We start from the raw sequence: 54717 nt of genomic DNA, 5'->3' as shown, positions 1-54717 counted from the left end.
CTGATATTGACCTGACTTTAGGTTTCTCTCATCCGTTAGTACACAAACTGCCCGCAGGCGTTACTGCAGAGTGTCCTAGCCAAACTGATATCGTCCTACGTGGCGTTGATAAACAGTTAATTGGCCAAGTCGCTGCTGAGATTCGCGGATACCGTCCACCAGAGCCATACAAAGGCAAGGGTGTTCGCTATGACGACGAAGTAGTACGCCGTAAAGAGGCTAAGAAGAAGTAGGTAACGCGATATGGATAAGAAAACATCTCGCTTACGTCGCGCTACTCGCGCTCGTAAGAAGATCCAAGAGCTGGGCGTGAACCGTCTGGTTGTACATCGTACACCGCGTCACATTTATGCTCAGGTGATCAATCCTGAAGCTCAGGTGTTGGCAGCTGCTTCAACCGTAGAAAAAGCGGTTAAAGAGCTACTGAAGAGTACCGGTAACGTAGACGCAGCGAAAGCAGTAGGTAAATTTGTTGCTGAGCGCGCGATCGAAAAAGGCGTAACTTCAGTTGCGTTCGATCGTTCTGGTTTCAAGTATCACGGTCGTGTAGCTGCTTTAGCAGATGCAGCTCGTGAAGCTGGCCTGAAGTTCTAAGGGGTTATAAAATGGCTAAATTAGAAGCTCAGCAAAAAGACGATCTGCAAGAGAAATTGATTGCAGTTAATCGTGTTTCTAAAGTAGTTAAGGGCGGTCGTATCTTTAGCTTCACAGCACTGACAGTAGTGGGTGATGGTAACGGTAAGATTGGCTACGGCTATGGCAAGGCACGTGAAGTTCCAGCAGCGATTCAAAAAGCTATGGAAAAAGCTCGTCGTAACATTGTGACCGTTGAGTTGAATGCAGGTACTCTGCATCACCCAGTTAAAGGTCGTCATACTGGTTCTCTTGTGTACATGCAACCTGCATCACAAGGTACTGGTATTATTGCCGGTGGCGCAATGCGTGCCGTATTGGAAGTAGCAGGCGTTCATAACGTTCTGTCAAAAGCATACGGTTCTACTAACCCGATCAACATCGTTCGCGCGACTGTCGATGCTTTGGTGCACATGAAGTCACCTTCGCAAATCGCAGCTAAGCGTGGCCTGAATGTTGACGAAATTCGGGGGTAATGCACCATGGCAACTAAAACTGTAAAAGTTACTCAAACTAAAAGCGGTATCGGTCGTTTACCGAAGCACCGTGCAACCCTAACGGGTCTTGGTTTGCGTCGCATTGGCCACACTGTTGAATTAGAAGATACTCCTTCTGTTCGCGGTATGATCAACAAGGTCTACTACATGGTTAAGGTGGAGGATTAATAGATGCGTTTAAATACTCTATCTCCAGCTGCAGGCTCTAAGCATGCACCAAAGCGTGTAGGCCGTGGTATGGGCTCAGGTCTAGGTAAAACAGCGGGTCGTGGTCATAAAGGCCAAAAGTCTCGTTCTGGTGGCGGTGTACGCCCAGGATTTGAAGGTGGTCAAATGCCACTTAAAATCCGTTTACCTAAATTTGGTTTTACCTCGCGTCGCGCTATGGTAACAGCTGAAGTTCGTGTACTCGAACTGGCAAAAGTTAACGGTGATGTTATCGACTTAAACGCTCTGAAAGATGCGAACGTTATAACTCGCAACATCCAGTTTGCGAAAATTGTTCTTTCAGGTACCATTGAGCGCCCTGTGACTGTTAAAGGTCTGAAGGTAACCAAAGGTGCACGTGCAGCTATTGAAGCTGCCGGCGGTAAGATCGAGGAATAATACGTCGATGGCAAAACCAGGACTTGATTTAAAAAGCGCGAAAGGTGGACTTTCAGAATTGAAAGCTCGCCTCCTGTTCGTGATTGGTGCGATTATCGTCTTTAGAGCCGGTTCGTTTGTGCCAATTCCTGGTATTGACGCAGCTGTATTAGCAGAGCTGTTTGCTCAGCAAAGTGGAACCATCCTTGGCATGTTTAACATGTTCTCGGGTGGTGCCCTTGAGCGTGCCTCTATCTTTGCATTAGGTATTATGCCGTACATTTCGGCATCGATTATCATGCAACTGTTGACTGTCGTACATCCTGCACTCGCTGAATTGAAAAAGGAAGGCGAATCAGGACGTAAGAAAATCAGTCAATATACCAGATGGGGTACCTTAGTGCTGGGTACATTCCAGTCGGTCGGTATTGCAACCGGGTTACCAAACTTAGTGCCAGGCCTTGTGGTCAACATTGGATTTGGATTCTACTTTGTTGCGGTTGTGAGCTTAGTGACAGGAACTATGTTCCTTATGTGGCTAGGTGAGCAGATTACCGAACGTGGTATAGGTAACGGTATCTCGATTTTAATTTTCGCAGGTATTGTTGCTGGATTACCTTCCGCTATCGGCCAAACGGCTGAGCAGGCGCGTCAAGGTGACTTGAATGTGTTAGTATTGTTGTTGCTCGCGGTAATTGTGTTTGCAGTGACTTATTTTGTAGTGTTCGTGGAACGTGGTCAGCGTCGTATCGTCGTTAACTATGCAAAGCGTCAGCAAGGCCGTAAGGTGTTCGCTGCGCAAAGTACCCACTTACCGCTGAAAATAAACATGGCAGGTGTTATTCCGCCAATTTTTGCGTCAAGCATCATTTTGTTCCCTGGAACACTGGCTCAGTGGTTCGGTCAAAATGAGTCTATGTCATGGTTAAGTGATTTTTCACTGGCTGTGTCACCTGGACAACCGCTTTACTCATTATTATATGCAACAGCGATTATCTTTTTCTGTTTCTTCTATACAGCGTTGGTGTTTAACCCACGTGAAACAGCTGATAACTTGAAGAAGAGTGGTGCATTCATCCCTGGGATCCGTCCTGGAGAACAGACTTCGCGTTACATTGATAAAGTTATGACCCGTTTGACATTGGCAGGCGCGTTATACATAACCTTTATCTGCTTAATTCCGGAGTTCATGTTAATCGCGTGGAAAGTACAGTTCTATTTTGGCGGTACTTCACTACTCATTATGGTAGTCGTGATCATGGACTTCATGGCTCAGGTTCAGACGCATATGATGTCTCATCAGTATGAGTCTGTGATGAAGAAAGCTAACCTAGTAAACAAAGCGAATTTAGATCGCTTTGGTCGCTAAGTAGCTTTACGGAGTGATGAAATGAAAGTTCGAGCTTCCGTGAAGAAGATCTGCCGTAACTGCAAGATCGTCAAGCGTAGTGGCGTTGTACGCGTTATCTGTGTTGAACCAAAACACAAACAGCGTCAAGGCTAAAAAGTAATTTGTTCAGCCCATGAATTGGGCTGAACAAAATTTTGTTTGCAAATCTGTCGACTGTCGAGTATCCTTTCGGGCTTTTCGCAGTTGGCCTTTAACTTTAAGGAGTGCATAGTGGCCCGTATCGCTGGCATTAACATTCCTGATCAAAAGCATACAGTCATCGCATTGACTGCAATTTTCGGCATCGGCCGTACTCGCGCTAGAGCAATCTGCGCGGCTACAGCAATCGCTGAAACTGCTAAGATCAAGGAATTGAGCGAAGCTCAAATAGACACACTACGCGAAGAAGTCGCTAAATACCTAGTAGAAGGTGACTTACGTCGTGAGATTTCAATGAACATCAAGCGTCTTATGGATCTTGGTTGTTATCGTGGTCTCCGCCATCGCCGTAGCCTGCCTCTCCGTGGGCAACGTACTAAGACCAATGCGCGTACGCGTAAAGGTCCACGTAAACCAATTAGAAAGTAACGGGAAGGTAAAGCAATGGCTAAAGTTCCGTCACGTTCTCCGCGTAAGCGCGTACGTAAACAGGTTGCAGATGGCATGGCTCATATCCATGCTTCTTTCAACAACACTATTGTCACCATTACAGATCGTCAAGGTAATGCGTTGTCATGGGCTACTTCAGGTGGTTCAGGTTTCCGTGGTTCACGTAAATCTACTCCATTTGCTGCACAGGTGGCTGCTGAGCGTGCAGGTGCTGCTGCTCAAGACTACGGTTTAAAAAACCTTGAAGTGTTTGTGAAGGGTCCAGGTCCAGGTCGTGAGTCAGCCATTCGTGCGCTGAACGCTGTTGGTTATAAAATTACCAACATTACCGATGTGACGCCGATCCCTCATAATGGTTGTCGTCCTCCTAAAAAGCGTCGTGTATAACGTCGTTTCATTAGGATAGTTGGAGAAAGATCATGGCAAGATACTTGGGTCCCAAGCTCAAGCTCAGCCGCCGAGAAGGTACAGACCTTTTCTTAAAAAGCGGTGTGAGAGCAATCGATTCAAAGTGTAAACTGGAAACTGCACCTGGACAACATGGCGCTCGTAAGCCACGTTTGTCAGAGTATGGTACTCAGTTACGCGAAAAACAAAAAGTTCGTCGTATTTACGGTGTGTTAGAAAAACAATTCCGTAACTATTACAAAGATGCTGCACGTACTAAAGGCAACACAGGTGAAAACCTGCTTCAGCTTTTAGAAACCCGTCTTGATAACGTCGTTTATCGTATGGGCTTCGGTGCAACTCGTGCAGAATCACGTCAGCTAGTGAGCCATAAATCAATTATGGTTAACGGTCGTGTTGTTAACATTCCATCATTCAAAGTGTCTGCGAATGATGTTGTGAGCATCCGCGAGAAGTCACGTACTCAAGCTCGTATTAAAGCGGCTTTAGAAGTGGCAGCTCAACGCGAGAAGCCTACATGGGTTGAAGTCGACAGCGCGAAAATGGAAGGTGCTTTCAAGCGCGTTCCAGAACGTAGCGATTTGTCTGCGGAAATTAACGAACAGCTGATCGTCGAGCTTTACTCTAAGTAAGGCTAACAAACAAGAGAGGACACAATGCAGGGTTCTGTTACAGAATTTCTTAAACCGCGTCTCGTTGATATCGAGCAGGTTAACTCAACACGTGCCAAGGTTACATTGGAACCACTTGAGCGTGGTTTCGGCCACACTTTAGGTAACGCGTTGCGTCGCATCCTATTGTCGTCTATGCCCGGCTGCGCGGTTACCGAAGTCGAGATTGACGGTGTACTGCACGAATACAGCAGTAAGGAAGGCGTTCAAGAAGATATCCTTGAGATCTTGTTAAACCTGAAAGGGTTAGCAGTGACTATCGAGGGTAAAGACGAGGCTATGCTTACGTTGAGCAAGTCCGGCGCAGGCCCTGTCATCGCAGCAGATATCACGCATGATGGTGATGTCACTATCGTGAATCCTGATCATATTATCTGTCACCTGACAGGTAACAATGATATCAGCATGCGTATTCGCGTTGAGCGTGGTCGTGGCTATGTACCAGCATCTGCTCGTGCACAGACTGAAGACGATGATCGCCCAATCGGCCGCTTGCTGGTTGATGCTTCTTTCTCGCCAGTTGCGCGTATTGCCTACAATGTAGAAGCTGCACGTGTAGAACAGCGTACTGACTTAGATAAACTCGTTATCGATATGACCACAAACGGTACTATCGATCCTGAGGAAGCTATCCGTCGTTCTGCAACAATTTTAGCTGAACAGCTAGATGCGTTTGTTGAATTACGTGACGTGACTGAGCCAGAGCTGAAAGAAGAGAAGCCGGAATTCGATCCGATTCTGCTGCGTCCTGTCGACGATTTAGAGCTAACTGTACGTTCGGCTAACTGCTTGAAAGCCGAAGCGATTCATTACATCGGAGATCTGGTACAGCGCACTGAAGTTGAGTTGCTGAAGACCCCTAACTTAGGTAAGAAGTCTCTTACTGAAATTAAGGACGTTTTAGCTTCTCGCGGACTGTCGTTAGGTATGCGTTTGGAAAACTGGCCTCCAGCTAGTTTAGCAGACGACCTATAAGTCTCAGGTTTGTACAGATTTAGGTTATAAGGATTAGGTCATGCGCCATCGTAAGAGTGGTCGTCAACTAAACCGTAACAGCAGTCATCGCCAAGCCATGTTTCGCAACATGGCCGGTTCACTAGTTCGTCATGAGATCATCAAGACAACTGTGGCTAAAGCGAAAGAACTGCGTCGCGTAGTTGAGCCTCTGATAACACTTGCTAAAAGTGACAGCGTTGCAAACCGTCGTTTAGCGTTTGCACGTACTCGCGACGCTGAAGTCGTTGGTAAGTTATTTACTGAGTTGGGTCCACGTTACCAGGAACGTCCTGGTGGCTATACCCGTATCCTTAAGTGCGGTTTACGTGCTGGTGATAAAGCCCCTATGGCTTACATCGAGCTAGTTGGCCGTCCAGAAGCTGCTCAAGCTGTTGATGTTGAAGCTGCTGAGTAATTAAGGTTACACTTTTAAAAAGCCGGGCAATGCCCGGCTTTTTTATATCCATTTTTCTACTCTACCCACAGTGTATTTTTCTCTATGTCTTTCGGTAGGGATATATTCCATCTTACCAAGCCTTGCTGACTAAACATGTATTTTCCAAGATCATCTGTCACTGGAAAGATATTCTCGGGTTTATCGCCTGCCAGTATTTTCAATGCCATATTGGCTGCTATCTTGCCATGATGATAGCCATCGAGTACGTAGCCGCCAATATTACCCTCGGCGGAGACACTGAATCCCCAAAACCCGAAATTGGGTACTGGGGTATGTTCAGATATCCATTTTAGTAGCTGATCCGCATCAACAGAACGATTCTCTGCATCTCTTACTGTATGGTATAGCGCTACGACAATGGCGTTATAGCCTTGCTTTTTCGCCGTCAATACCTGTTGCTGCCAATCTGCTAGCTGTGACAATTGCACCAGATTCACTTCGATATCACCCAAAATACTAGAGTGTTGCTTGCTGATGTATTCTACGGCTGAGTCTGAAGTCACACCTTGATCGAACAGCACGAGTATTTTGCGGTGTATAGTCTGTGGGAGTATGCGTTGAATAAGCAGCAGAGAGCGTCGTAGCAGCGGTCTTTCTATGACCCCTGTAAATCGCTTGTGCTCGTTGAGATGATAGGCCCTTGGGTTCATATTCACCCCGAGATAAACGACAGGAATTAAGCTGTCATTGAGGCGCTGATGTAACAGGTTAACCGCATTATCATCGGCGAGAATAACCAGTTGAGGTACTTGGCTTTGGATGTACTTCCACGCTAAATCAGCCCTTTCGCCAAATTGCTCCTTTGGTATGCGCTTGGTATCCATTTCGAAATAGCTAACATCGTGTAAAGGGCTGAGCGTGTCATTAATCGCTCGGCTATATTCTTGGTCCCATTGATAGCCTTGATGATAGCTTTCGATGACAACGACTTTAGCTGCATTGGCGTTTTGTGAAATGCTTAAAAGGCATAAGAGTAGACCAATACAAAGCAAGCTTATGTTTAATGGTGCGATTTGAATCATACGCAGTCTTAGGTTTTGATGCTGTTTTGAGTATAGTTCACCTTTAATTCTCTAGATTGAGAAAATAAAAAAGCCTCACTAGTAATTAGACTAGGAGGCTTAGTTTGTATGTTATTGCTATTATATTAACGGCTTAATTCGTGTTGGGTGCCTTTTGTTGGCTGTAATCCAACTTCTCATGCTTTTGGCCCATTGCTTCGGCAACTTCTGGTGGCATGTAGTTTTCATCATGCTTAGCCAGTACTTCAGTCGCTTCTAGCTTACCATCTGCTCCAAGCACACCTTGCGCCACAATACCTTGTCCTTCACGAAATAGGTCAGGTAAGAGATCGTCATAGGTGACCTGTATTTCGCCGCCGAGTGAATCATGTACTGCGAATTGTACATGTAAACTCTTAGGATCCCGTACCATTGAACCAACAGTTACCATACCACCGACACGAATGCGCTGACCAATTTCAGGTTTAACGCCGGTATCTGTTTTGCCGTGGACAATTTCAGACGGTGTATAAAATAAGTTTAAGTTGGAGTTCAGCGCATAAAGCAAAAGCGAAGTAATCGCGGCAACACCACCGATTAATGCTACTGCTAACGTCAGTCTTTTTTTGCGTCTTGGGTTCACGATTTGGTACTCCTAGTTTCTTTTAGGCGTTCTTCTCTATCCATTTTCTTCGCTATTTCAATTAATACCTTACGCTTTTGGCGTGCGCTGGTAATGATAAGCGTTGACAGGCAAAAGAAGGTTACTCCGTAGGATAGCCATACATAGAATGCATAGCCGCCCATGTTAAAAAAATCACTGATCGAATCGAATTGCATTATTTGACCTCCTCAGCCTTAGCTAGTTCACGCACCCAAGGGCGCATGCCATTTCTTGCTAAAATTTCTGCCTTGAATCGCACAATAGTGATGGCACCTATCATGAGACCGAAGCCAAGCATATTGATTAACAGTGGATAGAGCATTTCCGTCGACATTGTCGATTTCTCGGTAATGCGGATAGTCGATGGCTGATGCAATGAGCTCCACCATTCAACTGAGTATTTGATGATTGGGATGTTAATTACACCCACAATCGCGAGGATCCCTGCAGCACGAGCAGCGAGCACTTTATCCTCAAATGAAGCATAGAGTGAGATAACACCTAGATATAAGAACAGTAATACTAGCTCTGAGGTTAAGCGTGCATCCCATACCCACCAAGCGCCCCACATAGGTTTGCCCCAAGCTGCACCGGTAAAGAGAGCAATAAAGGTGATCACTGCACCAATAGGCGCAATAGAAGCCGCTGCCCAGTCGGCAAGTTTTATCTGCCAAACTAGACCGATAAAGGCTGCTGTTGCCATACCCATATAAGCCGCCATTGACATAGACGCTGCAGGAACATGGATAAATATAATACGGTAGCTATCACCCTGCTGGTAATCCGTCGGCGCGAAGACTAGTCCCCATGTAGTGCCAACAGCAATCAATAGACCGGCTAAGATCGCAAACCATGGAAATAAAGTTCCTGATAATTTATATGCGCGTTCAGGATCCGCGTAAGGGTGTAACCATTTCCACATTTTAGTTAGTACTCACTCGCAGAGATGCACCAATTGCAAAAGGTGCTAAGGTTAACGATCCGACCAGCATAGCGCCTATTATAGCGAGCTGACCATCATAGGGTAAATTCATTCCTGCCGCGTCTATGGCACTCGTTGCAAAAATGAGTACTGGGATATATAGGGGCAAAATAAGTAAGCTGAGTAACACGCCGCCTTTCCTTAGACCGACGGTTAATGCCACACCAATAGCACCTAACAGCGACAATACTGGCGTGCCTAGCGCAAGCGTTGAAATTAACGCACCGTAGCTGTTGCCGTCTAGATTGAGTAATACCGCTAACAGTGGTGCGATAATAATCAGTGGCACACCAGTTAAAATCCAGTGGGCTAACACTTTAGCTAATACGAGAATGGCTAATGGCTGTGGGCTTAATAGCATTTGCTCTAAGCTACCATCACTAAAGTCGGCTTTGAAAAGCCTTTCAAGTGACAACATTGATGCTAATAATGCGGCGACCCAAATTATCCCCGGCGCCACACGTGCTAACATTTGCGGCTCTGGTCCAATCCCCAGCGGAAACAAGGTAACAACCATAATAAAAAATAGCAGTGGGTTAAAAATGTCGCCGCGGTGGCGAATAGCAATTTTAAGATCTCGCTGCAGCAAGGTGAAAAATGCTTGGGTAAAACTGATGCCTTTTTTCATTGAGCCTGACCTTATATGAAGCGATAATCGAGACGAATTTTACGAAGCTTATCATCTGTGATAATGCCCATATCTTGGTGAGTTGTGAGGATCACACAACCACCATTATCCGCATGCTGAATAAATAACTGCTCCAGTTCTTCGACGCCTTTTTTATCGATTGCAGTAAAAGGTTCGTCAAGGATCCAAATTTTACAGTTGCTATGCCACAATCTTGATAGCGCTGTTCTGCGATGCTGGCCTGCGGATAAATGCCCCGCGAGAGCTTCTTCAAAGCCCGTTAAATTGACTTTGGCTAAAATCTCTGACGTATCAAAGTCATCATAACCACTGATTCTTAAATTGAAATTAAGGTTTTCTTCGGCAGTCAGCTCGCATTTCACGCCAGCTAAATGGCCTAAATACAAGAGGTCTTCATTGTATTCATCGCGGCAACGGTTTATGTCTTCATTAATGTAAAAAGTTTGTCCGGCATAGGGGCGAGAAAGGCCCGCCAATATGCGTAATAAACTGGTCTTGCCTGCGCCGTTAGGGCCTTCAATCTGAACAATGTCACCGGCATTTATATCAAAACTTAACTCATCAAAAAGAATGCGTTCTTCGCGGATACAGGTCAGCTTGCTGGCTGACACTAATGTGGTTTCTTTAGTTATATTTGTCACTGAACCCTCTATCTCAAGCCGGAAGGAAACACAAGTCATTCTAACACAAACGTTATTGGGGGTTTACTCTTGGTTTGCACTAGATGTCAGCAATATGATGTGGTTCCAATAACCGCAATATTTATCGAACTTTTTTACGACTTGCTAATATATTAACGAATTTGTCATCCTTGTCGCCTGATTCATTTTGTGTTGAGATTCTAATCACAAAAAGATGAGATTTCTTGAAGTTTGTAGTAATCTTAGTCGGCTATAATGAGTCTGCCTAAGTAAGGGCGGCGCCGAGCTTTGTACGTATTTGCATTAGGAACATTGAACATGAAAAAACTGTTAGCAATGACTGCTGTCGCTGCTTTGACTATGTCAGTTAACGCTTCAGCTCAAGATGCTGAGGCTATTTATAATAAGGCATGTACCGTATGCCACAGTATGGGTGTTGCTGGTGCTCCAAAAGTACACAACGCTGCAGAATGGGAACCACGCTTAGCTAAGGGTGTTGACGCTCTAGTGAAGAGTGTGAAAACCGGTCTGAATGCTATGCCACCAGGCGGTATGTGTACTGATTGTACTGATGATGATTACAAAGCTGCTATCAAATTTATGTCTACAGCTAAGTAATTCTTCAGATATAAAAAAACCGGCGAAAGCCGGTTTTTTTATATCTGCAATTAACTGCGATTTATTGCACTTGAGTATCAAGTACTAGGTTCGCTGTATCGCCTACGGCGACTTTACTGATCTTGCCTTGAATATCACCCGTTTGCGGTTTGATATTACCTTGTTTAGACAGTACAGCAATCACTTCCACATTGGCTGCATCGCTTAACTTCACATCACCACCCATACCGCTGCTGTCATCTAATGTCACTGTAATCGGGAAAGACTTAGCACTGACTTTGGTTGCAGCTAATGGGACTTTAGGTCCTTCAGTTGCACGGGCAAAGATGAAAATGGTGTCTTCTGGACTGGCTTTAGCCGCAAGTTCTGCTGAGATAGATATAGTGACATTGACCGATTTAGCACTCGCTTTGACTTGCTTATGTGCATCATCATTTGGCATGCCAGCGGTTTCCGACTGCATGCGTAAGTTAGCGGTTTCGATTGCATTCATAAGAGCAGCACGATCAACGTCGGCACGACCGCTATCTAAAATCGTTTGCCAAGAGGTGATGGCTTTCTTGTAATCAGCCGTAAAGAATGCATCCATACCTACAAGTAATAACGTTGAAGGATCTTGAGCATCCATAGCTAAAGATTCATCGATAATCGCTTGGATTTGCGGTGTCATTTGTTGACCCGCCTTGTAATACATAGCTGTCGCTTTGGGACCGAGCAATTCTGCATGTTTTCCGACCAATTCGATTACTTTATCGAAAGCCGCAATCGCTTTATCGTATTGGTTTGCCGATACATAAGCATGGCCTAAGCTGAACCACAGTTGGCTGTTCTCTGGTTCGGCTTTAATTTGAGCCTCCATCATCTGCACGCGTTGCATCATGATTTGGGCTGTATCCATTCCCGCATGGGGATTGGCAGGTTGCTGGGCAGTTTCAATATTCTCAAAGGCGCCTAAGTGCTGATAGAGATAGCCTGAGATAACAACCAAACAAACTGACATGATCGACGGCCACAGAATCGTCTTTGGCTTGATTTGGTTGACCAGTGAATCATCACTCGCTTGTTTGATGTCTTGGAGTAGACTGATTTCAAGCTCTTTTTTCAATGCATCGAATTCGGCTTGATCGAGTAGCTCTTCGCTTAATTCTTTTTCAAGAGTGGCTAAGCGTTCATTGAACAATTCAAGGTTCGTTTGTTTACGAACTCCGGCTTCTTCCGTTTTCAGCAATTTTTGCTGTCTGAAATGCGGGATCCAAATCAGCATAAGGCCGACTAACATAACAAGCGCAATAAAAATCCAAAATGTCGTCATTGTTTCTATATTCACTTTAGTTTGCAGAAAGCGGAGTAACCGCTAGGCTTGGAAGCAAGATTATACGTAAAGATTGTTCATTGAACAGTAATATAAGGTAATCCCAGTACTGAAAGCTTATAGTTGGGCACTGGTTCACAAATTGATTCTTCTTGTAAATTTTGTATGAAACTTAAGTGTCATTTGTCGGTCACATGCAGAACTGGGTCTCTTCCGTGACTTTCAACAACCTCTAAAATTGAGAATGAGACAAGTAACCCAGTTTTGTACGAAAGAGGCAGACAGGAACAATAGCAAATACTAAAATGAGCAACATTTCGTGCATTTGCGTGAATAACATGTTGTGCGTTGAGATAGAGTCTTTCTAAATCAACATATTATTGAAGACTGAGGAAAACCCATGATCCCAGAACTTGGACACTTTGCGCTGATAATAGGGGTGGCTTTTGCCTTCTTATTAATCAGCGTCCCCCTAATAGGTGTTGCCCGTAAAGATCAATACCTTGTTAGGTATGCTTGGCCGTTAACGTACGGAATGTTCTTTTTTATCACTGTATCTGTTGTCGTACTGGCTTATAGCTTTGCCGTCGACGACTTCTCCGTCGCTTATGTGGCACATCACTCTAATTCTCAGTTACCTATCTTCTTTAAGATATCGGCCGTATGGGGCGGTCATGAAGGGTCACTGTTGTTCTGGGTGTTTGCTTTATCGACTTGGGCTGCAGCGGTTGCCTTATTTAGTAAAGGTTTAGAGGAAGTGTTTACTGCGCGTGTACTGGCAGTATTAGCGCTGATCGTGATTGGCTTTAGCTTATTCATGTTACTTACTTCTAGTCCATTCGAACGTTTGTTCCCGATCCCTGCCGAAGGTCGTGACTTGAACCCAATGCTGCAGGATGTGGGATTAATCTTCCATCCACCTATGCTGTACTTAGGTTATGTGGGTTTCTCAGTGAGCTTTGCATTTGCGATTGCCGCGCTGATGAGCGGTCGTCTCGATTCTGCATGGGCTCGTTGGACGCGTCCTTGGACCTTAGCCGCTTGGATCTTCCTAACAGGAGGTATCGCGTTAGGTTCTTGGTGGGCATATTATGAATTAGGCTGGGGCGGTTGGTGGTTCTGGGATCCTGTAGAGAACGCTTCTTTCATGCCTTGGTTAGTGGGTACTGCGCTGGTTCACTCTTTGATTGTGACCGAGAAACGCGGCGCCTTCCGCAACTGGACGGTATTACTGTCTATCTTCGCTTTCTCTTTAAGTTTGCTTGGTACATTTATTGTTCGCTCTGGCGTATTAACCTCAGTGCATTCATTCGCAGCTGATCCAAGCCGCGGTATGTTTATTCTGTTGTTACTTGGTTTAGCGATTGGTGGTTCATTGACACTGTTTGCCTTCCGCGCCAGTGAAATGAGCAGCCCAGCCCGTTTCGAGCTGAAATCTAAAGAAACCATGCTACTGGTCTGTAATGTGTTACTGACCGTTGCCGCAGGTACTGTGCTATTGGGTACGCTCTATCCATTGCTCATCGATGCGCTCGGCATGGGTAAAATCTCTGTAGGACCTCCATACTTCAACGCTGTGTTTGTGCCTATCGTATTAGTCTTATTTGGCTTTATGGGTATTGGTCCAATTATCCGTTGGAAAAAATCGAAAGCAGGCGAGCTTAAGCGTCAGTTATTGATCCCTGCAATGATTGCTGCGGCTATCGGTATTGTGACGCCATTTATCGTCGATGGTGTATTCAATACTTGGGTTGCCTTTGGTATCGCGGCAGCGGCTTGGATTATCCTGGCGACAGCTAGAGCGGCCTATAATATGGTCAAGTCGAAAGAAGGTGATATCAGCATCAGCCGTATGGGCCGTAGCCAGCTGGGTATGATCTTCGCGCATCTTGGTATTGCTGTATCTGTGATTGGTGCCACTATGGTGTCGAATTACTCCATTGAGAAAAGTGTTCGCATGGGACCAGGTATCAGCCAAGAACTTGCGGGTTATACCTTTAAGTATCTCGAGACTAAAAACGTAGTGGGTCCTAACTACACAGCAATGCAAGGACAGATAGAAGTCTACAAAGGTGATGAGTTGCTGACATTACTCAAGCCAGACCGTCGTCAATATAATGTGCGTACTATGGACATGACAGAAGCGGGGATCGACTGGGGTCTATTCCGTGACTTGTATGTGACCATGGGCGATCCAATTACTAGCACTGAATTTGCGGTTCGTTTGAACTACAAGCCATTCGTGCGTTGGTTATGGTTTGGGGCAATTTTTATGATGATTGGTGGATTCTTCGCGGCATCGGATAAACGTTACCGTGCGAAAGTCACTGCAGCCGTCGCACCGTTAGCGAATAAAGCAAAATTGGCAACGGCTCAATAATTGGGGAATGTATGAAGAAGTTGGTTCTGTTTATCCCATTGGTCATATTTCTCGCCATGGGGGTGTTTCTCTATAAAGGGTTATTCCTGAATCCACAGCAACTGGATTCGGCACTGGAAGGAAAGCCTATTCCGGCTTTCCAACTGGAACGCTTAGAAACACCTGCTGAGATCATTACGAATGAGCAGTTAAAAGGTAAGGTGTCATTACTTAATGTGTGGGCGACTTGGTGTCCATCTTGTAAATATGAGCATCCTTTCTTAGTGATGCTAAAGCGTAAAAATCTTCTGCCAATTTACGGGATCAACTATCGCGATGAGCGTGCTCCCGCATTAGAAGAGTTGAAGCGTCAGGGCGACCCCTATAACGTCAATATCTATGATAAAGATGGCCGTTTAGGATTAGACCTTGGCGTCTATGGTGCGCCTGAAAGTTTTGTGGTTGATCACAACGGTATTATTCGCTTCCGTTATGCGGGTCCAATCGATCAACGCGTATGGAGCGAGACCCTTTACCCTATGATCCAACAATTACAAGCTGAAGCGGCGAAGGATGGCGCATCATGAGAACGCTGATAAAAATCATGGGAGGTCTAGTGCTGTTATTCAGTATGACGACCGCCGTTATGGCAACACCGGTTGATACTTATGAATTCAAAACGCCTGAAAATCAAAAGCGCGGTTTGTCTTTAGCACATGAGCTACGTTGCCCACAGTGTCAAAATCAAAACTTGATTGACTCAAACTCACCGGTTGCTCGGGATTTGCGTCTTGAAGTCTTCAAGATGGTAGACGAAGGCAAAGGGGATGATGAGATCATCGAGTTTATGACCAGCCGTTACGGTGAGTTTGTACTCTATAAGCCTAAGATGGAAACCAAGACCTACATTCTTTGGTTGGGTCCCGTTGGCTTGTTACTCATTGGGCTAGTGATTGGTTTTATCTTCATTCGTAAACAACGCATCAGTGGTAATGTGCCGAATGAAATTAGCGAAGAAGATCAGCGTGAGTTAGATTCCTTGCTAAAGCGTAATACTAAATGAAGCATAAAGTCATAGCGGCATTATTGTTGTCATCGCTCTTTTCGTTACTTGCTGGTGGGGTCGCGCATGCGTACCCCGGCATGCAGCAAACGACTAAACCGATGGAATCAACTGTTGATTTGATCAATGTCTTGCCAAAGACTTTCCCAATAGAGCCTGTCACCTTTAATGACGTCGATGGTAAAACCATCGACTTCAGTCAATTTAAAGGTAGGATCATTATGGTAAACATGTGGGCGACCTGGTGTCCACCCTGTGTAAGGGAGCTGCCAGCAATCGAAAGGCTAGCGACTAAGTTCAAAGCTGAAGATTTCGTACTATTACCTATCTCTATTGATGCAGAAGGTAAGCAACAGGTCCAGCCGTTCTTAAGCTCATTAGGTATGCCAAATTTCAACTCTTATTACGATCAGCCACAAAGTCTTGGGGATGTTTTTCCGCTCGATACGATTCCAGCGACATTTATTCTCGATCAACAGGGCCAATTGATAGCTTTTGTTCGATCTTATGTTGATTGGGACGATGCCAAAGCTGTCTCACTAATCCAAGGTTTTATCGATAAAGGCAGTAAAAAGCCCAATTAATCGACACTCTGCACGTAAAAGAATCGCCATTGTTTAAAAGATCGCCATGCGATCTTTTTTCATTAAAAAAGCCCTTGCACAAAATCTCCGGCTCCCTATAATGCGCATCCACTGACACGGCAGACAGCGAAAGCCAGCTGGCGAGTTAGCTTGAATTGAGTGGATTTAAGCATTTAATTCAAGCGCAGCAAGAAGTTGAAAAATACTCCTTGACGCGAAACGGGAAATGCGTAGAATACGCAGCCCTAGCCAACTGGAAGCGTTCGGCGCTCAGTGTGGTACTCAAGTTCTCTTACGAATATTGAGTTGCTCTTTAACAAGATAAAACAAGAAATCTGTGTGGACACTCACAGGTGTTGAGTTAATCGAAACTGCTTAACCTTAGGGTTGGCAGTCAAAGAATTAAATCAATGATGAAGAGTGTTCATAGCAATATGTACATAATTTTGGTTTCGCTTTCTTCTCTTTATGAAGAGAGGGCGGAAACAAAAAATCAGAATTCATTGAGCCGCTGAAGTCGTAAGACGGAAGCAACAAAACTTTAATTGAAGAGTTTGATCATGGCTCAGATTGAACGCTGGCGGCAGGCCTAACACATGCAAGTCGAGCGGCAGCACAAGGGAGTTTACTTCTGAGGTGGCGAGCGGCGGACGGGTGAGTAATGCCTAGGGATCTGCCCAGTCGAGGGGGATAACAGTTGGAAACGACTGCTAATACCGCATACGCCCTACGGGGGAAAGGAGGGGACCTTCGGGCCTTCCGCGATTGGATGAACCTAGGTGGGATTAGCTAGTTGGTGAGGTAATGGCTCACCAAGGCGACGATCCCTAGCTGTTCTGAGAGGATGATCAGCCACACTGGGACTGAGACACGGCCCAGACTCCTACGGGAGGCAGCAGTGGGGAATATTGCACAATGGGGGAAACCCTGATGCAGCCATGCCGCGTGTGTGAAGAAGGCCTTCGGGTTGTAAAGCACTTTCAGTAGGGAGGAAAGGTAATGGTTTAATACACCATTGCTGTGACGTTACCTACAGAAGAAGGACCGGCTAACTCCGTGCCAGCAGCCGCGGTAATACGGAGGGTCCGAGCGTTAATCGGAATTACTGGGCGTAAAGCGTGCGCAGGCGGTTTGTTAAGCGAGATGTGAAAGCCCCGGGCTCAACCTGGGAATTGCATTTCGAACTGGCGAACTAGAGTCTTGTAGAGGGGGGTAGAATTCCAGGTGTAGCGGTGAAATGCGTAGAGATCTGGAGGAATACCGGTGGCGAAGGCGGCCCCCTGGACAAAGACTGACGCTCAGGCACGAAAGCGTGGGGAGCAAACAGGATTAGATACCCTGGTAGTCCACGCCGTAAACGATGTCTACTCGGAGTTTGGTGTCTTGAACACTGGGCTCTCAAGCTAACGCATTAAGTAGACCGCCTGGGGAGTACGGCCGCAAGGTTAAAACTCAAATGAATTGACGGGGGCCCGCACAAGCGGTGGAGCATGTGGTTTAATTCGATGCAACGCGAAGAACCTTACCTACTCTTGACATCCAGAGAATTCGCTAGAGATAGCTTAGTGCCTTCGGGAACTCTGAGACAGGTGCTGCATGGCTGTCGTCAGCTCGTGTTGTGAAATGTTGGGTTAAGTCCCGCAACGAGCGCAACCCCTATCCTTATTTGCCAGCACGTAATGGTGGGAACTCTAGGGAGACTGCCGGTGATAAACCGGAGGAAGGTGGGGACGACGTCAAGTCATCATGGCCCTTACGAGTAGGGCTACACACGTGCTACAATGGCGAGTACAGAGGGTTGCAAAGCCGCGAGGTGGAGCTAATCTCACAAAGCTCGTCGTAGTCCGGATTGGAGTCTGCAACTCGACTCCATGAAGTCGGAATCGCTAGTAATCGTGGATCAGAATGCCACGGTGAATACGTTCCCGGGCCTTGTACACACCGCCCGTCACACCATGGGAGTGGGCTGCAAAAGAAGTGGGTAGCTTAACCTTCGGGGGGGCGCTCACCACTTTGTGGTTCATGACTGGGGTGAAGTCGTAACAAGGTAGCCCTAGGGGAACCTGGGGCTGGATCACCTCCTTACCTATACGACTAACTTACGCTTGTTGGGTCGACAACATGGCATACGTGCCGAGTCGACACAAAAACATCCGTGTTTTTGAGTGTTCACACAGATTGCTTGTTTAGCTTCTCTTAGGAGAAGTCAGAGCTGAATGCACCGCGAGCCGGTTAGCATTGTTCTTTAACAATTTGGAAAGCTGATAGTATTTAATTGCATGAGTCTGTCATGTGATTAATTACAAAACGATGTAAACGTGGAAACGTTTGCATCATGAGTTCTCAAACACTTTATTAAGTGTCTTGAATATTCAAAAGTAAATTATGCTTTATTGAATAGTTTACGTCTAAGGCGCGTCCACTTCTTTGGTCAGAAGTGAGACAAGTAAAACCAAGCTGGTCGCAATGCGACTCAAGTGAGTGAAACTCATTTGGGTTGTATGGTTAAGCGACTAAGCGTATACGGTGGATGCCTTGGCAGTCAGAGGCGATGAAGGACGTAGTAACTTGCGAAAAGCGTTGGCGAGCTAGTAACAAGCATTTGAGCTAACGATGTCCGAATGGGGGAACCCAGCCGCATAAGCGGTTATCGCAACATGAATACATAGTGTTGCGAGGCGAACGAGGGGAACTGAAACATCTAAGTACCCTTAGGAAAAGAAATCAACCGAGATTCCCCTAGTAGCGGCGAGCGAACGGGGATTAGCCCTTAAGTCAGTGGGGTGTTAGTGGAATGTGTTGGAAAGCACAGCGGCACAGGGTGATAGCCCCGTACATGAAAACTAACCATTGATGAAAACGAGTAAGGCGGGACACGTGACATCCTGTTTGAATATGGGGGGACCATCCTCCAAGGCTAAATACTCCTGACTGACCGATAGTGAACCAGTACCGTGAGGGAAAGGCGAAAAGAACCCCTGTGAGGGGAGTGAAATAGAACCTGAAACCGTATACGTACAAGCAGTGGGAGCGGTTCTTGAGACCGTGACTGCGTACCTTTTGTATAATGGGTCAGCGACTTACATTTTGTAGCGAGGTTAAGCGAATAGCGGAGCCGTAGGGAAACCGAGTGTTAACTGCGCGTTTAGTTGCAAGGTGTAGACCCGAAACCCGGTGATCTAGCCATGGGCAGGTTGAAGGTTGAGTAACATCAACTGGAGGACCGAACCGACTAATGTTGAAAAATTAGCGGATGACTTGTGGCTGGGGGTGAAAGGCCAATCAAACCGGGAGATATCTGGTTCTCCTCGAAAGCTATTTAGGTAGCGCCTCGAGCGAATACCATTGGGGGTAGAGCACTGTTAAGGCTAGGGGGTCATCCCGACTTACCAACCCTTTGCAAACTCCGAATACCAATGAGTACTACTCGGGAGACAGACGGCGGGTGCTAACGTCCGTCGTCAAAAGGGAAACAACCCAGACCGTCAGCTAAGGTCCCAAAGTACTAGCTAAGTGGGAAACGATGTGGGAAGGCTTAGACAGCTAGGATGTTGGCTTAGAAGCAGCCATCATTTAAAGAAAGCGTAATAGCTCACTAGTCGAGTCGGCCTGCGCGGAAGATGTAACGGGGCTAAGCTAGTCACCGAAGCTACGGGTGCACAGTTTACTGTGCGCGGTAGAGGAGCGTTCTGTAAGCCGTTGAAGGTGAAGGGGTAACCCACGCTGGAGGTATCAGAAGTGCGAATGCTGACATGAGTAACGATAAAGGGGGTGAAAAACCCCCTCGCCGAAAGACCAAGGGTTCCTGTCCAACGTTAATCGGGGCAGGGTGAGTCGACCCCTAAGGTGAGGCCGAAAGGCGTAATCGATGGGAAACAGATTAATATTTCTGTACTTCCGCTAACTGCGATGGAGAGACGGAGAAGGCTAGGCTAGCGCGGCGTTGGTAGTCCGCGTTTAAGGTGGTAGGTGGTGTTCTTAGGCAAATCCGGGGACACGTACTTTGATGTACACACTGAGAGCTGATGACGAGGTCCTAAGGGACTGAAGTAGTTGATGCCATGCTTCCAGGAAAATCTTCTAAGCTTCAGGTTAGCGGGAATCGTACCCCAAACCGACACAGGTGGTCGGGTAGAGAATACCAAGGCGCTTGAGAGAACTCGGCTGAAGGAACTAGGCAAAATGGTACCGTAACTTCGGGAGAAGGTACGCTCCTGTTGGTGATGAGACTTGCTCTCTAAGCTGACGGGAGTCGCAGATACCAGGTGGCTGCAACTGTTTATCAAAAACACAGCACTGTGCAAACTCGCAAGAGGAAGTATACGGTGTGACGCCTGCCCGGTGCCGGAAGGTTAATTGATTGGGTTATCGCAAGAGAAGCTCATGATCGAAGCCCCGGTAAACGGCGGCCGTAACTATAACGGTCCTAAGGTAGCGAAATTCCTTGTCGGGTAAGTTCCGACCTGCACGAATGGCGTAATGATGGCCACGCTGTCTCCAGCCGAGACTCAGTGAAGTTGAAATTGCGGTGAAGATGCCGTATACCCGCGGCTAGACGGAAAGACCCCGTGAACCTTTACTATAGCTTGGCACTGAACATTGAACCTACATGTGTAGGATAGGTGGGAGACTTTGAAGTTGTGACGCTAGTCATGATGGAGTCGTCCTTGAAATACCACCCTTGTAGTTTTGATGTTCTAACCTAGGTCCCTTATCGGGATTAGGGACAGTGCCTGGTGGGTAGTTTGACTGGGGCGGTCTCCTCCCAAAGAGTAACGGAGGAGCACGAAGGTTGGCTAAGTACGGTCGGACATCGTACGGTTAGTGCAATGGCATAAGCCAGCTTAACTGCGAGACATACACGTCGAGCAGGTACGAAAGTAGGTCATAGTGATCCGGTGGTTCTGAATGGAAGGGCCATCGCTCAACGGATAAAAGGTACTCCGGGGATAACAGGCTGATACCGCCCAAGAGTTCATATCGACGGCGGTGTTTGGCACCTCGATGTCGGCTCATCACATCCTGGGGCTGAAGTCGGTCCCAAGGGTATGGCTGTTCGCCATTTAAAGTGGTACGCGAGCTGGGTTCAGAACGTCGTGAGACAGTTCGGTCCCTATCTGCCGTGGGCGTTGGATGATTGAAGGGAGCTGCTCCTAGTACGAGAGGACCGGAGTGGACGAACCGCTGGTGTTCGGGTTGTCATGCCAATGGCATTGCCCGGTAGCTACGTTCGGAATCGATAACCGCTGAAAGCATCTAAGCGGGAAGCGAGCCCTAAGATGAGTCATCCCTAGGAATTTAATTCCTCTAAAGAGCCGTTCGAGACTAGGACGTTGATAGGCATGGTGTGTAAGCGTTGTGAGGCGTTGAGCTAACATGTACTAATGACTCGAGAGGCTTAACCATACAACCCAGATGGGTTTTGCTAAGCGAACTTAGACAGAATAGAGATACTTGATAAAGTGAATGACTCAAAGCAAATCAGCTTTCCGAATTATTATTAGCGTGAGCCAGAGATGGACACGGTAATAAACAGAATTTGCTTGGTGACAATAGCCTTGTGGAACCACCTGATCCCATCCCGAACTCAGAAGTGAAACGCAAACGCGCCGATGGTAGTGTGGGGTCTCCCCATGTGAGAGTAGGTCATCGCCAAGCGCCTAATTTAGCTTAATGTGCAAACGTTAAGTTAAAGGAGCGGTAGTTCAGTTGGTTAGAATACCGGCCTGTCACGCCGGGGGTCGCGGGTTCGAGTCCCGTCCGCTCCGCCAACATTAAGAGATAAGCCTCATCGAAAGATGAGGCTTTTTTCGTTATGGTGTCGTGGATATTTTCTCCCAGTGATGCTATCACTCAAGTGGTTATCGTCATACCCAGCCATCCCAATTCCTACGAGTGTACGTTATTGTTATTCGGATCAGTCCGAGATAATTTTAATCTCTTGGCTTGTAGCTGACGCTCTATCCCTACTGGTAACGTCTATCTTTTTCTTGTCCTAATTGACTTAATATCGTTTATATTGAAGTATTTATTATTAAGCAGATACTTAAATTCCAAGAATGATTGAAATTGAGTAATTTGCCCCAAGATAGTCTTAAGTGCTGCAGTTTTGTAGCGTCCATCACTGAGGTCAATGCCATGCTTTATGATTTAACGGTTGTACAATTTAGCAAGATGCTGAAAAATTTAAGCGTTATTCTTGAAAAGGGCGAATGCTTCGCAAACCTCAAGAAAGTCGATATGGCGGTGCTATTAAACTCACGTTTAGCGCCGGATCAATTTAACCTTATTCGCCAAGTTCAAATTGCCTGTGATACTGCCAAAATTGGCGTGGCACGCTTGACCGATAACTTAGATACAGTGCCAAAGCACGATGATAGCGAAACGACGTTAGCTGAGTTACAAGCTCGTATTAGCTCAGTGTTAGCTTACTTAGCAACGTTCAAAGCGGATGATTTTGCTAATGCTGCCACGATCCATGTCTCACAACCACGCTGGGAAGGAAAATATCTTACCGGTTATGAGTTTGCCATTGAGCACGCTATTCCGAACATTTACTTCCATGTAACAACAGCCTACGCGATTTTGCGCCACAACGGTGTTGAGATTGGCAAGAAAGATTATCTCGGTGCTATGCCATATAAGTCGTAAATCTAGGCTAGATGTAGTACTGTTGTACAGCCTAATTGTTGTGCAGCAGTGCTTTGCCGCTTGAGCTTACCAACCTTTCTGCATTATCACCTGTTTTTTTCTTTACCTATGTTACGTCGCTTTGTCGCTGGAAATTTAGGGCTCGCTAGGGTTCTGTTACACTGATGAAGTCAATCAATACTCAGTTTTTCATTTCGACCTTACGTCTCGACCATTTTCATCCTGTTAGCATGTGATTTAATTTTGTTGGCTTAGTTGAATGATGTGGATCGTAAGTTTATGAGTCGCCAAATTATCTATTACTTAAATAGTGAATGGCGAATTGACTCATTAAAGATGACCTGTTTGTTCGTTTTGAGCAGGGATTTACTGGAAGAGCCTATTTAAGGTTCTAATTAAAGGAGTTAGCTATGTCTATTGAATCTCAAGCCGTCAAGAGTCCTACGGATGCAACGACAACTGATTTACCGATAAAGAGCAAAAAAGCCAAAAAAGCTACCATTACCAGTGGTTTGCGTCTCAAAGACAAGCTGACCCAAGACATTCGCCGCCGAATTGAAATTCTGCATGAGCAGCGCCAATTATCCAATCGTTTCGGCGTGGATATAGAAATTGGCTAAAGCCATTGGCTTGTCGCTAAGTATGGGATATCACATCTAGATATTTAGCCAGCATATACAGCTTCACTACGCCCGTCGTGGGGCTTGCTCACTCTCCTTAAACATTCACTTCTTAAATTCATATTCCATTATCGTGACCATCTCGCCCATATAATCTTCCCGTGAAATTTTTGACCAACCAAGCGTTTGATAAAATTCTGCTTTGTCTGCGGTAAACAAATAGATTTTTTGTAATCCGAGTGCTTTGGCATAATCAACGACGGCATTGACTAATAATTTCCCTAAGCCTTTATTTCGATAGTGTGGATTAACATACACATTGGCCAGCCAAGGGCTTAAGTCGGTTCGGGTATCCATATCTGCTGCGGTTAATGAGGAGGAGCCCATGACTTGGTTAGCGTCTTCACAGATAAACATCTTAGGAATGGCGGCGTCGGTGAGGTACTCGCTCATCTGCTCAATGAGTGTGGTGACTGTGGTGTCCGCGGAACTTAAATGTGCCCATTCTTGATGATGCCATTGTGCCAGCTGTGGAATGTGCTGCGGGGCCGATTTTAGGTCGATAACTTTCATATAAATCTCTGGACTTGTGTTATGCAAAGGGCTTAATGGTGCGACATAGTGGCGTGAATAATTAAGTCCGTTCGCTGGTCTGAATGATGTGGCGGCAGGTTTGATTGAGCATGGTTTGGCTGAGTATACCGCTTAACTTGGGATCGGCAGAAATACGCTGGCTTCGAGTCCACCCTGTTTCGCGTGGCTAAAGCTAAGTTCGCCCTGATAACTGTCGACGATATCTTTGCAGATAGATAATCCTAAGCCATGGCCTTGGATGCTTTCATCTAGCCGAATGCCGCGCTCGATGATAATCGACAATGCGGCATCGGAGACGCCTTCGCCATCATCACTGACTATGATCCCATAACCTGCGGTGGGAAGCATTTGTTGCACTATACGGATCTCAATATTTTTGCGACCATGCTTGCAGGCATTATCCAGCAAGTTGCCTAAGAGTTCGAGTAAGTCATCCCGATCAAATGGCATTACTAAGCCGCTCGTGTAATGGCTATGAATAATGCGGTCTGGGTAAATGCGCTGCATTACTTTGATTAGCGGCGCAAGATCGTCATCGAGCACGGTATAACGCCCTGGAGTGGACAGGCCAACAATCTTAGTGCGCTTAAGCTCTCTCTCGATGATGTGGTGCAGGTTTGCGAGCACCTTGCTGCCCTCACTCCGCTGTTCTGGTGGAAGGCTTTCTAGGTAGGACTGCAGCCCTTGTAACGGACGTTTCATTTCGTGGGCTAAGTTACCCAAGGCATTACGGGAGCGTTGTACTCGCTGGCCCAATTGACTGACTAAACGATCTATCTCTTCGATCAGTGGGACTATCTCACTTGGCACTTGGTCAGGATTGATTTCTTGCCCTTGGGTGCGCATTTGCCGTATAGCTTCTGGCATCTGCTCTAAGGGTTTAAAACCGCGTTTAAGTAATTGATACTGTGCTATTAATAGAATGACAATCGTGAGCAACACGGCTGCGCTGGCAAAGGCTAAAAACTGCACTTGGGTTTGTTCGAGCTCGCTGATGTCTTCTGTCACCCACAGGGTAACTAATTGATCATCTTTGATAACGGCCTGACTGAACATCAGCCAATGTTCTTTGCCGACAAACTCAGTGGCTTGGTGTTGTTCACCAGCGGTCAGCTTAAGCATGTTTACGTTATGGTCGAATAGGGAGCGTGAGCGCAGAGTTTGCTCGCCGATTTGAATTGCAAAATAATGCCCAGAATTAACCCTGTGGTACACATTGGGTAAACGGTCGGAGGTGAGCGCCCAGGTGCCATCGGGATTATGATTCAGGGCGGAGATCAGGCTATCGGCATCGTGTTGCAATCGCGAGGCAACAAAGTCTTGGGTTAATACTTGGATACCTTGGTACAGAAAATACAGTAACAGCACCATGGCAAAGGTGAGCGTGATCAGCAGATTGCGCGTCAGATAACCCTTGAGTGAATACACGCCTTTTACTCCTTGAGTCGATAACCTTGGCCGCGGCGGGTTTCGATATAATCCTTGCCTAGGCGCTGGCGCAGGCGGTTGACATACACTTCGATGACATTGCTGTCTTTGATTTGATCTTCTTCATAAATGCGTTCACTGAGCTCTGACTTAGAGACGATCTTGCTGGGATTGACCATTAAGTAATGCAGCAGCCGATATTCAATCTTAGTCAGTTCTATTACTTCACCATCGATATTGGTAACGGCTTGTTTGTCGACATCGAGGGAAACCCCCGCATGTTGCAACACATTGTCGGCGCGGCCAAAGTGGCGGCGGATCAACACTTCGAGCCTTGCGAGTAGTTCTTCAATGTGAAAAGGCTTACCGAGGTAATCATCCGCACCGGCCTTGAGGCCGTCGACCCGCTCGTGCCACGCATCACGTGCGGTGAGGATCAGCACTGGCATGGCTAAGCCTTTTTGTCGCCATTGGGCAAGGACTTGTAAACCGGGTTTGCCGGGTAAACCGAGATCGAGGATCACGGCTTCGAAGTTTTCTTCTTCGCCTAAAAAGGCACCGTCGATACCGTTATCGGAGTGCTCGACGGTATAACCCGCCTTGTTAAGGGCGGGAATGAGGCGCGCGACCAGATCGGTATCATCTTCAATCAATAGCAAACGCATCAGTCGACCTTTTCCTTTAGCCACTCGCCGGTTTTGGCGTCAATCTTGATTTCATACACTATGCCATCGTCACGGAGGATTTCGAGCTCGTAGATGATCCTTCCATGTTTTTGCTCGACTTCGAGATCGAGCAATCGTCCCTGCAGGCGTGATTCATAGCGTTGCATTATGGTGTCGAAGGGCAAAACCTTGCCCTCCTTAACCCACTCGACCACCTTGTTTGAAAGATCATCGTCGTGGGCATTGCAGCTTGGACTGCTAATCATCCCAACGGCCAAAGCCAGGAATATTAACGGTATCTTCATCGAATATGCCCTTCTCTGCGAGGTTGTGACAATTGCTGCATTGACTGAATGAGCCGACTTTGGGGTTATCTTGCACCATACGCCTTGGGATCTCATCGTGTTTGCGAATAAAAAATGCCTGTTCTGTGATCTTCTGCGGCCCAGCGCCTGCAAGCAGTGGCGTGCTGTTTTTCATCACCTTACCATTTTGCGCCGCATGTTGAACCAGATATTCCTCAATCCTAGCAGTGACTTGAGGATCTAGGCTGGCGTTGTCACCAAAGTGATTCTCAAGATTGGTGGTAATGGCGCGCCATTTGTCGGCGGGGAGTAAGTTCGCGGGATAAGCCATGTGGCAGCTGCCACATTCTGCCGTATATTCCGCATTTTGTGGAATGGCGCGGCTGAGCTCGCGGCCATCGTCTGCATAGCCTGTGCCGGTTAAGGTTAGACTGATACCGATAACGCCAATGGCTAATGCCGCGGCTGTGAGTGATGAACCTAAGAACCAACTAATAGGGTGTGCTTGTTTAGTCATGACATCTTCCTTTTTGTGCCGTTACCTTCTGTTGAAGGTATTAATTGCTCTAATTGAATGAGTGATAAGGTCGAAATTTGGCGGTTATTGCAGGCTTAACCAGAGTAAGGCATCGCCTTTTTCCTGCGGCGTGCAGTCGCGTTTAAAGGTCCAGTTACAGTTACGGGTAAACCATTTCTCAATTTTGGCTGAGTCGGTTAACCGATCTGCGGTAATCGACGGCGCCATAGGGTCAATGGGTTTACGGGTATTTTGGTGCATCCCCATGTCGGTGACTTTAGCGGTATGACAACTGGCGCAGCTGCGACCGTCCATGTCCTGTAGCCAAAGCTTTTGTCCTGCGGCGGCGCTAAAGGGTCCTGCGCCTTGGGCTTGATAGCGTTGCAGTTGCGTGCCAATGCGCTCGGCGCTAAGCGGCAGGCTTTGCACTTTACTGTTGGCGGCGCTAGCGCTGAGGCTAGTCAGCAGCAAGGTGGAAATTGCGACGATAGCAAGGCGACTTTTATTCGTGTGTCTGGTGAATCTGTTCATAGGGCATTCCTTTTGGGCTGGATGTCTTGTTGCTAAGCAAAATGGCTAATGGATTAATCTTTTTGTTCCACTGGGCGTTGTTTCTTGCCCGTGACCATAGCTCTGACTAAGTTTTCTTTGTGTAACAGACTGCTGACGATGACGCCGCCAACATGGATAACCACGAGGAACACAGTGAAGTTGGCAAAGAATTCATGGACTTCTTTTATGGCGCCTTCTGGACAAGTGGCGAAAAAGCTTGTGGCTAATGGGCCGTGTCCGTCGGTGGCGTACAGTGTCATGCCTGAGAATCCCGTGATGGCTATGCTGGCAATCAAGGCCACAATCATCATTGCCCCAGCGGGGTTATGGCCTATGTAGTCTTTGGCTTTGCCTGTGACGAGTCCTTTGAGGTACACCAGCACTTCTTTAGGGCGAGTGACAAAGTTGCTAAAGCGCGCATTGTGGGTGCCCATCACGCCCCAGATCAGGCGAAACACCAGTAAAATTAAGATGCTATAACCCGCGTAACTGTGGATGGTCATCCACTCGTCTTCGCCTTCAGTGAGGTAGGCTAAGGTAAAAAAGCCGACGAGTGACCAATGGAATATGCGGATCAACAGGTCCCAGACTTTGATGGTTTGCAGTGTGTTTGATGACATGGTGTGACGCTCCTAAGTGGGTTTAGGTGTAGGCTACTTAACCCAAACTTAAACCTCGCTTAAATTTTGAGGCGCGAACATTTATCGAATTGGTGGGGTTGAGTGGTGCGCTTGCTTGGGTGGAGAGTCTTAAATGTCAACTCAAGTGCCCTTGTTAACCTCTTGGTATTACGGTAAATTCTGCAACCTCAACCGAGTGAAGGGATTAACTTATCCATGTCTACCGCCGTTATTCGCGCTTTCATCAGTCGCAATCCGAGTCGTAAATCCTTTTTTATTTATGCGGTTTTATTATTTTTGACTGAAGTCTTAATTGCTTTATATGCGCCTGCGGGTTTTATTCGTGGTTTTGTGGGCGATGTATTGGTGGTGATCTTGCTGTTTTGCATGGTGCGGGCTGTCGTTCCTCTAGCAGTCAATTCGGTAGCCAATAGTAAAGACGAGGGCATTAAGCGCTTATTTCAAACTCCTTGGCTGGCGCTTGCCGTATTGCTGTTTGCCTTTGCCATCGAGTTTGGCCAGTATTGGGGCTTAGTCGACAAGTTAGGCTTGGGTGGAAATCGCTTGGCGCGGATAGTGATAGGTAGCCATTTCGACCCACTCGATCTCGTGGCTTATTTTGTCGGTTACTTGATCTTAGTAGGCTGTTATTGGAAAAGCCGCCAGTCCTAGTATTTGAATCCGCAAGAGCCGCGTGATGTGTGTTTTCGCGGATAAGTAGGCGAGATAAGTAGGGCGAGATAAGTGGGGTTAGGGGATGCAGCAGATAACGGGGTTTTCACTGCTAACAGCACGTACTGATGGACTTGAGCCTAATCCACTGAAAATGCCTTTGTATTTCAATGGCCAGTATACTCATACCTCGATTGCTGGCTTAGTGATTGAAGGCCAATATCGCTGCGTTTTACCCAATAAAACCTCAGGGTATTTGGTCATCACTTCTTTCGATTGCCCCTTCGAAGAATCAACCGAGTTTAGTCTGCTCGATGAAGCGTTTAAGCTCATTGCGACAACCTCTTTGGCGCAAATGTATGATTCATTCTTACTGCACTCACACTGGCCCATGGCGGATAACCGTTTGCGACTGCACTATTACGGTCAGTTTGTGCTGGATTTAGTCATTACTGCGGGCAGCTCTTGGTTAACGGCGCGGCCGAAACTTAAGCTGGTTGAGGTTGTTGATCCCCAAAGCGATCCGCAAACGGCATCCTCTCTTGCTGAATTAGCCCAACGTTTAGCGCAGATTGATAAAATCAACTGAGTGAGCTTTGAATTAAATTGAGTAAAAAAGAAAGGGCTATTCGCCCTTTCATGTTTATCATTTATATCTATTACTCATGTGGAAAGTTTTATAAGCTTGCTTGCAAAGACGTTTAAAAACCTAATAAAAGCTTCCTCACATCAGCTTGTTTGAGCACCAAAACCTTAGAAGAAACCTAAAGGATTAACATCGTAACTTATCAAGAGATTCTTGGTATTTTGATAATGGTTGAGCATCATCTTATGGGTTTCGCGGCCGATGCCGGATTTTTTGTATCCACCAAAGGCGGCATGGGCAGGATAGGCGTGGTAACAGTTAATCCACACGCGGCCCGCTTGAATGCCGCGTCCCATGCGTTGAGCCGTGTTCATGTCCCGCGTCCACACGCCTGCGCCTAAGCCGTACTCAGTATCATTGGCGATCGCTAAGGCTTCGGCTTCATCTTTAAAGGTGGTGACCGAAATGACAGGACCGAAGATTTCCTCTTGGAAGATACGCATCTTATTGTGGCCTTTCATAATCGTCGGGCTGATGTAATAGCCTTCACTTTGGCCGCCATCGAGTTGGCAAAGTGTGCCGCCCAGTAGCACCTGCGCGCCCTCAGCCTTACCTATGGCCAAGTAACTTAAGATTTTATCGAACTGTTCTTTAGAGGCTTGAGCACCCACTTGAGTGTCGGTATCTAAGGGATCGCCTTGCTTAATGGTTTGCGCGCGGGCGAGCACTTTTTCGATAAAGCGATCGAAAATCGACTCTTGGACTAGTACCCGTGATGGGCAAGTACAGACTTCACCTTGGTTAAAGAAGGCCAGCAACATACCTTCGACGGCCTTATTTAAATATTCGTCCTCATGGTCCATTACATCGGCAAAAAACACGTTAGGCGATTTACCGCCAAGCTCAACGGTCGATGGAATTAAGGATTCGGCGGCGCATTTTAAAATGTGATAGCCAATTTCGGTGGAGCCCGTAAACGCAAGTTTAGCGATGCGTTTGCTGGTGGCCAGAGCTTGTCCTGCCTCGGCGCCAAAGCCGTTGACTACGTTAAGAATACCCGCAGGTAATAGGTCTTCAATCAGTTCGAGCAAGACCAGAATCGAGACTGGCGTCTGCTCCGCAGGTTTGAGTACCACACAGTTCCCCGCCGCCAGCGCAGGGGCGATTTTCCATGCCGCCATCAAGAGTGGGAAGTTCCAAGGAATGATCTGGCCGACCACGCCCAGCGGTTCTGGGAAGTGATAGCTGACTGTGTTGCCGTCGATATCGGCGGCGCTGCCTTCCTGTGCGCGGATACAACCGGCAAAGTAGCGGAAGTGATCGACAAATAAGGGCAAGTCGGCGTTTAAGGTTTCACGCACTGCTTTACCGTTTTCCCAGGTTTCGGCGACGGCTAAATATTCGAGATTTTGTTCGACCCGATCGGCAATGCGCAGTAACAGGTTTGAGCGTTCGGTGACTGAGGTTTTACCCCATGCTTCTTTGGCTGCGTGGGCGGCATCTAACGCTAATTCAATATCTTGGGCATCGGATCGCGGGATTTGGCAAAAGTTTTGGCCATTCACGGGTGAGCGATTGTCGAAGTATTTGCCATTGACCGGGGCGACCCATTTACCTCCGATAAAGTTGGCGTATTTTTCTTTGAAGTTAACGATTGCGCCTGCGGTTCCGGGTTGAGCATAAATCATAGAATCATTCCTTCTTGTTGATTAGCTTAGTGTTCTCTAACGTAACACTTGAGACTTGCATACCTAAGGTGCATCGCAAGGAGGGTGCCAAACTGGCAAGAGTTGTACACTTGTTGTGCTAACAGTATGATGAAAAGCTAATTTTGCAGATTTGAAACAGTATGGGCACTTAGGGAGTGAGGTGTGTCCTGTGGTCACTTTGTCATCGAACGGCACACTCAAGTGTGCCGAAACGGAACACAGCTCGGGGGAGCACGGCTATGACAGTTAAACCGCATTTACCATCGACACAGGCGTGGTTGGCCGATTCGTGGCAGCGCAGCATTGGCGCTGGCTTGTCCGAGTTTCAGTTACCCCAAGAACTTAGGCTCGATGCTAGCGAACTAAAGCAGAAACATGAGCAATATCAAATGCTCATAGCATTAGTAGAATCTCATGCCTTGCCCTTGTTTAATCAGTTGATGGCGCATTCTAATAGCCGACTCTTGCTCAGTGATGCTGAGGGTTATGTGCTCAGGCACTGGGGCGTGAGCCGTTACTCCACAAAACTGGCGGATGTGGCTCTGGATATTGGGGTGAATTGGCTTGAGCAACACAAGGGCACCAATGCGATAGGGACGGCGCTCACCGCCAAACAAGCGGTATCTGTGGTGGGTGAGCAGCATTTTATTCGTCAGAATCGTTTTATGAGTTGCACTGCTTGCCCAATATTTTCTCCTCAAGGTGAAATGCTCGGGGTGATAGATATCACCAGTGAGCAGCAAAGGCACACCCAGCAGACGCTGATGTTAGTGTCGAGTTTGGCGCAGCAGGTCGAGACCGCGCTTTTGTGTCATCTGCCTGATAGCCATTATCGAATCGATTTAGCGGCGCAGCCCAATCTGCTCAGTTCGGGTTGGCAGGGTATAGTGATAGCCGATAGCGATGGCCGCATCGTTGGGTATAATCCCATGGCTAAACAATTGCTTAATCAAGCTAAGGTGGGTGATAGCGTAGAGCAGTACTTAGGCGATAATTGGAGCCGTGCGGGTGGTTTTAATCAACATTTAGACTTGCATCTACAGACTCAATCCTTAAATATTCCCAGCGCCAAGAGTCGGGTGGCGATGAGCAATAAATCGCTCAATCAATTGGGTGTGCGGTTTCACGATCCTCAACTTGAGCGCGCATGGCAACATGCCAATAAGGTGATCACTAAGCAAATTCCGCTGTTAGTGCTCGGTGAAACCGGCGTCGGTAAAGAGCAGTTTGTTAAAAAGCTCCACGCCCATAGTGTGCGGCGCAGCGAGCCCTTAGTGGCGGTGAACTGTGCGGCATTGCCTGCAGAGTTAGTCGAATCTGAACTCTTTGGTTATCAGGCGGGCGCGTTTACTGGGGCAAACCGCACTGGATTTATCGGCAAAATTCGCCAAGCCCACGGCGGTTTTTTGTTTTTAGATGAAATAGGTGAAATGCCGCTGGCGGCACAGAGTCGTTTACTCAGGGTATTGCAGGAGCGCGAAGTGGTGCCCGTTGGCAGTAATCAAAGTTTTAAAGTCGATATCCAAATCATTGCCGCGACCCATATGGATTTAGAGCAACAAGTGGCGCAGGGGCTGTTTCGGCAGGATTTATTCTATCGGTTAAATGGCTTGCAAGTGCGGTTACCTGCACTGCGCGAGCGGCAGGATATCGAGCGCATTATCCATAAATTGCATCGTAAACATCGCATTGCGCCGCAGGCGATCTGCCCTGAACTGTTAGGGCTACTGGTGCAACACGACTGGCCGGGCAACTTGCGTGAGCTGGATAATCTTATGCAAGTCGCTTGCTTGATGGCTGAAGGAGATGACACCCTAACTTGGCAGCATTTACCCGATTATCTTGCACAAAAATTAGCGGCAGGGCCGTTAACAGTGGATCCGTTAAACACACAGCTGTTAAATGAAGAGCAGCCGTTAGGTGAAGAGGCTAAAACCGGTCAACATTCGGCATCACATCCGCTGGCTGGCAAAGTTGTAAGTGGCAAAGTTACGCGTGGCAACACTGCGACGCTGCCAACTACCACTGCGGTGCAATCGGATTCTCTCCACGAGGCGATTTATAGCAATGTGCTACAGGCACACCAAGCCTGTAATGGCAATGTGAGCCAATGCGCCAAGCGTTTGGGGATCAGCCGTAATGCCTTGTATCGTCGATTAAAACAGATGGGACTTAAGGGTTAATGTTAGCTCGCGGCGCTTATCAGTAAGTGTAATAAACAACGCAAAGCTCGCTTATCACGCCCATGACTAATCAACTCGCAATGGACTAAAACTGTGCCATAAACTCAGATTTCGGAGTCAGGTAAAATGAGGTCTTGATTGTAGCTTATTCATGCCTAATAGGTTTTATTGATTCATATAATCGATAAAGATCCTTTCTTTTAATTATAAATTCAGAACTATACTGCGGGCAGGCAGAAAAGAGCTTGGCGTTATGCATAGAGAGGAACTGTTATGCATCTGACTAAAAGCCTTTTAATTATTTCTATGGGTCTGGCATTAAATGTACAGGCTCAAACTTTACCAACAAATACCCTGACACGTGACAATGGCGCCCCTGTGGGTGATAACCAAAACTCGACCACAGCGGGCAGTAATGGCAGCGTGTTATTGCAAGATGTGCAGCTTATCCAGAAGCTACAACGCTTTGCCCGTGAACGTATTCCTGAGCGGGTTGTTCATGCCAGAGGCACAGGTGTCCATGGTGAGTTTGTATCAAGTGGCGATTTTAGCAACCTAACCCAAGCGGCACCCTTTGCACAGAAAGGCAAAGTCACGCCTGTGTTTGTGCGTTTTTCTACTGTTATCCACTCGAAAGGTTCGCCAGAAACGCTGCGCGACCCCCGTGGATTTGCGACCAAATTTTATTCGGACCAAGGTAACTGGGACTTAGTGGGTAATAACTTACCCATATTCTTTATTCGCGATGCGATCAAGTTTCCAGACATGGTGCATTCACTCAAACCATCGCCTGTGACCAATATGCAAGATCCGAATCGTTTTTTCGATTTTTTTAGCCACGAAGCGGGCTCGACCCATATGTTGACTCAGGTTTACAGTAACTTAGGTGTACCTGCCAGTTATCGTGAAATGGACGGTTGGGGCGTGCATGCTTACAAGTTTATTAACCAAGACAAGCAAGTGAAATACGTTAAGTTTCACTGGAAGAGTCAGCAAGGTGTAAAAGGCTTACGCCCTGATGAAGTGGTTAAGGTACAAGGTCAAAACTTTAATCATTTGACCGATGATCTCTATGGCGAGATCAATAAAGGTAATTTCCCAAAATGGGATTTATACGTCCAATTGCTCGACCCAAGTGAGCTGAATAACTTTGATTACAACCCGTTAGATGCCACTAAGGTATGGCCAAATGTGCCTGAACAAAAAGTCGGTACTATGACGCTTAATCGCATGTCAGCAAACTTCTTTCAAGAAACTGAGCAAGCGGCATTTGCGCCATCGAATTTGATCCCTGGGATTGAGCCTTCGGAAGACAGATTATTGCAAGGTCGTATGTTCTCCTACGCCGATACTCAGCTGTATCGACTCGGCGCGAATTTGTCGCAATTGCCGATTAATAAACCCTTAGTGGCGGTGGCAAACCACAACCAAGAAGGCGCGGGCAATATGGGGCATACCCAGTCCGATGTGAATTATCAACCGAGCGTACATTTAGCCTTGGCCGAAGATAATCGTTATCGTGCGGTAACGACTGCGCTCAATGGCACAGTGCAACAAACGGCTATTAGCAAGCAGGATAACTTTAGCCAAGCAGGCGTTTTTTACCGCAGCCTGAGCAAGCAAGATAGAGCCGATTTGATCACTAACTTGGCCGGTGACTTAGGCAAAGTGAACGATATCAAGGTGAAGCATCAAATGCTGAGTCACTTTTATCGTGCAGATCCAGAGTTTGGTGAGCGCTTAACCAAGGCCGTAAAAGGTGATTTGGCCGACGTTAAACAGCGTTCAATTTAACGCATCATTTTAGAGCGATTTGGTGCAGATGTTCGCGTTAAACCGCTCAAACCCAGTAAGTCCCGCAAGGCGTAATCAAGCTCTTTTCTGCCCAGTTTAAGAGGGCGTCTTGCGGGCATTTCGTCACCTCTTATTGTTGAAATCTCTATTTTTGCTGCGCGGGAGTTATTGATGAAACACAATATTACGATCTTATTATTGATGATTGCGGCACTGAGTATGTCGGTCGTGATGGGCGCAGGTTCGGCTCAGGCATCCGCAACTGTCAGCCAAGCGGACGAGCCCGATGCTGCACAAGTGCAAGTGCTGGTGGACTATTTTTTTGCTGCCGCGCGTACTGGCGATATCACAGTGCTTGAGCATTTTCTCGATGCGGGCTTCCCTATTGACCAGAGAAATAGTCAAACCTATACCGCGCTAATGGTGGCGGCTTATAACGGCCAAGGGGCTGCAACAGATATATTACTTGAGCATGGTGCTAATGCTTGTTTGCAAGATAAGCGTGGTAATACGGCAGTCATGGGCGCTGTGATTAAGGCCGAATTCAATATCGTAAAGCGGCTATACGCGAAAGAATGTGATGCGAACCTAACGAATAATGCCGGAATGACTTTGGCTGAGTTTGCCCGCTACTGGGGTCAAAGTGGCGCTTTGCAACAGGCGAGTTTAAAGCCATAAAGACATCATTTTTTGCCATCTTTTGCGCTCGATCACTCTGGGCCTTTATCTTTAATCTATTTAGATCTCAGCGTTTACTATTAGCAATAAGTCTGCTTGTTAATGGCGTCGATGCCTTTTATGGTAACTTTTTGGATATCGTTTAATGCGATGTGCATGGCCTTCGGAGAGCAAGTTATGTTTGATGCCTTACTACTGACACAAGAAGATAAACGCACGTTTGCTCAAGTTTCACAGATTACAGAAGCCGATTTACCAGAAGGGGAAGTCTTAGTTGAGGTCGACTATTCCTCGCTGAATTATAAAGATGGTTTAGCTGTGACGGGTGCAGGCAAAATCATTCGCCAGTTTCCTATGGTGCCGGGCATCGATTTTGCTGGGGTCGTGCGCGAATCGACTGATGCGAGATACCAAGTTGGCGATCAGGTGATTTTGACAGGCTGGGGCGTGGGTGAAAATCACTGGGGTGGTATGGCGCAAAAAGCGCGCGTTAAAGCCGACTGGCTGGTGCCTATGCCGCAAGACTGTGATGCCGCTAAAGCCATGATGATTGGCACGGCTGGGCTTACGGCTATGTTGTGCGTGCAAGCGCTGCAGCAAGCTGGGGTAACACCGCAAAGCGGGGATATTCTGGTCACAGGTGCCAGTGGTGGTGTGGGGTCCGTGGCGGTGACTTTGCTCGCCAATGCTGGCTATCGCGTGGTTGCCTGCAGTGGTCGGGTCGAGCAAAATGCACCTTTATTGAAGGAGCTTGGCGCCGCTGAAGTGATTGATCGCAGTGAGCTTGAACAGGATGCTAAGCCACTTGAGGCGCAGCGCTGGGCGGGTGTGGTCGATACCGTTGGCAACAAGATCCTCGCCAAAGCATTAGCGCAAATGCAATACGGTGGCGCCGCCGCTATTTGTGGTTTAGCGGGCGGTTTTGCATTACCCACAACCGTAATGCCATTTATTTTACGGGGAGTGAGTTTGCTGGGAATCGATTCTGTTTCTTGTCCATTTGAGAAACGAAAAGCGGCGTGGGAAGCTGTGATTAAAGCACTGCCTGCACATTTCTATCAGCAAGCTTGCCAGCAGATTTCATTGGCAGAGGTGCCTGATTTCTCGAATAAAATTATCCAAGGTCAAGTCACAGGACGTGTATTGGTCAAGCTGTAATCTAATACTATTTCGTTAAAGTTAGATTTAACGAATCTCTCTACTTTAAATAAATGGCAACACTAATGTGTCGCCATTTTCGTATTCCAATCATAAAGCGGATTTATGTCTATTTAGTTTTCACTCTGTTTTGAATTCACCATTTGGAATGGTTTCCATAATGCAGTTTAAGTCATTTTTTTAGACAAAACTGAAGTTGGTTAATGTTTCTGCCATGTTGTTTATTTGTAGCGGAGGCAACTCTTGATGCACTCACGTTTTGGAATGCATTCCATCGTTATGATGTTTATGTCTATTAAAACAACAAAGGTGATGACAGATGAGTAATGCAAATCTGCTAGGACGCCGTAATTTCATCAAAGGTTTAGGTGCCGCTACTGGCGTAGCAATGGTATCGCCTGTGATGGCAGTTTCTGAGAAAGCTGACGGTATTAAGTGGGATAAAGAGATTGAAATTCTAATCGTGGGTTCAGGTTTTGCTGGATTAGCGGCTGCAATTGAAGCAACGCGCAAGGGCGCAAAAGATGTACACATTTTCGAGAAAATGTCTTACTTCGGTGGTAATTCTGCAATCAATAGGGGTTTATTCGCAGCCCCAGGCACACCAATGCAGAAAAAAGAGGGAGTGGAAGATTCAGTTGAAAAAATGGTTGCGGATCAAATTGCCTCTGGCCGCGGTATTGCTGACGAGAGCTTATTACGGCATGTGGCTTCACATGCTGTAGAGGCGCTGCAAATGACGTTGGATGCTGGAGCTGAATTTCATCCATATTTGCAGCAATTAGGTGGTCATTCTGTTGCTCGAACTTACCAAACGAGCGTGAGTTGTGGTGCCGGTATTACGCAACCACTCTTAAAAGAGTGCCGCCGATTGGGTGTAAAGACCCATAACCGCGCTAAGTTCGAAGGCTTTTTATTGGGTGATAAGGGTAATGTTGTCGGCGTGAAAATGCGTGAAAACTATCACTTTGGTGAGGATCAGCCTGGAAAAGTGCTAAATATTCGCACAAAACGTGGCGTGATTATGGCGACTGGAGGGTTTGCTCAAAATATCGATTTTCGTATGGCACAAGATCCGACACTGACCTCTGAAGTAGGTTGTACCAATGCGCCTGGCGCTACCGGTGAGGGCATGTTGGAAATGTTCCGTTTAGGGGCTGTACCTGTCCATCTTGCCCATATCCAATCTGGACCATGGGCTTCGCCCGATGAAGGCGGCTTTGGCTATGTATCTAATTATTCGATTTTTAACTTTCCTCATTCAATTGCCATTAACTGTATGACAGGTAAACGCTTTATGGATGAGATTGCGGACCGGAAAACGCGTGCGGATGCTGAGTTGGCATGTCGTGATGCTAAAGGTGAACCGCTTCCTCCCATTTTAATTACGAACTTTAAAGACTCTAAGCAGCATCCTAATACTGCCAAAGTACTTAAATATAACGTGGGTTGGAAGTTCGACACTGTTGAGGAATTAGCGAAACACTTTGGCGTACCACTCGAGTCATTAAAAGCGCAGATTGAAGAATACAACAGCTATGTCAAAACGGGTGTTGATAAGCAATTTAGCAAGAACATGACAAAAGCCAAGGATAAATATATTGAAGCGCCATTTACCGTAGTTCGTTTATGGCCAAAAGTGCATTACTGCCAAGGTGGTGTGCAGGTCAATACTAAGGCGGAAGTGAAAGATAGCCTTACAGGTCAGCCTATCCCTGGTTTGTATGCTGCAGGCGAAGTCTGCGGCGGTATTCACGGCGTTAGCCGTTTGGGTAGCTGCTCAATTCCAGAATGTATGGTGATGGGTATGACTGCCGCCCGTAGCATGATGCAAGCCTAAGTGGCCAGTAAATAAGAGGAATCAATAATGAAAATGCTAAATATTGTACTCGCGCTGGTCTTAGTTGGCTTGGTGAGTCTATCTGCTCAAGCCGTTGAGCAACGCCCTTGGCATAAAGAAGTCATTGGCAAAGATTGTAAGGTATGTCACGACAATGGCATCAAACAGTTCCCGTCGGATCAAGCCTGTTTACAGTGCCATGATGTGGACGATTTAGCCAAGAAAACGGCTCGTAGTGAAGAGGATAAGTGGCAGAATCCACATAATAACCTTCACTATGGCAAAGACTTACCTTGCCAAGAGTGTCATGGTGAACATAAAGCTAAAAAGCCATTATGCAGCAACTGCCATACATTTAAGTTTGATAAGCACCAAGAGTAATCTCCACCTCTAGGCCCATTGAGAAATGGGCCTATCTTCGATTTTCACCTCCACCTCAGGAATGGGGTTTACTATAAAATGCAACGCCTTCCGCAACAGTCGTTTAAGTAAGCCGAAGTGCCCGATAGCGGCACTTCATCGTCTCTTACGCAAGGGCTAGTTGTCGTTGGCTTCTGCTAGATTTTCGACGTTGGCTTTGATTAGTGTGATTAACTGCTGGGTAGCGTCAGTTTGCGTGTTGGGATTGAGATACAGGGCCTCGTTAAATACTGGTAGCACAGGCAGATGGTGCTCGACAGGATCTAATATCTGCATATTGTTATCAATGCGAAACTCGGCAATGGGCGCAATTGCGAGATCGTTTTCTACCGCCATACATAAGGCCTGTGGCGATGGCGTCGATAACAATACATTTATCGGCCGCATCGTGAGCTGATGATTCGCAAATACCTGTGCACGTATAGGACAATTTTCTGGGTACAGTGCCATCGGAATCGTTTCGCGCTTGTGGGCATTGCCCGCTTTAGCTGCGACCCAGTGAAACTTGCGCTCAAACAGCAGTTCACCATGGGCAGGTGGCAGCCAGTGAGTGGCTACAATTAAGTCAAATTCCCCTTGGTGGAGGCGTTTAAATAGATTACCACTGACATCGGTATCTATTACCAACTCTATACAGGTGAACTCTCGTATAAATTCCAATAAGCAGCTACTGAGGTAGCGCTTAATATAATCGGTCGGCACCCCAAGGCGGATTATCTCTCGGTTTTGGCAATCTTTAAGATCATCTAGCGCTTGGGAGTTGAGCTGCATCATTTTGTATGCGTAGTTAAGTAGTGTCTTACCCGAATCGGTGAGCGTTACCCCTTTATTGTCGCGCAGCAATAGAGGCTGTCCGACACTCTCTTCCAGTTTTTTTATCTGCAAGCTTAATGTCGATTGCGTTCGACAGATCTGATCGGCAGCTTTAGATAAATTGCCGCATTCTGCAACAGCGATAAAACTTTCGAGTAATTCGATTTTTAACATGGGGTATTGAGTTTGCTCATAGTGGTATCAGTATTACTCAATATCGACTGGTCACAAACCCTGTTATCGTTTGATTGTGAGGTTGCAATGTTTTTGTTTATTGAAATGTGACGGGGTAGCTATGAGTAGCTGGGAACAAAGAACGGATTATCTTGTTGAGGTTGCGCAGCGATGCCTTAGGGGGCATCAAAGTTTTGATTTGTACCGTTCTCATCTTGTTGCTGCGAGTCAAATTTCCAAAGGAACCATCTATAATCATTTTACAACAGAGGCTGATCTAGTGGTCGCTGTAGCTTGTGCTCAATATCAGGATTGGTTGATTTCGGCGAAGCAGGATCGGCAGCAATATAGTGATCCTTTTGAGTGTGATCTGTTTCATCATTGCCAGCGCCTACATGATGTTTTAGCCCATAAGCGTTTCGTGATAGAACGCGTAATGCCTAATCAAGAGTTGTTGCAGCAAGCCTCGGAGGTTTATCGTAATCGATTTAATGATTTGCTGGATCAATATAAAAAATGGAATAAAAACATAATTTTATCCGTTGGCGATCGCCCCGGGTTTGATCGTTATGAATTACTCAAAAATTATATTCGCGGTACGATGATCAACAGCGATGATGGCAGCAAACAATGCGATGATGTGAAGACCTATTATCAATTTAGCTATGCGATGGGTCAGCTGATGGGACATTCGGATAAGCGAATTCCCACCAAACAAAAATTTACCGATTGGCTATTACAGCTACATGGTCAAGCTACTACCTCGGCAGCGTGATCGTCACTTCAAGTCCGGTTGGGATACGGTTCTCGGCTTTAATCTTACCCTTGTGGGCGGTGATCGCCGCTTCGGTGATTGCCAGCCCAAGTCCCCAGCCACCGCTTTCTCTTTGCCGTGCAGAGTCTGGGCGATAGAAGGGTTTGAAAATGGCATCGAGTTCGGCGGCATCTATGCCTGGTCCATCGTCTTTTATCGTGATTTTTACTTGATCAGCTGTTGCACTCGCCTGTAACTGAATGTCGCTTGCGGCATAGCGAATTGCATTACGCAGCAGATTTTCAATCGCGCGGGAAAGTGATTTAGGAAAATGCGCTAACTCAATTTCTTCATCGATATCGATAGTAATGCTTTTACCTTGCTGTTCTGCTTCAAATTCCGCATCGTCTAAAACTTGGCTCAGGGATTCGGCCAAGCCTAAATGTACTTTGGTTTCGTTAGTACTGAGCTTGACCCGCGAGAGCTCTAACAATTCACTGATAAGCTTTTCGAGTTGCTCAGCTTCATAACCTATGCGTTCCGTTTCGGTGGTCTGCTGACCTTTTTTACGGGCGAGGGCAAGGGATAATTGCAGTCGCGTCAATGGGGTGCGTAGTTCATGGGAAATATCCCCCATGAGCCGCTGCTGATTATTAACCATAGCTTCGATGGAGTCGGCCATGCTGTTAAAAGCCGTGGCGAGCTGACCAATTTCATCGTTGCGCTGAGTGGTGGACTTATCGACTCGGTGACTTAGGTCACCCTCTGCGAGGGCATTAGCACTCTTTTTAAGTGAGTTTAATGCCTTACCTAAATGCCACGCGAGCAAGCCACATAATAATCCCGAAAGGAAAATCGCTAGGCTTAAGGTTAATAACTTATTTTCGGCGAAGAAGAAAAACCAAGGCCGTGGATGGTTATCTGGTAGGCGGCCATAAAGTGAATAGGTTTCAGCGCCCAGATTAAATTGATAGGGACCAAACACCAGCTCATCTTTAAACTGATGGCTAATCGGTTGTTTTTCTTCATCTGCCATCAGCATAAAGCTGCGCACACCGCGACTCACCCTGTGGGTGTTGATAACTTGGCCTTGGCTGTTGACAAGATAGACCCGTAGAGGTTTACCTTCCATGTCTCTGTGTCTTTCCCAGCGCCGAAGAAAATCGGATTCCAGTAAGGCGGGGTTTTCTTGAATGCGCTTAGCTATAGTCGATAGGACTTTTTCAAGGTGAGGTGGCAGCGGCGCACGATCGTGACTCTGTTGCAGCAAGGGCAGCAGACCGACCAAGGCAATGATCAGCGAGCTGCAGAGCCAGAATCCGAGCAATAATTTGATAAATAAACGATTAGGCACAGTCGATACCGCCATTAAGGGAGCCAAATATAACCTTTGCCACGGATGGTTTTCACCCTTGGCCGACCATCGCTACGCTCGGGGAGTTTTTTACGTAGATTCGATAAATGCATGTCTAAGCTGCGATCGAAGGGCATGAGTTTTTTGCCGAGTACTTTCTCGTTTAACTCTTCCTTATTCATCAACTCTCCCGCGTGCAGCGCAAGGGTGTGCAGCAGAGTGAATTCTGTGCCTGTGAGTATGATTAATTGCTCATTACAGTAAGCTTCTTGGCGCGATGGATCTAAGCGCAGATCGCCAAACTCTTGGGCTGGCGCGGCATGGATTTCTTGGGTTGTTAAGTTCGAACGACGAATAATGGCGCGGATACGGGCGATTAACTCTCTGTCATTAAACGGCTTTGGCAGATAATCATCGGCGCCAATTTCAAGCCCAACAACGCGATCGATTTCATCGCCGCGAGCGGTCAGCATTAATACTGGCGTTTGCTTGTGTTGACGCAGTGCACGCAGTACTTCAAAACCGTTCAATTTAGGTAGCATGACATCGAGTAAGATTAGATCGTAATCCGCATTTAGTGCCAGATCTAAACCCTGTTTACCATCGTAAGCCAAGGTCAATTGAAACCCTTCTAACTCGAGCAGTTGCCCTAGTAGCTCAGATAAACCCAGATCGTCATCGATTAATAATATTCGACTCATACTGTTCCTTAATCTCTGTAATGTGGCCTTGCGTGCCCGTTTACACAGGCACTTTTAGCGCTTTGGCTGAGTATACCTGTTTTGATGTCAATTGCTGTGTAGCAATGTAAGCCAAAGTAAAGAATAGAGTTATTGCCGCAACTTTACAGTGATTTACTCAGGCAACGCCCTCACTTACATATAGGGGTTTAGACTGGAAGGGTCGAAAGTGACTCGGCTTAAAAGGGTCGTCACTGTGTCTTATTACTTGGCATATTAAAGTTGAACCATCGAGGTTAACACTATGAAAACATTATCACCTTTGAAAGCGAGCCTGTTTGCCATTCTAGCGAGTTCTGCGGTTTTCGCGACGGCAGTTAATGCAGCACCTAAGGATGCTGGCTGCGACTTCTCTAAATCTGAATTCCATAAAGGCGACCGCATGGAACATGGCGGCCGACATATGGACCACGGTGGCATGCATCGTATGTTTGAAGGGCTGGATTTAACGGATGCCCAGAAAGCTGACGTCAAAAAGTTGTTTGCCGATCAGAAAGCCACGCGCGCTGATAATCGTCCAACGAAAGAGGAACGCTTGGCCCATCGCACTGAGATGCAGGCCTTAATTACCGCGCCTAGTTTTGATGAAACACAAGCAAAGGCACTGATGAGTGCGCAGCAAGAGCAGCGTCAAATTCAAGCCATTGAACGTATGAAGCTGCATAATCAAATATTTAATCTGCTGACACCAGAGCAGCAAGCTAAGTTTAAAGCGCGATTTGAAGCACAAGCTGGTAAAGAACCTCGCGGTTAAGCGTCTTAGCTGATATACAATAGGGTCATACTTCCCAAGATAGATCCCTTATGACTCAAACTTCCCAATACGATTTTTGGGTCAAACTGGCTAGCCGCGCTTCCGTGGCTACCGCTTTGATCCTTATTCTTATCAAGATGTTCGCTTGGCTTTATTCCGGCTCTGCCAGTATGTTGGCATCTTTGACGGATTCCTTTGCCGATGCTCTCGCTTCTATTATCAATTTTATTGCCATTCGTTACGCGCTTGTGCCGCCGGATCAAGACCACAGATATGGCCATGGTAAGGCTGAGCCGTTAGCGTCTCTAGCGCAATCCGCCTTTATTATGGGCTCCGCATTTTTATTACTTTTCTATGGTGGCGAGCGTCTATTAACACCTGTTCCGGTTGAAAATGCCACCATAGGTGTAGTTGTTTCTATCATAGCGATTGTGATGACGTTAGCTTTAGTCATGTTGCAGAAACGCGCATTAGCGGCGACAAAAAGTACTGTGGTTGAAGCTGATTCGCTGCACTATAAATCAGATTTATTCCTTAATGGTGCGGTATTGTTGGCACTAGTATTAGCGCAATACGGTTGGTGGTGGGCTGACGGTTTATTTGCGGTAATGATTGCATTTTATATTGGTCATCAAGCCTTTGGCTTAGGTTATCGCTCAATTCAAGCCTTGTTAGACCGAGAGTTAGACGAAGAAACTCGCCAGCAAATCACGCAAATCGCGATGGAAGATCCACGGGTGCAAGGGTTGCATGATTTACGCACTCGTCAGGCTGGCAAAACCGTTTTTATCCAATTTCATTTAGAGCTTGATGGCAATTTGAGTTTGAATGAAGCCCACAGTATTGCCGATACGACAGGAATAAGAGTCAAAGCTGCCTTCGAAGATGCAGAGGTGATTATTCACCAAGATCCGGTAAGCTAAAAGCCGCTTGATGGTCTAATTCAAGGATGATAAAGCGATATTAATCGCTTAGGAGTAGGGATATGGCGTTATGGATAGAGAAGCAAAGCCATCGATTAAGTGAGAGTACTCAGCTCATTTGCCGTTACCATCGCTTATCGACTTGCTTTGAATTGGTATTACAGCAAGACGAAAGCCCGTTGGTTTGTCAGGGAGATGCGCAATTAGAGATAAAAAAGATGCAGCCAATACAATGGTATAAACGGCCTCTTTTTTATCTTCCAAGACATATCAAGCTTAATCATGAGGATAGGCAATATCAGCTGAGAGTTTTGCCTTTTCCCTTCTTTTGGCGTGCACGTTTGCGTTGTGCTAAAACAGGCAACATTGTGATTGAAGAATGTTTGGTGGGCCGCAAGCGTAGAAGTATCGTGCGTGTTATTTATTTGGGCATAATCAATTTACTGCGAGTAATGCTGCAAGTTATTACTTGATATTTAATAATTATGATTTTCGTTGTTCGACGTAAGCTGAACCAATGCTGTATGGTTTGTATTTTTGATAATTAAACCAATGGCACGTTAGCGTTGCTTATTGTAATATCCACGCCGTTTAATACTTTCGTTAAATCATTAGGGAATCATGATGAATAAATTATCAATTGTTGCTATCTCTTTATTATCAACATTAGCGACAGCTCAAGTATCTGCAGCAACCGACACGACAGGATTTTACGTGGGTGGCGCATTGAATAGAGTAACAGTTGATGGCGACGATTTTACTGACTCCCAGTCAGGTACTGGCGCTGGTATATACGGTGGTTATAACTTTAATGAGTGGTTTGGTTTAGAAGCTAACCTATTCGCCACAGGTGACTTAGGCGATAAGGATATTGATGTTAGCGCTGGCGCATTAAGCTTTACACCTAAATTTACTGCACAAATCAATGATATTTTCTCTGCCTATGCCAAAGTGGGTATCGCATCTATGGCGATAGTACTTGATGGTAATGGTATTGATGAAGACTTGACTGGTTTTGGTTGGACTTACGGTGTAGGTGTAAACGCCGCAGTAACAGAGCACCTAAATATCCGCGTAAGTTACGATGTGACTACAGGTAAGTTAGATGCTGATAATAACTATCTAGGATTGAAAGATATTGACACTGATATTAAGCAATTCGCTGTAGGTATGCATTATCAATTCTAATTTTTTTGAATTTGGCTTGTTTCATTAATACCAATGAAAATAAAATCAGCTGCAAATAAAAAGGGATATGAAGATATCCCTTTTTATTATTTGGTTATGAATGAGCTTGTATTGATATAACGAGTAGTAACGTTATTTTATTTACTCAATCCATCGACAGTTCTTTTAATTTCCGCGTTAAGGTATTTCGTCCCCAGCCTAAACGTTTCGCCGCTTCTTGTTTATGGCCTTGAGTATGGCGCAGCGCAGTTTCTAGCAGTATGCGTTCGAATGCGGGTTGCACCTCAGTTAACAGATCGCTGTTTCCTTCCGAGAGTTTTTGATCTATCCACTCAGTCAGGGCCGATTGCCAATCTTGGCTGCCTTTCGCCGTGTGGGTGACACTTACAGGATCTTTCAGTAATTCTGGCGGTAAATCTTGGGGTAAAATTTCTTGCCCCGATGCCATTACGGTTAACCAACGACAGGTGTTTTCGAGTTGCCTGACATTACCGGGCCAAGGTAATTGGGATAGTTTTACCGCAGTCTCCTTGGTCATGATCTTAGTTTCTACACCAATTTCCTTTGCTGCAGAGGCGAGGAAGTGGGTGGCGAGCTGGGGAATGTCTTCCCGTCTTTGTGACAGTGGTGGCAAGTGCACGCGGATCACGTTGAGCCGATGGAATAAGTCTTCCCTAAAGCCGCCTTTTTGCACTAATAATTCAAGATCTTGGTGGGTCGCCGCTATGATGCGGACATCCACTTGCACTGCATTATGACCACCGACGCGGTAGAACTGACCATCGGCAAGTACTCTGAGTAACCGTGTTTGTACATCTAACGGCATATCGCCGATTTCATCTAAAAAGAGCGTGCCACCGTTTGCTTGCTCGAAGCGACCTTGGCGGACATTGGCTGCGCCAGTGAAGGCACCTTTTTCGTGGCCGAATAACTCAGATTCGATCAAATCCTTAGGGATCGCTGCCATGTTCAGCGCGATAAACGGCTTATCTTTACGTGGGCTGTGCTTGTGTAATGCGCCAGCCACTAACTCTTTTCCCGTACCCGATTGACCATTGATCAGCACGCTGATCGATGAGCGTGAAAGTCTGCCTATGGCGCGAAACACTTCCTGCATCGCTGGCGCTTCACCTATGATTTCGGGTGTTTTGACTTGGGCTTCCTGCGCGGGTGCTGGGCTCTGTTCAGTGGCATGGGTAAGTGCGCGCTCAACCAGAGAGATAGCCTCATCGATATCGAAGGGTTTAGGCAGATACTCAAATGCGCCCGCTTGATAGGCACTGACTGCGCTGTCTAAGTCTGAGTGCGCCGTCATAATGATCACGGGAATATGGGGATAATGCACCTGCAATCGTTCTAGCAGGCTTAACCCGTCTGTGCCGGGCATACGGATGTCCGACACTATCACGTGCGGTTGCGATATTTCTAAGGCCTGCCACAGGGATTCGGCGGCGGCAAAGCTGGCGGTACTGAGCTTGGCACCTTGAAGTGCCTTTTCGAGTACCCAACGTATCGAGCTGTCATCGTCGAGGATCCACACTTGTTCACTAATTCGCATCTTGCTTCCTCATACGGTATGTCGAAATTATTTCGCGCCTAAAATCGGTAATGAAATGATGAATTCGGTGTGCCCAGCGCTGGAGAGGCAATCGATTCTTCCCGAGTGTAAACGGGCAATATTATGGGCAATTGAGAGGCCTAAACCTGAACCTTGCTCACGACCTGTCACCATTGGATAAAATAATGTGTCCATCAGCTCTGGCGGTATGCCGGGGCCGTTGTCGATAATCGATAGGGTTAACACTAGCTTGTGGCGCTGTGAACCTATGGTGACTTGGTGCTGAGTACGAGTGCGGATCAAAATCTCGCCGCCCGTATGCTCAAGCGCCTGCACCGCATTTTGTAAAATGTTCAGCACAGCTTGCTGCATTTGGTCAGGGTCCATCTCGATATCGGGAATGGATGGATCGTAATCCCGTTTGAGCTGAATGTTAGCGGGCAGCGCCATTTCAACTAACTTATAGACCTTCTGCACCACTTGATGGATGTTGTGCAGGCTATGCTGTGTCGGTCTTTGAGGGCCGAGCAGACGGTCTACTAAATTACGCAGCCGATCGGCCTGCTCTATGATGAGGGTAGTGAATTCCTTTAGCGCCGGATCATCCAGCTCCCGCGATAACAACTGCGCCGCACCACGCAGGCCGCCTAAAGGATTTTTGATTTCATGGGCTAAGTTGCGCACTAAAAACTGTGCCGCTTGCTGCTGGGCATCTTGACTCAGTTGCTGATGAATGCGTCTTTGTTGGTCGACTTGGCGCAGTTCGAGCAGGCTGAGTTCAGCCTCATCATCGAGGGGAATAAGCGTTAAATCAACGGTATGGTGCTGACCATCGAGCGTGACTAGGGCCGCTGTATTGACCGTTAAGCCTTGACCAGCGGTTACTGCATCCATCAATAACTGGGCTTCGACACCGAGGATTTGATAATGCTCAGGCAAAGTTTGTTCAACGAGTCTATGGCTGCCAACACCTAATAATTGCTCTGCTGCTGCGTTGGCATAACAAGGTTTAAGATCCTTATCTATGACAAGTACGGCGGTAACTAAATGATTGAGCAGTGTCTCTTTATCCATCGACCGTTCCTAGAAATAGGGTTGCACCACTATGGTGCACCAATCTGGTGCAAGCTGCAACTTGTCTTCATCAAACGGTTTAGTCTGGTACGGTTAATCTAACTCTATGTATTTAAAGTTTTTATACTAACTTTATCTATGCAATGAGTGGCATTAACGCTTAGCTGCTTGATGAAGAAATATCTTTCTTGGTGAACTTGATGCAAAGACTTTGCCGTTTTGAGTCAAAGCGTCAACGACTAAGATATGTTCACCTCGGTCGATGTTTTTGAGTTTAAAGGTACCACCAATTTGCGGTTGACCTATGGGGTTGCCATCGAGTTTGAGGGCCATTAAATACTGGCTTTTTAGCTCAGGGGTGATAGTCGCAACGACGTCGAAATCGCCATTATTATCTCTGACGGTTTCTTCTTCTGCTGGGGAAGTGATATTAACTTGATATTGAATGGATTCAATTGCTTGGTTTGCGTTATTTGAGTCTGTTTTGGGCAGAGGAAGGGCAATTTGATTTAAGGTCTTCTCTTTGAGCTCAACGACTTGGGCATTGGGCTGCGGTTCATCTGAGTAATGGACTTTGCCATCTTTATCGACCCATTTATAAACCGTTGCTTGCGCTAACATGCTAAATAGCACTAAGCCGATGAGTGTGAGTGAACGCATGCTAAAGTCCCTGTAGCCTTGAGATAGAGTTAATCAAGATTAGTCTCTTTTACATCAAAAATCATGGTGTTTATTATGCGGCGTCGCCACTTGGAAGGCGTAAAACGCGACAGGAAAGGGGAGCTAGAAACTGGACTGAGTTGAACGAGCTGAAGTTCGGGCACACTCATGTGCCCGAACTCGAGTTGCAAATTACACGCTTGCGTCGAGTTGTTTCTCGATCTCACTCGCTTTAACCCAAGCGGCATGCTGGGATAATTGAGTAGCATAGCGTTGAATGTGTTCGAATTTTTCAAGGTCGCCACTGTTCGCCAGTAGCTCAACTACGAAGGACATCATGATATCTGCACCTGTGAGCTTGCCTGCAACCAGATAGGTTTTATCGGCCAATCTATCATTGAAGTAGTGGCTTATCTTACTGACTTCTATTGCCGCATAATCTTCAAGGAAGTTGGTTTTACAGCCGTCCTTTTGCACGAACATATGGAGTAATAAAGGTAGCATGGCTGAGCTTTCGGCAAAGTGTAACCATTGCAGATAATCGACGTAGTCAGCGCTGTCTCTTGCTGGCGCTAAGGTGTCTGCCGCATATTTTTCAATCAGATACTCAGTGATCGCGCCTGACTCGGCAATCACTTGCCCGTCCATTTCGATAACGGGTGATTTGCCCAATGGATGAATTTGCTTGAGTTCGGGTGGCGCGAGAAAAGTCTGGCTATCACGCTGATAACTCTTAATTTGATAAGGTTGACCGAGTTCTTCTAGCAACCAGATGATACGTTTAGAGCGTGATTTATTGAGATGGTGCAAGGTGATCATTGGCTTCCCTTTTTGCTGTGAGAGTACATTTTCAGCTATCGCACCATTATGGTGCGAGAACTGTTTCTACCGTATTTAGCACACTCGCGCTTGTCATTATGTACTTCAAGCTGAGTGTGTTACGTCATTTATCGCTTAGCCTCTGGCGTTCAATTGCGCGACTATGGCCTGCGCAACGGCTTCGGATGATCCTGGGTTTTGACCTGTGATCAAATGGCCATCTGCGACAACAAAGCTTGTCCAATCATTACCTTTGACATAAGTGCCGCCGTTTTTCTGCAGCATGTCTTCAACTAAAAATGGCACGATATGAGTGAGTTGCACGGCTTCTTCTTCAGAATTACTGAAACCGGTAACCCGCTTGCCGCTGACCAATGGCTTACCATCACTGGCTTTAGGGTGCAGCAGTGCCGCAGGCGCATGACAGACGAGCCCTAGGGGTTTATTCGCTTGATAGAACTGTTCAATCAAGGCGATTGAGTGTTTATCTTCGGCAAGATCCCACAGTGGGCCGTGGCCGCCTGGATAGAAAACCGCATCATAATCCGCTGCATTGATTTCACTTAAGCGGGTGGTATTTGCTAGCAGTGCTTGTGCCTCAGGATCTTTACTAAAGCGCGCAGTGGCTTCAGTTTGAAAGTCTGGCTCATCACTTTTAGGGTCGAGCGGTGGCTGACCGCCCAATGGCGAGGCTAAGGTAATGTCAAAACCTTTATCTTTAAACTCATAAAAAGGTGAGGCGAATTCTTCGAGCCAAAAGCCGGTTTTTAAACCTGTGTCGCCGAGTTTATCGTGTGAAGTTAGTACCATTAATATATTCATTTTCATACCTTTACCTTAGTTGCTCACATCTATACGTGTGAGCTTTGGGTTTAGTTCAATCAGGATACTGTTTGGCGTTATAGGGCTAAGGTCAAAATGTCACGACTCATTGCTGGGTCAATATTGCCGTGTTCGCCAAGAGCCACCATGCCGTGCAGTTCAAGCTGTTTTACTAGGATATCAACGTGGCTGGCATCGAGATCATAGGCAGATAAATGTGTCGGAATGCCCATGGCTTCGAAGAAATCCTTAGTTTTTGCAATAGCGGCATCGATGCGCTCGTCATCTGTACCTGTGTTGATGTGCCACACACGGTCGGCGTACTGGAGTAACTTTTCGCGCTTAGCCTCTTTGGTACATTGCAGCAGAGCAGGCAATACGATTGCCAATGTACGCGCATGGTCGATGTCGTAAAGTGCAGTGAGTTCATGGCCTATCATGTGGGTTGCCCAGTCGTGGGGCACGCCTACACCAATCGTGCCGTTGAGTGCCATAGTGGCAACCCACATTAAGTTCGCGCGAATGTCGTAATCTTCGGGTTGAACTAGCACTTGTGGACCCAGCTCAATCAAGGTTTGTAACAGACCTTCGGCAAATCTGTCCTGTACGGCGGCGTTGACTGGGTAAGTGAGGTATTGCTCTGTGATATGTACAAAAGCATCGACGACACCGTTGGCCACTTGGCGTTCTGGCAGGGTGAAGGTTTTCGTCGGGTCGAGTATTGAGAATTGTGGATAAACCAAGTCATTACGGAATGGCAGCTTAGCTTGCAGTGATTTACGGGTCACTACGCTGGCGTTGTTCATTTCGGAACCGGTCGCAGGTAAGGTTAAGACTGAGCCAAAAGGCATAGCTTGAGTCACATTTGCGCCCCAGCTAGTGAGAATGTCCCAAGGTTCACCTTCGAATACCGCTGCAGCGGCAACAAATTTAGTGCCATCGATAACCGAACCACCGCCCACTGCAAGGAGGAAATCGATATTCTGCTCACGCACTTGGGCGACGGCTTTCATCAAGGTTTCATAGGTTGGGTTGGGCTCAATGCCATCGAACTCGACGACGACACGGTTGCCCAATGACTGTTTAACTTCATCTAGCGTGCCAGTTTTTCTGGCGCTGCTGCCACCAAAGAGGATCATGACTTTAGCATCGCTCGGTACTAAAGCATCAATTTCGGCGATAGTGTTTTTACCAAAACGGATGCGGGTCGGGTTGTAATAGTTAAAATTTAGCATGGATGATTTATCCCTTATTACTTTAAGTGAGTTACTTTAAATTAGCAGCGTTAAATGCGCTGCGTTAATTAATCGCCCGTCAAATTAGTAGACCAGTCGTCTAATTTCGGGGCGTGAAAATGTATTCTTTAAAAATCTGGGCTGATCGATATCAGCCAATATTAGTTTTGAGTCGGTATTAGGTTAAAGGGCCGTTTTAGGCGTTAAAATGGCTTTAGTCGTCACGAGTGCACGTTCGAGTGCCGCAGGGCTGTGGCCCAACTTGTTCATTAAGCTGGCGCCTAACCACATGTGATACAACATTTCTGCGGTTGATTGCGGATCTTGATCGGCGATTGAACTGTCGTTTATGCCAACTTGAACACAAGTGGTTAACCTGTCTATGATGCCGGCGGAACCTTTAAGTAAGGCAACACGCATGGCTTCGGATAAATCGGCCACTTCGGCGCTGAGTTTCACGACTAGGCACTTTTGATCTACGCAGCCATCGGCTTGTACGTGCAACCATTGTTGCCAGTATTGCATCAAGCGTTGATGTCCTGTCAGTGTCGAGTCATTGAATAATGCGTCTAAATCTAATTGATATTTTTCAAAATAATCAGTAATAAGCGCTTCGCCAAATTGTTCTTTGGATTTGAAGTAGTGATAAAACGAGCCTTTTGGCACTTCGGCCGCCTGCAGCAGTAGGGATAAGCCGACGCTGGAGAAGCCTTTGCGTACGATCAGCTTGTAGCCGATGTCGAGAATGTGCTGGCGAGTGGATTGAGTTTCAATTTTCATGGGGTTTAGGATAAATCAAATTAGACCGGTCGTCTAGTGTTGTTTTTATCGGCGATTTCAATACATTCGATTTAGTATGCTTTGCATTGTAAGTTTTACGCTGCCTTGAGCCAGGTTAATAAAATTGCCAAATTGATAAATGTCAGACGTATAAGGCATTCTGATGGTGAAATGGTCGGGTGGACAACATACTCACAGTGCTGAGATAAACCGTCACTGTGAGCGTTCGATTAACGATTGATATGAAATATTAATCGCACTGTCACTTAATCGAGATGACTAGAGATAGCTACAGCAATATTCGGCAATGGCAGTATTGCGGATTTTGAAGCTAACATTCGCAGCCAGCTCAAATTGAGTGCCTTCGCTAAACTCCTGCCATACGGTGCTCTCCGGTAACAACACTTCAAACCGGCCACTGGTGACTTCCATTATTTCGCCTTGGGAGGTTGAGAACTCATATTCCCCTGGTAATACAACACCTAAGGTCTGTTTGCTGCCATCGGCAAAAAATACGCTACGGCTAGCCACTTTGCCATCAAAGTAGATGTTGGCTTTTTTAGATACTGACACTTGCTCGAGTAAACTCATTATTAATCCTCTATAAATTGGCTTGAGATGAATTTATATGCATATTTAATAAATTTCAATGCATCATTTGTCGCATGGATGTGCGCATTCAATATAAGTTGATGCTAACGTTCGGTTTATTGCTTATTTCCCACTCTATCATTTTGTTTGAAATGGTCGGTATGGCGTGGCTGTCATTTAAAGTTATTAATCATTTTTCTACTTAAAAATAATGAGTTGTCGGAATTTTAGTGAACTTTTGATGAAAATAGTCGGCACCGCTTTGTTTAGCTGAGATTCTTCTCCTATAGTTTTATGGCAGGTTTGATTCTGCAAAGATTGAAGGAATGGAATTCGACGCGCGACAAGGAGTCTCACCATGGGTTTTACTCGTAAAATTCAGCTGATCAGTTTATTGATTGTCCTATTACCCCTCATATTTGCCACCGCAATAGTGACTTACATTGCTCGGGATGAATTGTTTGCCGAGGCCCAGTCTCGTTTAGTGGCTGTGCGTGAGATCAAGCAACGGCAGATTGTTGGCATGTTTCAGGACTTTTCCGATAACCTGCAGGCCGTCAGCGCCGTAATTGCCAGCCAAAAAAGCCTCGATACTCTTACTGACATAGATCAAACCTTACAGTCATTAAATAAATCCCTCGGTTTTTATGACCTATTTATTATTAGTGACGATGGCACCGTTTTATATACAGTGGCGAAGGAGTCTGATTTCGGCACCAATTTGCGTACTGGACCCTTCCATGATTCGGGATTAGCACAGTTATTCAATAAGGCATTGGGATCGGCGGGTACAGTATTACTACAAGATTTTTCCGCATACGCGCCTTCAAATGGTCAACCGGCGGCATTTATTGGCCAGTCGATTCAGTTTAATCAACAAAGATTGGTGGTGGCGGCTCAAGTATCAATCGATCGCATCAACAGAGTTATGCAAATTCGTGAGGGTATGGGGCAAAGTGGTGAAACTTATCTTATTGGCCCAAATAATCGTATGCGTTCCGATTCTTTTCTCGACCCCATTAATCGCACTGTTACGGCTTCGTTTGCGGGAACGGTAGCTCAGAATGGTGTTGATACGCTGGCGGTGAAGGAGGCGCTGGCAGGTAAATCGGGTGTGATGCAAGTGAATGACTATAACAATAATCCCGTTTTATCCGCTTATTCTCCTGTCGTTGAGCTCGGTTTACGTTGGGGTTTGATGGCTGAAATTGATGTGAGTGAAATTGCTGCTCCCGCCTACCGTATGATGTTTATCGGCTTATCTGTTTGTGCAGCCGCCTTAGTGTTGGCATTCGCTGCTGCTAAGTTAGTTACAGGGTTTGTATTAAAGCCGCTCGGCGGTGAGCCTGAGGACATGTGTAATTTGA

Annotated in this window: 59 protein-coding genes, 1 tRNA gene and 3 rRNA genes (2 of these 63 running past the window's edge); 37 read left to right on the top strand and 26 right to left on the bottom strand. The window is 46.5% G+C overall.

All coding sequences use genetic code 11. The features are described from left to right. The 12 genes from rplF to rplQ all read left to right on the top strand — a co-directional run. Window positions 1–233, top strand: partial view of a 50S ribosomal protein L6 gene (rplF, locus tag AYJ58_RS01660; RefSeq protein WP_106648457.1) — the final stretch only. It extends 301 nt beyond the left edge of the window; 233 of the gene's 534 nt are visible here — the last part of the coding sequence; the start codon falls outside the window, past its left edge; the stop codon is at window positions 231–233. 10 nt (window positions 234–243) lie between these two features. Further along, entirely contained in the window at window positions 244–594 is a 351-nt protein-coding gene (rplR, locus tag AYJ58_RS01655) for a 50S ribosomal protein L18 (protein WP_006083584.1), read from the top strand. 11 nt (window positions 595–605) lie between these two features. Next, on the top strand, window positions 606–1109 hold the full coding sequence (gene rpsE / locus AYJ58_RS01650) for a 30S ribosomal protein S5 (protein ID WP_006083583.1): 504 nt from the start codon (window positions 606–608) through the stop codon (window positions 1107–1109). 6 nt (window positions 1110–1115) lie between these two features. Further along, window positions 1116–1298 (top strand): 50S ribosomal protein L30, encoded by a 183-nt coding sequence (gene rpmD, locus AYJ58_RS01645; RefSeq protein WP_006083582.1) that lies wholly within the window; start codon window positions 1116–1118, stop codon window positions 1296–1298. A 3-nt stretch (window positions 1299–1301) separates the two neighbouring features. Next, entirely contained in the window at window positions 1302–1736 is a 435-nt protein-coding gene (gene rplO, locus AYJ58_RS01640) for a 50S ribosomal protein L15 (RefSeq protein WP_006083581.1), read from the top strand. Window positions 1737–1743: 7 nt separating this feature from the next. Then, a complete protein-coding gene (gene secY / locus AYJ58_RS01635; RefSeq protein WP_007644459.1) occupies window positions 1744–3084 on the top strand; it encodes a preprotein translocase subunit SecY in 1341 nt (446 codons plus the stop codon). 21 nt (window positions 3085–3105) lie between these two features. Beyond that, a complete protein-coding gene (gene rpmJ / locus AYJ58_RS01630) occupies window positions 3106–3219 on the top strand; it encodes a 50S ribosomal protein L36 (protein ID WP_006083579.1) in 114 nt (37 codons plus the stop codon). A 117-nt stretch (window positions 3220–3336) separates the two neighbouring features. After that, window positions 3337–3693 (top strand): 30S ribosomal protein S13, encoded by a 357-nt coding sequence (gene rpsM / locus AYJ58_RS01625; protein WP_011787581.1) that lies wholly within the window; start codon window positions 3337–3339, stop codon window positions 3691–3693. 15 nt (window positions 3694–3708) lie between these two features. Continuing rightward, window positions 3709–4101, top strand: a complete 393-nt coding sequence (rpsK, locus tag AYJ58_RS01620) for a 30S ribosomal protein S11 (RefSeq protein ID WP_006083577.1) — start codon at window positions 3709–3711, stop codon at window positions 4099–4101. Between the two features lie 32 nt (window positions 4102–4133). Beyond that, window positions 4134–4754: a 30S ribosomal protein S4 gene (gene rpsD / locus AYJ58_RS01615; RefSeq protein WP_106648456.1), complete on the top strand. Its 621-nt coding sequence runs from the start codon at window positions 4134–4136 to the stop codon at window positions 4752–4754. Window positions 4755–4778: 24 nt separating this feature from the next. Next, window positions 4779–5768, top strand: a complete 990-nt coding sequence (locus AYJ58_RS01610) for a DNA-directed RNA polymerase subunit alpha (RefSeq protein WP_006083574.1) — start codon at window positions 4779–4781, stop codon at window positions 5766–5768. Window positions 5769–5808: 40 nt separating this feature from the next. Next, entirely contained in the window at window positions 5809–6204 is a 396-nt protein-coding gene (rplQ, locus tag AYJ58_RS01605) for a 50S ribosomal protein L17 (protein WP_006083573.1), read from the top strand. A gap of 56 nt (window positions 6205–6260) precedes the next feature. Here rplQ and AYJ58_RS01600 read toward each other — a convergent pair whose 3' ends face one another. The 6 genes from AYJ58_RS01600 to ccmA form a co-directional block, all read right to left on the bottom strand. Then, complete coding sequence (locus AYJ58_RS01600; protein ID WP_106648455.1) at window positions 6261–7268, bottom strand: ABC transporter substrate-binding protein; 1008 nt, start codon at window positions 7266–7268, stop codon at window positions 6261–6263. A gap of 133 nt (window positions 7269–7401) precedes the next feature. Then, window positions 7402–7890 (bottom strand): cytochrome c maturation protein CcmE, encoded by a 489-nt coding sequence (ccmE, locus tag AYJ58_RS01595; protein WP_106648454.1) that lies wholly within the window; start codon window positions 7888–7890, stop codon window positions 7402–7404. Further along, entirely contained in the window at window positions 7887–8087 is a 201-nt protein-coding gene (gene ccmD / locus AYJ58_RS01590) for a heme exporter protein CcmD (RefSeq protein WP_011982116.1), read from the bottom strand. The genes ccmE and ccmD overlap by 4 nt, the downstream gene beginning before the upstream one ends. Then, window positions 8087–8833, bottom strand: a complete 747-nt coding sequence (locus AYJ58_RS01585; protein ID WP_106648453.1) for a heme ABC transporter permease — start codon at window positions 8831–8833, stop codon at window positions 8087–8089. The genes ccmD and AYJ58_RS01585 overlap by 1 nt, the downstream gene beginning before the upstream one ends. 1 nt (window position 8834) lies before the next feature. After that, window positions 8835–9521: a heme exporter protein CcmB gene (gene ccmB / locus AYJ58_RS01580; RefSeq protein WP_106648452.1), complete on the bottom strand. Its 687-nt coding sequence runs from the start codon at window positions 9519–9521 to the stop codon at window positions 8835–8837. An 11-nt stretch (window positions 9522–9532) separates the two neighbouring features. After that, on the bottom strand, window positions 9533–10183 hold the full coding sequence (gene ccmA, locus AYJ58_RS01575) for a cytochrome c biogenesis heme-transporting ATPase CcmA (protein WP_106648451.1): 651 nt from the start codon (window positions 10181–10183) through the stop codon (window positions 9533–9535). Window positions 10184–10501: 318 nt separating this feature from the next. Between ccmA and AYJ58_RS01570 the strand changes: the two genes are divergently transcribed. Then, window positions 10502–10801 (top strand): c-type cytochrome, encoded by a 300-nt coding sequence (locus tag AYJ58_RS01570; RefSeq protein ID WP_105251041.1) that lies wholly within the window; start codon window positions 10502–10504, stop codon window positions 10799–10801. Window positions 10802–10862: 61 nt separating this feature from the next. Here the strand turns inward: AYJ58_RS01570 and ccmI are convergent, their stop codons facing one another. After that, window positions 10863–12113 carry a c-type cytochrome biogenesis protein CcmI gene (ccmI, locus tag AYJ58_RS01565; protein WP_106648450.1) on the bottom strand — a complete coding sequence of 417 codons (1251 nt, stop codon included), beginning with the start codon at window positions 12111–12113 and terminating at the stop codon, window positions 10863–10865. Between the two features lie 400 nt (window positions 12114–12513). Here ccmI and AYJ58_RS01560 point away from each other — a divergent pair, with 400 nt between their 5' ends. The 10 genes from AYJ58_RS01560 to AYJ58_RS01515 all read left to right on the top strand — a co-directional run bounded on the left by AYJ58_RS01560 (window position 12514) and on the right by AYJ58_RS01515 (window position 23390). Then, window positions 12514–14493 carry a heme lyase CcmF/NrfE family subunit gene (locus AYJ58_RS01560; RefSeq protein WP_106648449.1) on the top strand — a complete coding sequence of 660 codons (1980 nt, stop codon included), beginning with the start codon at window positions 12514–12516 and terminating at the stop codon, window positions 14491–14493. An 11-nt stretch (window positions 14494–14504) separates the two neighbouring features. Beyond that, window positions 14505–15059, top strand: coding sequence for a DsbE family thiol:disulfide interchange protein (locus AYJ58_RS01555; RefSeq protein ID WP_006079711.1), 555 nt, complete (start codon window positions 14505–14507; stop codon window positions 15057–15059). After that, window positions 15056–15535 (top strand): heme lyase NrfEFG subunit NrfF, encoded by a 480-nt coding sequence (gene nrfF, locus AYJ58_RS01550; protein WP_106648448.1) that lies wholly within the window; start codon window positions 15056–15058, stop codon window positions 15533–15535. Before AYJ58_RS01555 ends, nrfF begins: the two co-directional genes overlap by 4 nt. Beyond that, on the top strand, window positions 15532–16119 hold the full coding sequence (locus AYJ58_RS01545) for a TlpA disulfide reductase family protein (RefSeq protein ID WP_106648447.1): 588 nt from the start codon (window positions 15532–15534) through the stop codon (window positions 16117–16119). Before nrfF ends, AYJ58_RS01545 begins: the two co-directional genes overlap by 4 nt. 542 nt (window positions 16120–16661) lie before the next feature. Beyond that, a 16S ribosomal RNA gene (locus AYJ58_RS01540) occupies window positions 16662–18204 on the top strand. Window positions 18205–18622: 418 nt separating this feature from the next. Further along, window positions 18623–21525: ribosomal RNA gene (locus AYJ58_RS01535) — 23S ribosomal RNA — on the top strand. 136 nt (window positions 21526–21661) lie between these two features. Then, window positions 21662–21777: ribosomal RNA gene (gene rrf / locus AYJ58_RS01530) — 5S ribosomal RNA — on the top strand. Together the 16S, 23S and 5S rRNA genes with 1 tRNA gene alongside form the textbook arrangement of a ribosomal RNA operon. Before the next feature lie 36 nt (window positions 21778–21813). Continuing rightward, window positions 21814–21890 (top strand) — tRNA-Asp (locus tag AYJ58_RS01525). Window positions 21891–22257: 367 nt separating this feature from the next. Continuing rightward, window positions 22258–22770 (top strand): DUF1993 domain-containing protein, encoded by a 513-nt coding sequence (locus AYJ58_RS01520; protein WP_106648446.1) that lies wholly within the window; start codon window positions 22258–22260, stop codon window positions 22768–22770. A 410-nt stretch (window positions 22771–23180) separates the two neighbouring features. Continuing rightward, a complete protein-coding gene (locus AYJ58_RS01515; RefSeq protein WP_106648445.1) occupies window positions 23181–23390 on the top strand; it encodes a hypothetical protein in 210 nt (69 codons plus the stop codon). Window positions 23391–23495: 105 nt separating this feature from the next. On the opposite strand, the gene AYJ58_RS01510 is transcribed toward AYJ58_RS01515, so the two are convergent. From AYJ58_RS01510 to AYJ58_RS01480, 7 genes are all read right to left on the bottom strand, one after another. Further along, on the bottom strand, window positions 23496–23963 hold the full coding sequence (locus tag AYJ58_RS01510; protein ID WP_106648444.1) for a GNAT family N-acetyltransferase: 468 nt from the start codon (window positions 23961–23963) through the stop codon (window positions 23496–23498). Between the two features lie 132 nt (window positions 23964–24095). Then, window positions 24096–25412 carry a sensor histidine kinase gene (locus tag AYJ58_RS01505; RefSeq protein WP_106648443.1) on the bottom strand — a complete coding sequence of 439 codons (1317 nt, stop codon included), beginning with the start codon at window positions 25410–25412 and terminating at the stop codon, window positions 24096–24098. Window positions 25413–25417: 5 nt separating this feature from the next. Further along, window positions 25418–26077: a winged helix-turn-helix domain-containing protein gene (locus tag AYJ58_RS01500; RefSeq protein ID WP_106648442.1), complete on the bottom strand. Its 660-nt coding sequence runs from the start codon at window positions 26075–26077 to the stop codon at window positions 25418–25420. Further along, window positions 26077–26343, bottom strand: coding sequence for a PepSY domain-containing protein (locus AYJ58_RS01495; RefSeq protein WP_106648441.1), 267 nt, complete (start codon window positions 26341–26343; stop codon window positions 26077–26079). Before AYJ58_RS01495 ends, AYJ58_RS01500 begins: the two co-directional genes overlap by 1 nt. Continuing rightward, window positions 26336–26899 carry a diheme cytochrome c gene (locus AYJ58_RS01490; RefSeq protein ID WP_106648440.1) on the bottom strand — a complete coding sequence of 188 codons (564 nt, stop codon included), beginning with the start codon at window positions 26897–26899 and terminating at the stop codon, window positions 26336–26338. Before AYJ58_RS01490 ends, AYJ58_RS01495 begins: the two co-directional genes overlap by 8 nt. A gap of 84 nt (window positions 26900–26983) precedes the next feature. Next, window positions 26984–27430 (bottom strand): DUF1924 domain-containing protein, encoded by a 447-nt coding sequence (locus AYJ58_RS01485; protein WP_106648439.1) that lies wholly within the window; start codon window positions 27428–27430, stop codon window positions 26984–26986. Between the two features lie 53 nt (window positions 27431–27483). Then, entirely contained in the window at window positions 27484–28071 is a 588-nt protein-coding gene (locus tag AYJ58_RS01480) for a cytochrome b/b6 domain-containing protein (protein WP_106648438.1), read from the bottom strand. 216 nt (window positions 28072–28287) lie between these two features. On the opposite strand from AYJ58_RS01480, the gene AYJ58_RS01475 reads away from it, so the two are divergent. Both AYJ58_RS01475 and AYJ58_RS01470 read left to right on the top strand, forming a co-directional pair. Further along, window positions 28288–28743 (top strand): ribosomal maturation YjgA family protein, encoded by a 456-nt coding sequence (locus tag AYJ58_RS01475; RefSeq protein WP_106648437.1) that lies wholly within the window; start codon window positions 28288–28290, stop codon window positions 28741–28743. Between the two features lie 85 nt (window positions 28744–28828). Next, window positions 28829–29332: a hypothetical protein gene (locus tag AYJ58_RS01470; protein WP_106648436.1), complete on the top strand. Its 504-nt coding sequence runs from the start codon at window positions 28829–28831 to the stop codon at window positions 29330–29332. 164 nt (window positions 29333–29496) lie between these two features. Here AYJ58_RS01470 and exaC read toward each other — a convergent pair whose 3' ends face one another. After that, window positions 29497–31017 carry an acetaldehyde dehydrogenase ExaC gene (gene exaC, locus AYJ58_RS01465; protein WP_106648435.1) on the bottom strand — a complete coding sequence of 507 codons (1521 nt, stop codon included), beginning with the start codon at window positions 31015–31017 and terminating at the stop codon, window positions 29497–29499. Between the two features lie 260 nt (window positions 31018–31277). Between exaC and AYJ58_RS01460 the strand changes: the two genes are divergently transcribed. The 6 genes from AYJ58_RS01460 (at window position 31278) to AYJ58_RS01435 (ending at window position 39072) form a co-directional block, all read left to right on the top strand. Beyond that, window positions 31278–33221 (top strand): sigma-54-dependent Fis family transcriptional regulator, encoded by a 1944-nt coding sequence (locus AYJ58_RS01460; RefSeq protein WP_106648434.1) that lies wholly within the window; start codon window positions 31278–31280, stop codon window positions 33219–33221. A gap of 273 nt (window positions 33222–33494) precedes the next feature. Then, window positions 33495–35015 (top strand): catalase, encoded by a 1521-nt coding sequence (locus tag AYJ58_RS01455; protein WP_106648433.1) that lies wholly within the window; start codon window positions 33495–33497, stop codon window positions 35013–35015. Between the two features lie 171 nt (window positions 35016–35186). After that, window positions 35187–35693, top strand: a complete 507-nt coding sequence (locus tag AYJ58_RS01450) for an ankyrin repeat domain-containing protein (protein ID WP_106648432.1) — start codon at window positions 35187–35189, stop codon at window positions 35691–35693. A 177-nt stretch (window positions 35694–35870) separates the two neighbouring features. Continuing rightward, a complete protein-coding gene (gene acuI / locus AYJ58_RS01445; RefSeq protein ID WP_106651722.1) occupies window positions 35871–36851 on the top strand; it encodes an acrylyl-CoA reductase (NADPH) in 981 nt (326 codons plus the stop codon). A 319-nt stretch (window positions 36852–37170) separates the two neighbouring features. Continuing rightward, entirely contained in the window at window positions 37171–38691 is a 1521-nt protein-coding gene (locus AYJ58_RS01440) for a flavocytochrome c (RefSeq protein ID WP_106648431.1), read from the top strand. A gap of 27 nt (window positions 38692–38718) precedes the next feature. Further along, on the top strand, window positions 38719–39072 hold the full coding sequence (locus AYJ58_RS01435; RefSeq protein WP_006086511.1) for a cytochrome c3 family protein: 354 nt from the start codon (window positions 38719–38721) through the stop codon (window positions 39070–39072). A 156-nt stretch (window positions 39073–39228) separates the two neighbouring features. On the opposite strand, the gene AYJ58_RS01430 is transcribed toward AYJ58_RS01435, so the two are convergent. Then, entirely contained in the window at window positions 39229–40098 is an 870-nt protein-coding gene (locus AYJ58_RS01430) for a LysR family transcriptional regulator (protein ID WP_106648430.1), read from the bottom strand. Window positions 40099–40219: 121 nt separating this feature from the next. On the opposite strand from AYJ58_RS01430, the gene AYJ58_RS01425 reads away from it, so the two are divergent. Then, complete coding sequence (locus AYJ58_RS01425; protein ID WP_106648429.1) at window positions 40220–40873, top strand: TetR/AcrR family transcriptional regulator; 654 nt, start codon at window positions 40220–40222, stop codon at window positions 40871–40873. On the opposite strand, the gene AYJ58_RS01420 is transcribed toward AYJ58_RS01425, so the two are convergent. Together AYJ58_RS01420 and AYJ58_RS01415 are read right to left on the bottom strand one after the other, a co-directional pair. Then, a complete protein-coding gene (locus AYJ58_RS01420) occupies window positions 40857–42221 on the bottom strand; it encodes an ATP-binding protein (RefSeq protein ID WP_198555569.1) in 1365 nt (454 codons plus the stop codon). The two genes, AYJ58_RS01425 and AYJ58_RS01420, sit on opposite strands and share 17 nt — an antisense overlap. After that, window positions 42221–42907 carry a response regulator gene (locus tag AYJ58_RS01415; RefSeq protein ID WP_106648428.1) on the bottom strand — a complete coding sequence of 229 codons (687 nt, stop codon included), beginning with the start codon at window positions 42905–42907 and terminating at the stop codon, window positions 42221–42223. The genes AYJ58_RS01420 and AYJ58_RS01415 overlap by 1 nt, the downstream gene beginning before the upstream one ends. Window positions 42908–43190: 283 nt before the next feature. Here AYJ58_RS01415 and AYJ58_RS01410 point away from each other — a divergent pair, with 283 nt between their 5' ends. From AYJ58_RS01410 to AYJ58_RS01395, 4 genes are all read left to right on the top strand, one after another. Further along, window positions 43191–43700: a Spy/CpxP family protein refolding chaperone gene (locus AYJ58_RS01410; protein ID WP_106648427.1), complete on the top strand. Its 510-nt coding sequence runs from the start codon at window positions 43191–43193 to the stop codon at window positions 43698–43700. A gap of 50 nt (window positions 43701–43750) precedes the next feature. Beyond that, window positions 43751–44623 carry a cation efflux pump FieF gene (gene fieF / locus AYJ58_RS01405; RefSeq protein WP_106648426.1) on the top strand — a complete coding sequence of 291 codons (873 nt, stop codon included), beginning with the start codon at window positions 43751–43753 and terminating at the stop codon, window positions 44621–44623. A gap of 62 nt (window positions 44624–44685) precedes the next feature. Then, window positions 44686–45096, top strand: a complete 411-nt coding sequence (locus AYJ58_RS01400) for a hypothetical protein (RefSeq protein WP_106648425.1) — start codon at window positions 44686–44688, stop codon at window positions 45094–45096. A 151-nt stretch (window positions 45097–45247) separates the two neighbouring features. Beyond that, entirely contained in the window at window positions 45248–45811 is a 564-nt protein-coding gene (locus tag AYJ58_RS01395; RefSeq protein WP_106648424.1) for a porin family protein, read from the top strand. A gap of 145 nt (window positions 45812–45956) precedes the next feature. Here AYJ58_RS01395 and glnG read toward each other — a convergent pair whose 3' ends face one another. The 8 genes from glnG to ppnP form a co-directional block, all read right to left on the bottom strand. Further along, complete coding sequence (gene glnG, locus AYJ58_RS01390) at window positions 45957–47369, bottom strand: nitrogen regulation protein NR(I) (protein WP_006079736.1); 1413 nt, start codon at window positions 47367–47369, stop codon at window positions 45957–45959. Between the two features lie 27 nt (window positions 47370–47396). Next, window positions 47397–48443 (bottom strand): nitrogen regulation protein NR(II), encoded by a 1047-nt coding sequence (gene glnL / locus AYJ58_RS01385; RefSeq protein ID WP_063884937.1) that lies wholly within the window; start codon window positions 48441–48443, stop codon window positions 47397–47399. Between the two features lie 153 nt (window positions 48444–48596). Continuing rightward, window positions 48597–49103 carry a DUF4124 domain-containing protein gene (locus AYJ58_RS01380; RefSeq protein ID WP_106648423.1) on the bottom strand — a complete coding sequence of 169 codons (507 nt, stop codon included), beginning with the start codon at window positions 49101–49103 and terminating at the stop codon, window positions 48597–48599. Between the two features lie 192 nt (window positions 49104–49295). Then, a complete protein-coding gene (locus AYJ58_RS01375) occupies window positions 49296–49922 on the bottom strand; it encodes a glutathione S-transferase family protein (RefSeq protein WP_106648422.1) in 627 nt (208 codons plus the stop codon). Window positions 49923–50057: 135 nt separating this feature from the next. Continuing rightward, window positions 50058–50750 (bottom strand): type 1 glutamine amidotransferase domain-containing protein, encoded by a 693-nt coding sequence (locus tag AYJ58_RS01370; RefSeq protein ID WP_106648421.1) that lies wholly within the window; start codon window positions 50748–50750, stop codon window positions 50058–50060. Window positions 50751–50821: 71 nt separating this feature from the next. Further along, the gene (locus AYJ58_RS01365; RefSeq protein ID WP_106648420.1) at window positions 50822–51979 is read right to left on the bottom strand and encodes an iron-containing alcohol dehydrogenase; all 1158 of its coding nucleotides are present in this window, start codon (window positions 51977–51979) and stop codon (window positions 50822–50824) included. Between the two features lie 183 nt (window positions 51980–52162). After that, a complete protein-coding gene (locus tag AYJ58_RS01360) occupies window positions 52163–52759 on the bottom strand; it encodes a TetR/AcrR family transcriptional regulator (RefSeq protein ID WP_106648419.1) in 597 nt (198 codons plus the stop codon). 279 nt (window positions 52760–53038) lie between these two features. After that, window positions 53039–53350, bottom strand: coding sequence for a pyrimidine/purine nucleoside phosphorylase (gene ppnP, locus AYJ58_RS01355; protein ID WP_106648418.1), 312 nt, complete (start codon window positions 53348–53350; stop codon window positions 53039–53041). A 358-nt stretch (window positions 53351–53708) separates the two neighbouring features. Here ppnP and AYJ58_RS01350 point away from each other — a divergent pair, with 358 nt between their 5' ends. Further along, window positions 53709–54717: the 5' portion of a methyl-accepting chemotaxis protein gene (locus tag AYJ58_RS01350; protein ID WP_106648417.1), read on the top strand. Its footprint extends 947 nt past the window's final position; the window shows 1009 of its 1956 coding nt (coding positions 1–1009); it begins with the start codon at window positions 53709–53711; the stop codon falls past the right edge of the window.

Source organism: Shewanella sp. Pdp11 (genome assembly GCF_002838165.1).
GTDB lineage: Bacteria > Pseudomonadota > Gammaproteobacteria > Enterobacterales > Shewanellaceae > Shewanella > Shewanella hafniensis.
The sequence above is the reverse complement of the archived record's forward strand: the minus strand, read 5'-3'. Positions and strand labels throughout refer to the sequence as shown.

What these genes read in the sequence shown, in the direction of transcription:
- rplR (WP_006083584.1), top strand. Translation starts at nt 244, where the DNA reads ATGGATAAGAAAACATCTCGCTTACGTCGCGCTACTCGCGCTCGTAAG.
- secY (WP_007644459.1), top strand. Translation starts at nt 1,744, where the DNA reads ATGGCAAAACCAGGACTTGATTTAAAAAGCGCGAAAGGTGGACTTTCA.
- AYJ58_RS01495 (WP_106648441.1), bottom strand. Translation starts at nt 26,343, where the DNA reads ATGATTAGCAGTCCAAGCTGCAATGCCCACGACGATGATCTTTCAAAC.
- rpsD (WP_106648456.1), top strand. Translation starts at nt 4,134, where the DNA reads ATGGCAAGATACTTGGGTCCCAAGCTCAAGCTCAGCCGCCGAGAAGGT.
- AYJ58_RS01400 (WP_106648425.1), top strand. Translation starts at nt 44,686, where the DNA reads ATGGCGTTATGGATAGAGAAGCAAAGCCATCGATTAAGTGAGAGTACT.
- AYJ58_RS01475 (WP_106648437.1), top strand. Translation starts at nt 28,288, where the DNA reads ATGTCTACCGCCGTTATTCGCGCTTTCATCAGTCGCAATCCGAGTCGT.
- rplQ (WP_006083573.1), top strand. Translation starts at nt 5,809, where the DNA reads ATGCGCCATCGTAAGAGTGGTCGTCAACTAAACCGTAACAGCAGTCAT.
- AYJ58_RS01555 (WP_006079711.1), top strand. Translation starts at nt 14,505, where the DNA reads ATGAAGAAGTTGGTTCTGTTTATCCCATTGGTCATATTTCTCGCCATG.
- AYJ58_RS01420 (WP_198555569.1), bottom strand. Translation starts at nt 42,221, where the DNA reads ATGGCGGTATCGACTGTGCCTAATCGTTTATTTATCAAATTATTGCTC.
- AYJ58_RS01365 (WP_106648420.1), bottom strand. Translation starts at nt 51,979, where the DNA reads ATGCTAAATTTTAACTATTACAACCCGACCCGCATCCGTTTTGGTAAA.
- AYJ58_RS01610 (WP_006083574.1), top strand. Translation starts at nt 4,779, where the DNA reads ATGCAGGGTTCTGTTACAGAATTTCTTAAACCGCGTCTCGTTGATATC.
- glnL (WP_063884937.1), bottom strand. Translation starts at nt 48,443, where the DNA reads ATGGATAAAGAGACACTGCTCAATCATTTAGTTACCGCCGTACTTGTC.
- rpmD (WP_006083582.1), top strand. Translation starts at nt 1,116, where the DNA reads ATGGCAACTAAAACTGTAAAAGTTACTCAAACTAAAAGCGGTATCGGT.
- AYJ58_RS01545 (WP_106648447.1), top strand. Translation starts at nt 15,532, where the DNA reads ATGAAGCATAAAGTCATAGCGGCATTATTGTTGTCATCGCTCTTTTCG.
- AYJ58_RS01440 (WP_106648431.1), top strand. Translation starts at nt 37,171, where the DNA reads ATGAGTAATGCAAATCTGCTAGGACGCCGTAATTTCATCAAAGGTTTA.
- AYJ58_RS01500 (WP_106648442.1), bottom strand. Translation starts at nt 26,077, where the DNA reads ATGCGTTTGCTATTGATTGAAGATGATACCGATCTGGTCGCGCGCCTC.
- rpsE (WP_006083583.1), top strand. Translation starts at nt 606, where the DNA reads ATGGCTAAATTAGAAGCTCAGCAAAAAGACGATCTGCAAGAGAAATTG.
- rplO (WP_006083581.1), top strand. Translation starts at nt 1,302, where the DNA reads ATGCGTTTAAATACTCTATCTCCAGCTGCAGGCTCTAAGCATGCACCA.
- acuI (WP_106651722.1), top strand. Translation starts at nt 35,871, where the DNA reads ATGTTTGATGCCTTACTACTGACACAAGAAGATAAACGCACGTTTGCT.
- AYJ58_RS01380 (WP_106648423.1), bottom strand. Translation starts at nt 49,103, where the DNA reads ATGCGTTCACTCACACTCATCGGCTTAGTGCTATTTAGCATGTTAGCG.
- rpsK (WP_006083577.1), top strand. Translation starts at nt 3,709, where the DNA reads ATGGCTAAAGTTCCGTCACGTTCTCCGCGTAAGCGCGTACGTAAACAG.
- AYJ58_RS01395 (WP_106648424.1), top strand. Translation starts at nt 45,248, where the DNA reads ATGAATAAATTATCAATTGTTGCTATCTCTTTATTATCAACATTAGCG.
- AYJ58_RS01515 (WP_106648445.1), top strand. Translation starts at nt 23,181, where the DNA reads ATGTCTATTGAATCTCAAGCCGTCAAGAGTCCTACGGATGCAACGACA.
- AYJ58_RS01435 (WP_006086511.1), top strand. Translation starts at nt 38,719, where the DNA reads ATGAAAATGCTAAATATTGTACTCGCGCTGGTCTTAGTTGGCTTGGTG.
- AYJ58_RS01490 (WP_106648440.1), bottom strand. Translation starts at nt 26,899, where the DNA reads ATGACTAAACAAGCACACCCTATTAGTTGGTTCTTAGGTTCATCACTC.
- AYJ58_RS01410 (WP_106648427.1), top strand. Translation starts at nt 43,191, where the DNA reads ATGAAAACATTATCACCTTTGAAAGCGAGCCTGTTTGCCATTCTAGCG.
- AYJ58_RS01415 (WP_106648428.1), bottom strand. Translation starts at nt 42,907, where the DNA reads ATGAGTCGAATATTATTAATCGATGACGATCTGGGTTTATCTGAGCTA.
- AYJ58_RS01360 (WP_106648419.1), bottom strand. Translation starts at nt 52,759, where the DNA reads ATGAAAATTGAAACTCAATCCACTCGCCAGCACATTCTCGACATCGGC.
- AYJ58_RS01570 (WP_105251041.1), top strand. Translation starts at nt 10,502, where the DNA reads ATGAAAAAACTGTTAGCAATGACTGCTGTCGCTGCTTTGACTATGTCA.
- rpmJ (WP_006083579.1), top strand. Translation starts at nt 3,106, where the DNA reads ATGAAAGTTCGAGCTTCCGTGAAGAAGATCTGCCGTAACTGCAAGATC.
- AYJ58_RS01480 (WP_106648438.1), bottom strand. Translation starts at nt 28,071, where the DNA reads ATGTCATCAAACACACTGCAAACCATCAAAGTCTGGGACCTGTTGATC.
- AYJ58_RS01520 (WP_106648446.1), top strand. Translation starts at nt 22,258, where the DNA reads ATGCTTTATGATTTAACGGTTGTACAATTTAGCAAGATGCTGAAAAAT.
- AYJ58_RS01560 (WP_106648449.1), top strand. Translation starts at nt 12,514, where the DNA reads ATGATCCCAGAACTTGGACACTTTGCGCTGATAATAGGGGTGGCTTTT.
- ccmD (WP_011982116.1), bottom strand. Translation starts at nt 8,087, where the DNA reads ATGCAATTCGATTCGATCAGTGATTTTTTTAACATGGGCGGCTATGCA.
- glnG (WP_006079736.1), bottom strand. Translation starts at nt 47,369, where the DNA reads ATGCGAATTAGTGAACAAGTGTGGATCCTCGACGATGACAGCTCGATA.
- AYJ58_RS01425 (WP_106648429.1), top strand. Translation starts at nt 40,220, where the DNA reads ATGAGTAGCTGGGAACAAAGAACGGATTATCTTGTTGAGGTTGCGCAG.
- AYJ58_RS01375 (WP_106648422.1), bottom strand. Translation starts at nt 49,922, where the DNA reads ATGATCACCTTGCACCATCTCAATAAATCACGCTCTAAACGTATCATC.
- AYJ58_RS01510 (WP_106648444.1), bottom strand. Translation starts at nt 23,963, where the DNA reads ATGAAAGTTATCGACCTAAAATCGGCCCCGCAGCACATTCCACAGCTG.
- AYJ58_RS01585 (WP_106648453.1), bottom strand. Translation starts at nt 8,833, where the DNA reads ATGTGGAAATGGTTACACCCTTACGCGGATCCTGAACGCGCATATAAA.
- AYJ58_RS01370 (WP_106648421.1), bottom strand. Translation starts at nt 50,750, where the DNA reads ATGAAAATGAATATATTAATGGTACTAACTTCACACGATAAACTCGGC.
- ccmI (WP_106648450.1), bottom strand. Translation starts at nt 12,113, where the DNA reads ATGACGACATTTTGGATTTTTATTGCGCTTGTTATGTTAGTCGGCCTT.
- AYJ58_RS01600 (WP_106648455.1), bottom strand. Translation starts at nt 7,268, where the DNA reads ATGATTCAAATCGCACCATTAAACATAAGCTTGCTTTGTATTGGTCTA.
- exaC (WP_106648435.1), bottom strand. Translation starts at nt 31,017, where the DNA reads ATGATTTATGCTCAACCCGGAACCGCAGGCGCAATCGTTAACTTCAAA.
- AYJ58_RS01460 (WP_106648434.1), top strand. Translation starts at nt 31,278, where the DNA reads ATGACAGTTAAACCGCATTTACCATCGACACAGGCGTGGTTGGCCGAT.
- ppnP (WP_106648418.1), bottom strand. Translation starts at nt 53,350, where the DNA reads ATGAGTTTACTCGAGCAAGTGTCAGTATCTAAAAAAGCCAACATCTAC.
- nrfF (WP_106648448.1), top strand. Translation starts at nt 15,056, where the DNA reads ATGAGAACGCTGATAAAAATCATGGGAGGTCTAGTGCTGTTATTCAGT.
- ccmB (WP_106648452.1), bottom strand. Translation starts at nt 9,521, where the DNA reads ATGAAAAAAGGCATCAGTTTTACCCAAGCATTTTTCACCTTGCTGCAG.
- fieF (WP_106648426.1), top strand. Translation starts at nt 43,751, where the DNA reads ATGACTCAAACTTCCCAATACGATTTTTGGGTCAAACTGGCTAGCCGC.
- AYJ58_RS01485 (WP_106648439.1), bottom strand. Translation starts at nt 27,430, where the DNA reads ATGAACAGATTCACCAGACACACGAATAAAAGTCGCCTTGCTATCGTC.
- AYJ58_RS01455 (WP_106648433.1), top strand. Translation starts at nt 33,495, where the DNA reads ATGCATCTGACTAAAAGCCTTTTAATTATTTCTATGGGTCTGGCATTA.
- AYJ58_RS01470 (WP_106648436.1), top strand. Translation starts at nt 28,829, where the DNA reads ATGCAGCAGATAACGGGGTTTTCACTGCTAACAGCACGTACTGATGGA.
- AYJ58_RS01450 (WP_106648432.1), top strand. Translation starts at nt 35,187, where the DNA reads ATGAAACACAATATTACGATCTTATTATTGATGATTGCGGCACTGAGT.
- AYJ58_RS01430 (WP_106648430.1), bottom strand. Translation starts at nt 40,098, where the DNA reads ATGTTAAAAATCGAATTACTCGAAAGTTTTATCGCTGTTGCAGAATGC.